This window comes from [Clostridium] ultunense DSM 10521 (assembly GCF_000511955.1).
Classification (GTDB): Bacteria; Bacillota; Clostridia; order Tissierellales; family Tepidimicrobiaceae; genus Schnuerera; species Schnuerera ultunensis.
The window spans coordinates 156,267-213,937 of the sequence record NZ_AZSU01000001.1 but is presented as its reverse complement, the minus strand read 5'-3'; the positions used below and the strand labels follow the sequence as shown (position 1 = coordinate 213,937).

Sequence of the window (57,671 nt, the reverse complement as noted above, 5' to 3'; positions counted from 1 at the left end):
AGCCTTCTAATCCTTTGCCTATAGCTTTCTTAGTTTCAAAGGTTTCTGGTGCATTTGTCTTTTCTTCCTCATCTAATAAGAAAGGTCTTATTACTGCATGAGGACATACATAAGAACATTGATTACATTGGATACAATTTTCCATTATCCATTCTGGTACTTCTACAGCAATACCACGTTTTTCATAGGCTGCTGTTCCATGTGGGAATACTCCATCTTCTCTGTCAACAAAAGTACTTACAGGAAGCTTATCGCCTTCTTGCCTATTCATTGGGATTACTACATCTCTTATGAATTCTGGTACTTCCTTTTCATCTTCTTTCGGTTCGTCTTTTGCATCTTTCCAAGATTCAGGTATGTCAACTTTAACCAACGCATCGATTCCTCTATCTACCGCTTCAAAGTTCATCTTAACAATTTTTTCACCTTTTCTTCCATAGGTCTTTTCAATGGAATCCTTCAGGTGTTTTATAGCATCATCTATTGGCAGAACTTCAGCAAGTTTAAAGAATGCAGATTGCATTATCATATTAGTCCTTCCACCAAGGCCTATTTCATTAGCTATCTTTGTTGCATCTATAATATAGAAATCTATATTATGATTTGCTAAATATCTCTTCATTTCACCAGGTAAATATTCCCCAACTTCGTCTTTACCCCAGTTGCAATTTAGAAGGAATTTTCCTCCATCTTTCAATCCACTTAGTAAATCATATTGGTGTACATAAGATTGTTTTGAACAAGAGATAAAATCCGCTTCATCTATTAGATAAGTAGACTTTATTGGTTCGTGACCGAATCTTAAGTGAGATATGGTTACACCGCCAGATTTTTTACTATCGTATGCAAAATATCCTTGAGCATACATATCGGTATCATCACCGATTATCTTAATGGCACTCTTGTTAGCTCCTACAGTACCATCAGAACCGAATCCCCAGAACTTACACCTAATAGTTCCTTTTGGTTCAGTATTTATTTTATCTTTTATTTCTAAAGATGTATGAGTAACATCATCTACAATACCTATAGTAAATCTATCTTTTGGTTTATCTTCTTTTAAATTGTCAAATACGACTTTTATTTGAGGTGGAGTAGTATCCTTGGATCCTAATCCATACCTTCCGCCAACGATTACTGGCTGTAAATCTGACTCGTAGAACACACTCTTAATATCTAAATGTAACGGTTCGGCAATAGCACCTTTCTCTTTTGTTCTATCAAGAACAGCAATTTTCTTAACGGATTTTGGTAATACATCAAAGAAATATTTTGAAGAAAATGGTCTATATAGGTGAACCTTAATAACTCCTACTTTTTCACCTTTGTCCATTAGGTAATCAATGGTTTCTTCTATAGTTTCAGTTACTGAACCCATAGCAACAATTATTCTTTCAGCTTCTGGGTGTCCATAGTAATTGAAAGGTTTATAATCTCTACCGGTTATTTTATTTATTTCCTTCATATAATCGTTTACAACTTCAATAATATTCTCGTAATATGGATTTGAAGCTTCCATTGCTTGGAAATAAATATCCGGATTTTGAGCAGTTCCTTTTGTATATGGTCGCTCTGGATTTAAAGATCTATTCCTAAACTCATTTAAAGCATCATAATCAACTAATTTCTTTAATTCTTCGTAGTCCATTACTTCAATCTTTTGAATTTCGTGACTTGTTCTGAACCCATCAAAGAAATGTACAAAAGGTACTCTACCTTTTATAGCAGCTAAATGGGCTACTCCTGCTAAATCCATTACTTCCTGTACACTACCTGAAGCAAGCAAAGCAAATCCAGTTTGTCTTGCAGCCATTACGTCTTGATGATCACCAAATATACTTAAGGCATGGCCTGCTATAGCTCTAGCAGATACATGGAATACAGCTGGAAGTAGTTCACCTGCCATTTTATACATATTAGGTATCATAAGTAACAACCCTTGTGAAGCAGTAAAAGTGGTAGTTAATGCTCCCGCTGATAAAGAACCATGAACTGCACCAGCAGCCCCTGCCTCCGATTGCATTTCTGTCACTAATACGTTTTGACCAAAAATATTTTTTCTACCATGGGCGGACCACTCGTCAACCAATTCAGCCATATTAGATGATGGCGTAATTGGATATATAGCTGCAACATCAGTAAAGGCATAGGCTACATGAGCTGCAGCAGTGTTACCATCCATGGTTTTCATAACTTTTGCCATTAATAGACCCCCTTATATGTTAATAGAGTTTGTTTAATTTTAAACAAAGTTTTACTATCTTTACCCTAAAACTCCTAAATAATAGGTTTTTAGGTTGGTTGAAAAAACTATTGGCGACAATTTTATCTACAAATTAAGTATATTAAACATCAATAATAAAGTCAACCAATTACTATAGGTTTTTGCCTTTTCTTACTCTTGCTTGTTTCTTTATCTTGTTGTTTAACTCCACGGCTGCATTATAGCCTAACTTCTTCTGTCGAGTGTTTCTTGCAGCAACTTCCACAATCATAGCTAAATTCCTACCTGGCCTTACCGGTATAAGTAATTTGGGTACCTGAACACCTAGTAATTCTACAGAATCTTCATCCAATCCAACCCTATCATATTCTTTAGATTTATCCCAAAATTCAAGCTCTATAATTAGATCAATAAATTCGTTACTTTTAATAGCCCCAACACCATATAACCTTTCTATATCCAATATTCCTATTCCTCTTATCTCCATAAAATGTCGAATTAAATCGGGAGCTTCACCTCTTAGTCCTTCCTCTACCTTTTTAATCTCTACTACATCATCCGCTACCAGACGGTGTCCTCGCTTAATTAATTCTAAGGCCGTTTCGCTTTTTCCTACTCCACTTTCTCCCATAATGAGTATCCCCATACCATAAACTTCTACTAAAACGCCATGTACTGTTGTTTCTGGAGCCAAAACATAATCTAAATAATTAATCAATAAATTTACAAACTTAGTTGTAGAAAGTTCAGTTCTCAATATACTCCTATTGTAATGAATCGCTAGTTTCAACATTTCTGGAAATACTGGCATCTCCCTAGAAATGATGATCGCAGGAATAGGATATGCAAATATTTCATCAAACCTTCCATAGCGTACATCCTCAGATAAACTATTACAATAATGCCATTCTACATTACCAATTATCTGCAATCTATCATGGGCAAACTTATCAAAGTATCCTGCTAATTGTAAACCTGGTCTATTGATTTCACTGGCGGTAATCTTTATTTCCTCTATATTATCAGCCTTATAGACTATTTCCAATTTCAAGTCGTCTACTATTCTATCTAATGTTATATAATCCATATTATCGCACCTCACCTTTGTTGAAATGATTATACAAATCTTCAGCCACCCTTCTGTTCATACTATTGACTTGGGCCAGTTCTTCTATGGATGCTTTCTTAATATTATCTATAGTATGAAAATATTTTAGAAGTTCTCTCTTCCTTTTTTCCCCAATACCCTTTATATCGTCTAACTCGGATTTAAACATCTTTTTGCTCCTTAAACTTCTATGATAGGATATAGCAAATCTATGAGCTTCCTCTTGTATCTTATATATTAACCTAAAACCAGGGCTCCTTTCCTCTAGATTTATCTCCTGGTTATTGTATATAATGCCTCTTGTACTATGGGCCTCATCTTTGACCAAACCACAAACTGGTATATCTAAGCCCAATTCTTTCAATACATTTAAAGCTATATTTACCTGTCCCTTTCCGCCATCTATCATTATAAGATCTGGAAAGGCGGAAAAACCCTTAAGTTCTAATTTATTTTCCTTTATAATCTCCTTTTCCCTTAATCCTCTTCTAAACCTTCTCCTAATAACTTCTTCCATACTTTTATAATCATCAGGGGTTGTGACGGTCTGGATTTTAAACCTTCTATAATCACTTTTTTTAGGCCTTCCCTGTTCAAATACCACCATAGAGCCTACAGATAAGACACCTGATATATTAGATATATCATAGGCTTCTATTCTATTGGGAAAACTATCTAAACCTAAGACAAATTTTAACTGTTCCAATGCATTTTCTTCTTCCTTCTGTTTTCTTAAAAATTTTTCCCCATGTTGGTTTAGCATATCCATTGCATTTTTTCGTACCATATCCATAAGCTGAGATTTTTCTCCTCTTCTAGGTACACGTAAGGTAACCTTGTTCCCCCTTTTTTCTGTAAGCCATTTAGATACAGCTTCTATATCCTCAATCTCTTCTTCTATAAATATTTCCTTAGGCACATAAGCAGTTCCTAAATAGAATTGTTTTATAAAAGAGCTGAGAATTTCCTTTCTATCATCGTTAAACGTATCCAATAATATGAAATGTTCCCTGCCTACTATTTTCCCTGCCCTAATAAAGAAGATTTGGATACATACTTCATCTATTCCTCGGGCCATTCCTATAACATCTTGATCTATAATATTGGAGCTTACCATCTTCTGTTTCTCTAAAATAATGTTTAAAGAATTTATTTGGTCTCTATATTTAGCTGCACTTTCAAAATCCAAATTTTCAGAGGCTTTTTTCATCTTCTTTTCAATTATTTCAATTAATTTATCTTCTTTGCCGCTTAAAAACATTATTATTTCATCGATCATTTCCATATACTTTTCTTTATTTACATTTCCTTGACATGGTCCTAAGCATCTTCCTATATAATAGTTGAGACAAGGTCTAGTTTTTTTGCCCTGCTTTTCAAAATTCCTATTACAAGTCCTTATAGGGTAGAGATTTCTAATTATATCTATAGTATCATTCACTGCATAAGCACTTGGATAGGGACCAAAGTATTTAGACCCGTCCCTTAAAACCCTTCTAGTCTTTAGAACTCTAGGAAAGGGTTCATTGGTTGTAACCTTAATATAGGGATACTGTTTATCGTCCCTCAATAGTATATTGTATTTAGGCTTATGTTTCTTAATTAAATTGGCCTCTAATATTAAGGCTTCCACTTCATTATCTACTATAATGTATTCAAACTCATGGATATGCCTAACCATTGCATTAACCTTAGGTGGATTATTCCTAGAAGATTGGAAATACTGTCTAACTCTTTTCCTTAAGGAAATAGCCTTTCCCACATAGATTATTTCACCATCTAAGTCTTTCATTATATATACCCCAGGTTGATCTGGTAATTTCCCTAATTCTTCATCTATATTAAACATAAAATCACCTTCCAATTTTAAATCACCTTAATATTATAATACCATAATCCCCTTTAAAATAATAAATCAATTACTTAATAGAAAATTTGTTGAATGGTCTGACTTTTTGCATATAAAATGTTATATTTCCAAACCCTATGGTAATATATAAATAAGGGGATAATTTTGTTTCTATCGTAATAAAATAGTGGGAACAGGGGGGATAAACATGTTCTTCTCAAAAAAATTAAAAATTTTAGGCATAGAAATCCAAGAATTAAAAGACGAGGAAATCTACTTGTGCTTGCTAAAGGACAAAAAACGGAATATAATCGATGATGATCCAATAGAGGCATCTGGTAAAGAATTAAAGTATTTAGCTGAAATGCAAGGTCAAAGATATGGAATGATAAGATATAGTAGTGAACATTTTTATGAAGTAATTGGCTTAAAAGAAAAAGCACCAGTTTAGGTGCTTTTTCTTATCCTCCCACCATCAGGTGCAAACATTGCACCTGATCTCCCCTCTTAATAATTATATTCCAATAATTTTCCTCTTCTATTTATTTTACCATTAATCTTAACGATAATCAGTGAATATATACAATAGCTTGAATCCTTTTATTTCTAAATACTGTGCCCATGCCTCCCCTATACTCTAACAATTTAAACGCTTCGAGTTTCCTTCTTAAGCCATTCTCTTTCATCATCTTTTAGATATGGTGAAATTTTTTCATATACTTCTTTATGATAGTTATTTAACCATTTTCTCTCTTCTTCAGTTAACATATCCACATCTATTCCATCTAGATCTATTGGGCAATAGGAAATGGTCTCAAATTTCATAAATTGGCCTGAATCCGTCTCTATATCTTCCGCAACTACAGCCACATTTTCAATTCTTATTCCATGTTTCCCAGCTTTATATACACCAGGTTCTATGGTTACCACCATGCCTTTTTCCATCTTAACCTTATCGGGTATAGTAGATATTCGATGAGGTCCTTCATGAACATTCAGTAAAAACCCAACTCCATGTCCAGTGCCACATTTATAATCTATTCCTTCCTGCCATAATGGATAACGAGCTAAAACATCTAAACTAGAACCAGTGGCTCCATATAAAAATCTTGCATTGATTAAATTTATATGTCCCTTTAGGGTAAGGGTAAAATCTCTCTTTTCCTCTTCAGTAATATCTCCTAATACAATAGTTCTGGTTATATCCGTAGTCCCATCATAATATTGCCCACCAGAATCTACTAGGAACATCTTTTCCTTTTTCAATTCATAATTGGATTTTTCCTCTTCCGCCTTGTAATGCATCATAGCTGCATTTTCCTTATAAGCAGCAATAGTATCAAAGCTTGGTTCAATAAATCCATCTTGTTTCTTTCTAAACTCTTCTAGTTTTTCTGCTGCGGATACTTCTGTAATCTTAATCTTTCCTAGATTTTCATCCAACCAGTATAAGAATTTTACTAAAGCCACCCCATCTTTGATATAGGCATTCTTCTGGTTCTCGATTTCAGTACTATTTTTTATACCTTTTAACTCGGTTGTTATATTAACACCCTCTATTATTTCACATTCTTTAGGTATCCCTTTATAAAGCCATCTATTGATCCTAGATGGGTCAATGAATACTTTACTTCCCTTTTCTATGTTTTTAACATAATCGATAACTTTATCATATTCATCAACTTCTATACCATTTTCTTTTAAATGAGATTCAACATCATCTTCAACCTTATCCTTATCCACAAACAGCCAAGCCTTATCCTTAGATATAAGGGCATAGGATATTACTACAGGATTACAAGCTACATCTCTACCTCTTATATTATAGACCCAAGCAATATCGTCTAAGCTACCAATTAGAAAGTAATCAGCACCTTTTTTCTCCATTTCCTTCCTTACTTCCTCTATCTTTTCTTTAGCAGTCTTTCCCGTATATTTTACGTCATGGACAAAGGCCTTACTATTAGGCATTGAAGGTCTATCAGCCCATAGTTCTCCCACTAAATCAAATTCATCTATAAATTTAATTTTCTTTTTCCTAATTTCCTTTTCTAATTTATTCACATCCGATTGAGGAAAAATTTTACCATTAAACCCGATAGTATCCCCATCATTCAAATTATCTCTTAACCATTCCATATAGGTTGGAAAACCTGGTATACCCATTTTAAATAATTGGATTTCACTGCCAGCTAATTCATTTTCCCCTTGGATAAAATACCTTCCATCAGTCCATAATATAGCCTCATCTTCGGTTACTACTACAGTTCCTGCAGAACCAGTAAATCCAGAAATCCAGACTCTAGTCTTATAATGATCTGCCAAGTACTCCGATTGGTGTGGATCATAGGTTGGAATTATATAAGCTTTGATTCCCTTTTCTTCCATTATTTTTCTTAAACTATTAATTTTTTCATTTACTTTCAAATCCATAACCTCCTTTAAAATTTTTATATTTTTTCTTCATATCTTTGTCCTACCTTAATCAATATATCTGCAAGAAAAACTCCAGATAATCCAGCAACTAATTTTGCAAGGATAAAAGGCGTGACAGCCTTATGGGAAATACCCGATACAAAACCTAGTTGTCCACCAAAGACGAAAGCTCCACTAACTGCAAAGGCTGCATTTATAACCTTTCCTTTATCATCCATTTTATCATAAATTGCTAACATGGGTACACAGTTAGCAAGGGAAGATAATATTCCTAATATAGCAAATTGGTTAATACCAGCTTTTCCCGATATTCTATTCAGTTTATCTTTAAATTTTTCATGAATTATATAGAATAGCGGATAGACCCCAGAAAGAATTACTCCAATCTTTCCAACTATTATTATTCCTTCTTCAAAGGGTGCCATATGGGGAATTATCTTTATCCCCAATATAAAATCCATTATACTAAATAATAGACCTATGAAACTGATAACCATAATACCTTTGCCTAGCAAATTAAATATTTTAATAGTTATTTTTTGGAATTTAAATAATCCAATAGCAATTAATATGGATAATATAATTACGGGTATTAAATTTATCCAAACTTCCCTCATTGGAATATTCATCAATATTCCACCTACCACCATACCCATTGGAATTGTCACAATCCCTGCTAGTATTCCTTTTGTAAAAAAAGGAAAATCCTCTTTAGAAACTAAATTTAAGGATATGGGTATTGTAAAGGAAATAGTGGCTCCCATCATAGATGCTAGTATTAAACCGATATATTCAGCCATTTTTTGACTCTTTGCAATCTCTACACTTGTTGAATACCCTCCCATATCAGTAGCCAATATGCTAGAAATAAATACAGAAGGATCTGCCCCTGTTAATTTAGATAAGGGGGATAATATTGGCATCGCTAATTGAGAAATAACTGGAGATAAACTGACAATACCTATCATGGTAATTGCCAAAGAACCCATGTTTTTAAACCCTTCTTCAAATCTTTCTCCTAATCCATTACGATTATCTAACATTCTATCTATACCGCCTATAATAGAAAATAAAACCATGATGAATAGTACGATATTGCTCATGTCTCACCTCTAAATATATTATTTATCGGTTCTATTATATTATATATTTGTCTAAATAGGAATAGAGAAAGGAGGATAAAAGAAGACCATTATTTTCAATTGAATAATGGTCTTACTCTAATTATAAGCAGCTAACACATATATTTCTATACATGGTAAAGAACATTTTAGCCGTTTCCTTTTCTTCCTCCGATAATTCATTGGAATAAAGTATTTCCTTTAGATCATCTTCCGTATAGTCGTTGGTAAAGGTCTTTTCTAGTCTAAATACATAGACTATATTTATGGTTTCATCCTTTACTAAATTTAAAGCCTTCATGAATTGAATTTTATCTTTAATATATAATTTAGTGATTATCTCTCCAAATTCCTTTGTAAATTTACCATAGGGATTATTGAAAAGTAATATTATATTGGACATATTTTCTAAATCTTTTGTCTTAGTATATTGAACCTTTTTTAATATTTTACGGTTAAATTCTTCTCCATATTCTTCCGACATCTTGTTCCAATCCAATATACTTAAATGATAGAATAGTTCCTTTTCTTCTATATTCCTTAGATTGGATTTGTTCATATATATATAAACTAATTCTTCACTAGTCTTGTTTTCCATATAAACATCCTTCCTTTCTATTTTTAATTTACCCTGAAAGAAGGGAATTACCCTTCCCTAGTTAATAAATAACAAATTTTATCATATATTATATCTAATAGTTATTGATTATATAAATTCTTTACACTGAAATTGTCGATTTTTGGCATATTATGTTATAATAATAACATAAGGAAAAAGACAGGATTTAGGAGTAATACATTTTGGGAAGGGATGTAAAGGCAGATGTAATGAAAGTACCTCATCATGGAAGTTGTACCTCATCTAATGGATATAATATTAAATTTTACATAATTTTAAGGAGATGAGTATTGTGAAAGTTGTATTTATTGTACCTGCAGCAGACATAAGAAGAAATAGTATATATAGGATGGGAGGCTCTTTTTATGGTCGTAGCAATTCAATTACAGGTCCTTTGATTTTAGGTAGAATACTAAAAGAAAAAGGTCATAATGTAGAAGTTTATGAGGAACTTTATAAGGATTTAGAACCCGAAAACATCATAGATGCAGATGTAATATGTATCTATACCATGACCTCTAACACACCTAGAGCCTATCAATTAGCCCATATTTTAAAAAAAGAGTATAAAAAGAGGATTATAATAGGAGGTATGCATGCCTCAGCTTTACCGGAGGAGGCCCTAAGATATGCAGACCAAGTGGTAATAGGCGAAGCAGAAACTGTTATAGTAGATTTAATTGAAGGGAATATTAAAGAAAAAATAGTGGAAGCTCCACCAGTTCAGAATCTAGACCAGATACCCTTTCCAGATTATAGTATTTTAAAAACTCCTTGTGAAGTAGCAAATTTAATGACTTCAAGAGGCTGCCCCTTTAAATGTATATTCTGCACTACTTCTAGAATGTTTCATCCCTATAGACAACGTACTCCTGACAATGTAATAGAAGAGCTAGAAATGTATAAAAAAATGGGATTTAAATATGTTAATTTTGAAGATGATAACTTTACTGCTAATAGGGAAAGAGCAAAGGAAATATTGACCAAGATGATTCAAAACAATTTGGTATTTAAAGAAACTTTCTTCTTTGGCAGAACGGATTTAGCCAAGGATGAAGAACTATTAGCCTTACTTAGAGATGCTCATTTAAACCGGGTATTAATTGGAATTGAGTCTTTGAATCAAGAATCTCTAGACTATATAGATAAAAAACAAAAAATTGAAGATATAGAGTATTGCGGAAAAATGTTAGAAAAATATAAGATACGATTAATCTCAAGCATAGTATTAGGCTTAGATTATGACACTAAGGAAGATATTAGAAAAGCTGTAGAGTTTTCAAAAAAAATCAATGCGTATCAATTGCAGCCCGCTATATTAACTCCATATCCAAATACCCCTCTATATAAACAGTTTGAAGAAGAAGGTAGAATATTGATCAAGGATTGGCAATACTATGATATGATGAATGTTGTTTTTGAACCAAACAATATGTCACCTTGGGAGCTAGAACTAGAATTTTTTAAAGCGGTAAATGATTTCTATAATTTTTCTGGGGCCATGAAAATGTTTAAAATTTTTGGTTTTGAGGCCGGTATGAGAAGATTAGGTCTTTGGATAGCTAGTAAATTTGGCAAGACTTTCTTTAAGAAAAAATCTAAAAAAGAAGATGGCAATATATATAACCAGCTATATGAATTAAGTACAGTATCATCCTCTTAACATTATTAATACATAAAGGATAGCATGCTATCCTTTATGTATTAATAATCATTCCCCTAATTAACCCATTGTTATCTAATATAGTTCCAAATCTATCACCTATTTTTAAATCTTCAAAGTCTATATTCATCCTTTTCTCATTTCTTTGAAGAATGAATACTGCATCTTCTCTGACTTTTAATATAGGATTAAGTTTTACACTATTATCATCCATATGCTGTTCTATTATTATTTCATTCCTTTCATAATCTAATTTCAGTATAGATCCATAGATAAACAATTCTCCACTTGTATGATCAATTTCCGGAATATCAGTATAGTTTTTTTCTATTCCATCATAAGAAAATGCAATAGTATAAATTGACAATATTAATAATATCATACTAAAAACAAAAATTCTCTTTCCCATCTTAATCCCTCCTTAAGAGAGATTGTTGACGGAAAAGAGAATTTTATACTTATAAATTTACGCAGATACCTTTTCTTTTTCAATTGTTAACTCTGTAACTAATTTTGGTGAATTAGCCAAGGTATCAGCTACTGGACAAGTTCTATCTATAAATTCAACAAATTCTTCTATCTTCTCTTTTGGTGAATTAGATTCAATATATATTTTAGATCTAATTTCTGAAAATCCAATCTTTGCATCCTTATTCTTACCCATGAATCCATCTGGGTCTAAATCTCCTTCCAATTCTACCCTAAAGTCCTTAAGATCTACTCCATGAGCCTTAGCAAAGCATCTAGCTACTATGCATTTACAAGCCCCTAGCGCACAAAGTACAGCTTCCACTGGATTCATTCCTGTATCAGTTCCACCTAATTCTTTTGGTTCATCTAATAAAATTTTATGATCTCTTGAAACACATTCTACCCTCATTCCTTCAGTTAGCTTAGTAATACTTTTAAAAACTTCTACAGCCATTTTAAAAGCCTCCTTGTTAATTTATTGTCACCATCTATAGTATAATGCTATAATTGTATATTGTCAATATTTTAACATTCCTGTTATTGAAGATTCATTGTGGAATTTATTTTAATTTAATCCAATCTCAGGATTGGATTAAATTAAAATTCATTAAACCCCTATATGGAAAACTTTATTCAATCTTGTTAGCTCAAATATTTTTTTAACATGGCCTTTTAGCCCTTCTATATATACTTGTCCATCCGTTTTTTGAACTAGTTTGTTTGCAGTTACCAATACTCCTAAGCCAGTGCTGTCGATATAGTCAAGATTCTCCACATCTACTACTATATTATGGTAGCCTTTATTTATATAGTCCAGTAATTCTTTTCTTAGGTAAATTGCCTCCTTTGTATCTAAATCTCCTGAAAGGCATACTTTTAGCTTGTCCTTATCAAAATTATATTTTACCATAAGACCCCTCCTGCTGTAATTCGGCAATTAATTTGTTTAGATTCTTTATCACTATTCCTGAATAATAATCTAACCTTTTTAAATGTTTTTTGGCCATTCTTATATCTCCATTATTATATGCTTGTACCGCTTTTAAAGCAGTATTATGCACCTCTATATGAGGTTCATTTAAATCCATATAGGCTTTATAGTCTTTATATTCATCTATTGAATTATGGTACCATTGTCCAAATTTACATTCCTCATGGGATGTAATATCTTCTATTTCCAATTTCTCTAAGCCCTTTATCATATTGGTTATTCTAAGCTTCCATACTAGATGATCCGTTTTAGCTTGTTCTAGTATTTCAATATGGTTTAAATTCTCATTATTTACAGTCCGCATATTCTTTATCATAGTTTCTATTTCTTTGGCTACTTCCCTTGTATTTTGGGTACTACTGCTAACATCTTCCATAGAAGCAGATATTTCTTCTGCAGCAGCAGCTACTTCCTCTGCATTAGCTGCAGTAGTTTCAATAGAAGTAGCAATGTAATTTATTAACTCCACAATTTTATCTGAACTAGCAACTTCGTCTTCCGTTACTCCAACTATTTCCCTAATATCCTTTGCTGTATTATTAACGGCTTCAATTATACTATCTAAAGATTCAACACTTTTTTTACTAACCATAATTCCCTTTTCTACTTCTTCACGACTTTCCTTTGAAGAAATTACTAACTCTTCAGTTATGGTTTCAATCTTCTCTACTAAATGGGCTACTTCATTAGCTTCTTTATTGGATTGCTCTGCCAATTTTCTGATTTCCTCTGCCACTACGGTAAAACCTCTTCCAGATTCTCCTGCCCTCGCCGCTTCTATAGATGCATTTAACGCTAACAAATTAGTCTGTTCTGCTAGTCTATTTATAGTATTACTAATTGTTGTAATCTCCTGTAAATAATTAGTAAAGTCTTCAATTAATTTCTCCATCTCATTTGTTTTATCATCGATTTTTCCCATGGAATCCATAGCTTTTTCAATGGTGCTTTTTCCTTCTTTTGCCGTTGTCAAAGTTGTCTGGGAATTAGTCTCAGTAGATAATGCCAATTCCTTGGAAATTTGAATTAAGGAAGAAAGTTCTAACATTACCTGTGAACCTTCTATTGAAGAAGTGATTCCTCCTTGGGCTTCCTTGGCTAAGCCATCCATACTTATTGCAATTTCCTCTAATGACGAATCCACCTGTAGACTAGCAGTAGCTACTTCTTCTGAAGCTCCAGATAAAATATTTACAGTACCTTTCAATTTGTTGATCATATCCGATTGTTTAGATACCATTGCATTAAAATATGAATACAAATCTCCAATTTCATCATTATTCTTCACTTGGCAACGGACTGTTAAATCTCCTCTTCCTGCATCATACATCCTCTCTTTTAAATTTTCTATTATTGCCACAAACCTATTTGAAAATATATTGCTTATAAAGAGAATTGCGGCTAAAGCTATTAAAAACAATATCATTATAGATTTGTAACTTTTAATCCTTATTTCATTTACCTTTTCTAATGTAATGGTTGCTCCTGATAATGCTTCAATCTCTTGACTAACAAATTTATTATTTATGTATATGTATGCTCCTACTAGCAGACTAACTCCTAAAATAAAAATAATTGAAATGCTTAAAAGTATTTTAGTCTTAAAACTAAACCTCCAATTCAAATACATCTTCCCCCTTAATCTGTATAAGTTAATTTTTGCTTTTATATGGTTATATACCCCTTTAACATATTGAATAACTCCAGTTTTGTAAAATTTAAGTTAAATCTTATGAAACTAAGGTTAATAGATTCATAATGTAAATATATTTTATTAATTTTTAATTATCTTATTGACACAAGCTTTGTTATAGTGTACTATGTGATTAATACTGTCATACATTGTAGCTTGACAATATATGTGATTAGTATATAATGTGTATATACACTAATTACTGTATATACATTCTGTTATTCTCTGTTAACTATTATATGGGGGTTATTTTTATTTCATGCTAAAATAATAAAAAGGGGGATTATATGAAAATATTTATTAGAAAGAGAAAAAAAATCACATCATTTATTCTTACGGTAATATTACTAACATTTTTAGTTTCTAATTTGGGTTATGCTCAAATATATACAGCAAAATCCGAATTAGAAGTAGGTCAAACTTATCATGGTTTTAAATTAATTGAAGAAAAGAACTTAAAGGATATTGAATCCATAGGAAGGATTTTTTATCATGAAAAAAGCGGTGCAAAGCTACTACAAATAGAAAATGAAGACGAAAATAAAAATTTTTCTATTTCCTTTAGAACACCTGTAGATAACAATAAGGGAATACCCCATATTCTAGAACATGTTATACTAAATGGGGGTTCAGAAAAATATCCTGTAAGGCAGCTTTTCTTTGAAATTATGAAGGGGTCCTTGACCACATTCCTTAATGGCATGACATATCCCGATAGGACTACATATCCCTTCTCCAGTATGAACGATACTGAATTTTCAAATTTAATGGATGTATATTTAAATGTAGTCTTCAAGCCTTCCTTCTATAAGGATGAAAAATTCTTTAAGACCGATGGATGGCATTATAAAATTGAAGATAAGGATGCTCCCTTAGAATATAATGGAGTGGTATATAACGAGATGAAAGGAGCTTTATCTTCTCCAGATTCCCAACTTTATTCCTATATTATGAGGAGCTTATATCCTGACACTAATTACAGGTATATTTCCGGTGGAGACCCGGCGGAAATACCTAATTTAACCTTTAAAGAATTAAAAGATTTTTACGATAAATACTATCATCCTTCGAATAGCTATATTTACATCTATGGGAAATTAGATATTTTAGATAAATTAGAGTTTATAAATGAGAATTATTTAAAGGATTATAATAAGATAAAAGTGGATTCAAAACCTGGTATTCAAAAACCATTTAAGGACAAAAAGGAACTAACAGTCGAATATCCTATCCTAGAAGAGGATTTAGAAAAGGACAAAACATTCATATCCCTAAACTATGCTTTAGATGGAAAGCCTGATATGGAAACTACTTTAACTTTTGGTCTTTTATCACAGATAGTCTTTAATAATCCAGCTTCTCCAGTGGTACAAAATTTAAATAAGGCAGGTTTTAATAATATTAGTTCTGTGTATTTTTCTAACTCAGCCCAACCTTTTATATCAATAGTGGCACAAAACACTAATGAGAATATGAAAGATAAATTTGAAGATGTTATATATTCTTCATTAAGGGATATAGTAGATAAAGGAATAGATAAAACTCTAATTAAATCTACATTAAACAATATGGAACTAGATCAAAGACAACAATATTCAAGAGATGCAATGACGGGGCTATTGTATGGTGAACTAGCTATGCTAAGCTGGCTTTACGATGGTAATCCTTTAGATGGAATGGATATTGATGGAGCTCTTTCAAAGTTAAAAGTGGCTTTAGATGAACCATATTTTGAAAACTTAATTGAAAAGCATATACTAAAAAATAATCATAGTTCAGTAGTTATTGTTAAGCCTAAAAAAGGTTTAATGGAAGAAAAAAGTAAAGCTGTTGCAGAAAAACTGGAAAAATACAAAGCTTCTTTATCTGATAAAGAAATAGAAAAATTAATTATTGACTATAAAGAATTACAAGAGTGGAATGGTACCCCTAATTCTGAAGAAATATTAAACACTATACCTACTCTGTCAATAAAAGATTTAGAACCTAAAATAGAAAAGATCCCTACTAAAGAAAAGAAAGAAAATGGGATAAGAACTCTACACCACCCATTATTTACAAATGGGGTAGGCTTTTTAAATCTATATTTTGATGCCTCTACCGTAAAACAAGAACAAATACCTTATATAAGCCTATTATCTCAAATATTAGGTAAAGTAAGTACTGAAAAATATAATTATACTCAGCTACCAATTGAAGAAGCTATGTATACTGGCGGAATTCAATATTCTGCAACAGTGGTTACAAAACAGGGTTCTAATGATATATATTATCCTAAATTTACTGTATCATCATATGCAACAGAAGAAAACATATCAAAGATGTTGGAAATTATGGCTGAAGAAATGGCAAATAGCAATTTTGATGATAAGGAAAGGCTTAAGCAATTAATTTCCAATATAAAAAGTAATATGGAAAATCAATTAAGTTCAGGGCCAATAAATATTGGAATCATTAGAAACCTTTCATATTTTTCACCTGTTTATAAATATAATGATCTATTGCTAGGTTTATCCTATTATGATTTTATTGTTGATCTAGATAAAAACTTTGATAATAAATATAAAGAAATAGTAAAAAACTTAGAGGAAGTAAAAAATACCTTGCTAAATAGAAAAAATATGTTAATTTCATTTACTGGGGAACAAAAAGAATATAATGTATTTAGAAAAAATATTCCTACTTTATTGAAAGTCATTGGAGATAAAGATCTTAATTCACAAAAATACAATTTTGATTTTGACAACAAAAATGAAGCTTTCTCTTCAACCATGGATATATTATATAATTTTCAAACCTTTGACTTTACAAAACATGGATATAATTACAGTGGTAAGATGAAAGTTCTAAATAATATTTTACAATCAGATTACCTATTCAATGAAATACGCATTAAAGGTGGAGCCTATGGAGCCTTATTTGGAATCATAGATGAATCCAATATATTCCTTGGAAGTTATAGAGACCCGAATTTGAAACAGACTTATGATGTATATAAAGGTGCTATAGATTATCTTAAAAACTTTAATATGAGTGAAAAAGATTTTGAAAAACAAATAATATCTTCTTTAGCAGAATATTATATTCCTACATCCAATATGGCAAAAGGACAAACGGCAGATTATTACTACCTGTCTGGAATAACTGAAGAAGATTTAAATAAAGAATTAGAAGAAATATTAAATACTAAACCAGAGGATATTAAAAAGTTTGCTGAGCTATTTGAAAAGGGGTTAAAGGAAAACCATATTTTGACTATTGGTAATGAAAAAGTAATAAAGGATAATAAAAATTTGTTTAATAGCATCAACAGTTTGGTTAAATAAGTTAAATTCCCCTAGCTTATTATCATAGGCTAGGGGAATTATTATTTACAATACCTTCCTCAAAAACTGTCCTGTATAGGATTCTTCTACTTCCGCTATTTCTTCTGGAGTTCCAGTGGCTACTACCGTACCACCCTTATCCCCTCCTTCTGGTCCCAGGTCTATTATATAATCAGCAGTTTTTATTACATCTAGATTGTGTTCTATTACTATTACAGTATTGCCTCCTTCTACTAATTGGTCTAATACCTTAATTAGCTTGTGGATATCTGCCATATGGAGACCTGTTGTTGGTTCATCTAGTATATAGATGGTTTTTCCCGTACTCCTTTTACTTAATTCTGTAGCCAATTTAACCCTCTGGGCTTCTCCACCAGATAGTTCTGTTGAGGATTGACCTAGTTTTACATATCCTAAACCTACGTCATATAATGTCTGTAGTTTTCTTTTTATTCTAGGTATATTTTCAAAGAATTCAAGGGCTTCTTCTACAGTCATATTTAATACATCGGAAACAGTCTTCCCTTTATATTTAACCTGTAATGTCTCCCTATTATACCTTTTACCTTTACATACCTCACAAGGTACATATACATCAGGTAAAAAGTGCATTTCTACCTTTAATATTCCATCTCCTCTACAGGCTTCACATCTTCCACCTTTTACATTGAAACTAAATCTACCCTTTTCATATCCTCGCATCTTAGCTTCTGGAGTCATGGCAAACACATCCCTTATATAGTCGAATACTCCAGTGTAGGTGGCAGGGTTGGACCTAGGAGTTCTACCAATGGGCGATTGATCTATTACTATTACTTTGTCTAAATGTTCTAACCCTTTTATTTTCTTATGTTTGCCCGGTTTTATCTTTGCTCCATTTAATTTTTGTGCAAGGCTTTTGTATAATATTTCGTTTACCAAAGTACTCTTCCCAGAGCCAGATACACCAGTTACACAGGTAAAAACTCCGAGAGGAAATTTCACATTTATTTTTTTTAGATTATTCTCTTCTGCACCAATGACTTCTACCCAATTGCCATTGGGTTCAGTCCTTTTAGTAGGGATTTCAATACGCTTTTTCCCAGATAGATATTGACCAGTAATGGATTTTGGATTATCCTTTATTTCATCTATAGCCCCTTCTGCTACTATATAGCCTCCATGGACTCCTGCTCCAGGTCCAATATCCACTATATGGTCTGCGCTATACATAGTATCTTCATCATGCTCTACTACTATAAGGGTATTTCCTAAACCCGTCAAATTTCTCAAGGTCTTCAAAAGCTTTGCATTATCCCTTTGGTGTAGTCCGATGCTTGGTTCGTCTAGTACATAGATTACTCCTACAAGGCTTGAACCAATTTGTGTAGCCAACCTAATCCTTTGAGACTCTCCACCAGATAAGGTTCCTGCATTTCTAGACAGGGTAAGATAATCCAATCCCACATCCCTTAAGAAGGATAATCTTTCCCTTATCTCCTTTAACACTTGATGTCCAATTAATTGTTGCCTTTCATCAAGCTCTAGGTTTTCAATGAAATCTATAGCTTTAGATATGGATAGATGGGTAAATTCTGCTATATTTAATCCGCCTACTTTAACTGCTAATATTTCGTCCTTCAATCTATTTCCTTTACATTTAGGACAGGGAATTTCTGTCATATAGCCATCTATTCTATCCTTCATATAATCTGAATTGGTCTCCTTATATCTTCTTTCTAGATTAGGAATAATTCCTTCAAAGGTTCCCTTATAATTTCTAAGGCCATCATAATGACTGTGGAATTTAAAGCTAATAGTCCTTTTTGTACCATATAATAGTTCATCTAAAAACTTTTTAGGTGCATCTTTCAAAGGAGTTTCCATGTCAAAATCATGATCTTCTGCCAAGGTTTTAAATATTTGATAATAATAAGTAGATTCATTGGCAGTATTAAAAGGAGCAATTCCACCTTCATTTATACTCAATTCCGGATTTGGTATGACTAAATCCTTATCTACTTCCTTGTGATAACCTATTCCATTACAATTAGGACAGGCTCCAAAAGGTGAGTTGAAAGAGAACACTCTAGGAGATAACTCTTCTATAGCCACACCACAATCAGGACAGGCTAGCTTTTGGCTAAACATTATCCTTTCTTTATCTATTACATCAACGATAACCAATCCATCTGCTAATTTTAATGCAGTTTCTAAAGAGTCAGCTAGTCGCCCTTCTATACCATCTTTAACTATTATTCTATCTACTACTATTTCAATATCGTGCTTTTTGTTTTTCTCCATATTTATATCGTCGGTTACCTCATACATTTCTCCATCTACTATTACCCTGATGAAACCTTCTTTTTTAATATTCTCTAAAATATTTTTATGTTCTCCTTTTTTCCCCCTAACTACTGGTGATAGTATCTGAATCCTAGTCCTTTCCTCTAATTCCATTATCTTATCTACCATTTGATCTACCGTTTGGCTAGTTATCTCCTTACCACATTTATAGCAATAAGGAATTCCTATCCTAGCATATAACAGCCTTAAATAATCATATATTTCCGTTACTGTGCCTACAGTAGACCTAGGATTTCTACTGGTAGTCTTTTGATCAATAGAAATAGAAGGCGATAAACCTTCTATATATTCTACATCAGGTTTTTCCATTTGTCCTAAAAATTGTCGGGCATAGCTGGATAGGCTTTCCACATACCTTCTTTGTCCTTCTGCATATATGGTATCAAAGGCTAAGGAGGATTTCCCTGAACCACTTAGCCCAGTAATTACGATGAATTTATTTCTAGGAAGTTCTAAATCAATATTTTTTAAATTATGTTCTTTAGCTCCTCTAATTACTATTTTGTTGTTTTCCAAATTATATTTCACCTCTTTTTAAAATTGGTACAAGTATCGGGCAGACACATAGGTCTGCCCCTGCGATTATAATAATAACCGTTACAATTCACAATTTTTGCATCAACAAATCATTGTAGCCCTGCTTCTTGCATTTTCTTTAATTGGATCATCTTGTCCCTCAGCTCTGCTGCTTTTTCAAAGTTTAGCTCTTCTGCTGCCTTTAACATAGATTGTCTTAAATTCTCTATCATGACTTCTAATTCTTCTCCTGTAAATGTATCAACTACATATTTTTCCTCTTCTTCTAATGCAATAGTGGCTTCTATTACATCCCTTACTCCTTTAATTATGGATTTTGGCGTTATATTGTGTGCTTTATTATATTTAGCTTGTATTTCTCTTCTTCTATTGGTTTCCTTAATAGTTCTATCCATGGATTTAGTTATAGTATCAGCATACATAATGACTTGACCAGATACGTTTCTTGCTGCTCTTCCTGTAGTCTGTATCAATGAAGTCTCTGACCTTAAAAACCCTTCCTTATCTGCATCTAATATAGCAACTAGAGAAACCTCTGGTAAGTCTAAACCTTCTCTTAATAGATTTATACCTACTAATACATCGTATTTACCCAATCTTAAATCTCTTATAATTTCCATCCTTTCGATGGTATCAATGTCTGAATGAAGGTAGGTTACCTTAATGCCAATTTCTTTAAAATAATCTGTTAAATCTTCCGCCATCTTCTTGGTCAAAGTAGTTACTAGTACCCTTTCTTTCTTCTCTGCTCTAATCCTTATTTCCTTTACCAAATCGTCTATCTGATGTTCTGTAGGCCTTACATCTATTTTAGGGTCCAATAGTCCTGTTGGCCTGATTATCTGTTCTACTATTTGCTCTGAATGCTCTTTTTCATAAATCCCTGGCGTGGCTGATACATATATTATCTGGTTTATATGGTTTTCAAATTCGGTAAACTTTAAAGGCCTATTATCCAATGCTGAAGGAAGCCTAAAACCATATTCGACTAAATTGGTTTTTCTGGATCTATCCCCTTCATACATACCCCCGATTTGTGGGATAGTCACATGGGATTCATCTACTATTATAAGGAAGTCCTTTGGAAAATAATCTATTAAAGTATAGGGTTTACTTCCTGGTGCTCTCCCACTTAAATGTCTTGAATAGTTTTCTATACCTTGGCAAAATCCCATTTCTCTTAACATTTCAATATCATATCTGGTTCTCTGTTCCAACCTTTGGGCTTCCAATAATTTGTTTTGAGATCTTAATTTCTTTAACCTTTCTTCCAGTTCTTCTTCTATACTAATAATAGCCCTATCTATCTTGTCTTTAGATGTGGCATAATGGGAGGCTGGAAAAATGGAAATATGTTTTCTAGCCCCGATAATCTCGCCAGTTAGATGATTGACTTCCACTATTCTATCAATTTCATCTCCAAAGAATTCCACTCTAATGGTATTTTCACTAGAAGAAGCTGGGAATATCTCCAGTACATCTCCCCTAACCCTAAAGGTCCCTCTAATGAAATTTACATCGTTACGCATATATTGGATATCAATTAGTTTCCGCATTATTTCATCCCTATCCTTAATCATACCTGGCCTTAAGGAGACTACTAAATTTTCATAATCAATAGGGTCTCCCAGCCCATATATACAGGATACACTAGCCACTATAATTACATCCCTTCTTTCAAATAAAGCAGCAGTAGCCGAGTGCCTTAATTTATCTATTTCATCGTTTATTGAAGCATCTTTTTCAATATAAGTGTCCGTTTGGGGTACATATGCCTCAGGTTGGTAATAATCATAATAAGATACAAAGTATTCTACTGCATTATTGGGGAAAAACTCTTTAAATTCACTAGCTAATTGATAAGCTAAAGTTTTATTATGAGCTATAACTAGAGTAGGTTTCTGTACCTTCTCGATTAGATTAGCCATAGTAAAGGTTTTTCCCGAACCCGTTACACCTAATAGGGTTTGATGTTTCAAATTGTTCAATATGCCATTAGACAATTTATCTATAGCCTCTGGCTGATCACCAGTAGGCTTAAAATTGGATTGAATTTTAAATTTATACATATATTCACCTCGAATTGAACGCTTGTTCGTTCCTATTATTTTATTATATTACATTTATAATTAAAGTCAAAATCTTTTTAATAAAAATAAAATAATATTGAACAATTACTATTAATATTATAAACTATTAAGGAAGGAGGAGCTAATTATGAGAAAAATATTGTTCAATTTAATTATATTAGCACTGACCCTTATAATCATTGGTTGTAGCTATAATGGAGAAAACCCGCTTCCAGCAATGGAAAAAAACATGGAGGAAAAACCTCTAAGCTATAAAATTGAAAAAATCGCCTTATCTAAAGGTTTCCAATCTACAGAATCAAATGTAGAAGTACTTAAGAAGACTAAGAATTTAAAACTATTAGCAAATATTGGGTTAATAGAAAGCTCTGGTATAAAGGTTGATAAAATCACTAAATCTGGTAGCACCATAAATATATATATAGATAGATTATTAGAACAAGGTGAAATCCAGTTGGCAGTACCCCAAGTTCTACTGGAAATTCAAGAGCCAATTGATGAAAATATTGAAGACCTTAAGTTCAATATTGTAAACCAGAATTTTGAGCCAATTCCTTTAAAGTTTAATAAAGACCAAATATTGGATAAAATCTATACTCATTTTAAAATTGAACCTAGTTCCATACCAGATGTAAAATTAACTAAATTAAAAGAACAAATAGTTTGGCATATTTCCTTCACCAATATATTCGATAAGGGGAATGCAAGATCTCCATTAATCAATTTAAATGTGAAAGTAGATGCCTTAACTGGAGAAATATTGGACTCAGTAAAAGATGCTATTTCTACCTATATTGATGATGGATACCTATTAGATTATATACCCAATAGTTATTTACTTTATAAGCAAGACCATGTAGAAAATAATATTGAATATGAAACTTTATGGACTTACAATATTACTAATGGACAGCGTGGAAAATTATATACTTCAAAAGATAAAATTCAATCGGCTGCCTTCAGTCCTAATGGTGAATGTATTTCCATAATTGAAGTAGATGAGAATAAAAGCGATCTTTATATTATATCAAAAAAAGAAAAAACCGCTTATAAAATAACTCCAAATACTTTTTTAAATCCAAAGTATATGAAATGGAAAAACGATAATATACTTTATTTTATGGATTTAAAAGATGGTCTATCTACCTTTTTAGCCTATGATTTAAGGGAAAACAAATCCAATGTTGTGTTTGAAATAGATAAAAATATTGAATCCTTTGATATATTAGATAACAGTTTGGTATTTACTGAGTCTCAACAGGATTCTATAAACAAAAATATCTATTTTTATGAAGATGAAGCTGAAGTCAAAAAAATAGGTGAAGGTTTTAAAGTAAACTTTTCAGATAATCATAATATTATATATTTGGAAAATGTCGAAGAAGAAAATAAGAATATGCTCCGTGTATATAATATTGAAAAAAATACCTTTGAAAATAAATTAGGCCAGGATATAGCAAACTATTTTAGATTAGATAAGGATAATATAATTGTTATAGAAAAAAATACTCACAACAGTGATTATACCATCAACAAATTTAATATTAAAGAAGAAGCTTTAACATCTATTGCTAAAATAAATAGTGACAAAGTATTTTACGATTCAAGCAAGGAGAGGGGATATGTTAACCTATGTCCTCCCCATAAAGAAGGTAATTTAAACATTATCTATTCTATAGACTTAAAAAAATTGGATATAGCAAACATTAAAAATTAAATGAACCCTAGGGTTCATTTTAATTTTTAAATTTAGATTTTTTATTTTTAAACCTATTAATCAACCTTACTACAGGTGCTTTTGATTCTTCTACTATAAAAATTTGGTCGGGTATATTGGAAACTACTACTATTCCTAAATTATTTATCCCCACCTGATAGTTTTTATATTCCTTAGTTACCATTCCCTTTTTTATATCGAATACATCTAGCCAAATAAACTTAGGCCTAAAAAAGAGTATGTCTTCAATATCTTCCCTAGAATATACCCTATGTCCATTTATGCTCAATATTATATCTCCCGGATTTAAACCTATTTTCCCCCCAACACTATTGGGTAAAGTATCCAATACCCTTAATCCATGTTCTACAGGCGTAAAAAGATAATCTCCTTTTTCTTCTTTTCTTCTACCTATCGCAATAATTACTTCATGGGCCAAAGGTGCAAATATAGCTGCTACATATTTGTAAAAATGGTTTTCTATTGACAACCTTGATAAAATTAACAAAATGATACTGAATAAAGACAGGGCACTGGCTGTTTCTCTGGATTTCTTCTCTGGGAAATTAGCTAAAGCAAAATCACCATAGCCTAGTATGGCCATTATGGTAATAGGGTATACATAGCCATTGTTGACAAATATAGAAAATGGAACTGGCCAAAATCGGTTCATGGTAAATCCACCGATTATCTCCCTCTGCTTTTCCATAAATATTGGTATCTTATTATTCCTTCCGTCTACTAGGATTAAAAAGCTTTCCACCAGATGAAGTACACCTATTACAAACATAATTTCTGATACATTTATACTTGGCCATCCTAAAATAAGACTTACTAAGGAAACTATTCCCCCAGCATAAGAAAAACACATAAATCTAGGATGAACCATAGACAACAGTAAAGCTAATGGTAAAATAAAGTAGAAATCCTTAGGATTTATGGAAATGCCAAAAGTAATAAATATAATACTACCTAGAATTCCACCCATTAGCCCATATAACGTGGATATGAACACATTATAGATAGGAGATTTTTGGTATTCTCCTAAAATCCCCTTCTCCATTTCTCCTATTTTTCTATATTGGAGATAAATGATCCCAACTACAATCCAAAAAAAAGGAGATTTTAAAATGGATAATATATTGTATATGGAATAATATACAATTTGAAAAATAGGATACATCCTTAGCTCTCCTTTGCATGATCTGCTACTTTATCTAATTATATCCTTTATCTTTTCTATAGCAGTTTTTAATTGTATATCCTGTTCTAGGTTCTCTATTCCTATTTCCTGTACCTCTTCTGGTAAATCTACCGTAATATCAGGTTCTATACCTATACCATGAATATTAGTTCCATTTGGTGTAAAATATTCAGATACCGTTAGTTTGAAACCTGAACCATCAGATAGTTCTCTAATTCTTTGGACTACCCCTTTACCAAAGGTCTTATTGCCTATTAATATTCCCTTATTATGGTCTTTAATAGCACCAGCTAGTATTTCAGAGGCACTTGCACTACCCTCGTTTACTAATACCACCAAGGGGATATCTATATGTTTTTTATTGGATTTTTCATAGGCTCTTTCTCCATGTCGTGTTTCTGTATAAACTATTGTTCCTTCACCCAATAGTTCATCTGCTATATCTACACATACATTTAGCAATCCACCCGGATTATTTCGCAGGTCTAAAATAATTCCAGATATGTTATTTTTCATTAAACTATTTAATTCCTTCATAAAATCCTCATAAGTCAACTCATCAAAAGAAGTTATTTTAATGTAGCCTATATTATCTTCTATGATATTGGATTTAACTGTTATCAGTCTAATCTCCTCTCGGACAATATCTAAGTCTATATAATTATTCTTTCCATCTTTATCTTTTCTTAAAATAGTTATACTGACTGTTGTTTTAGGCTCTCCTTTCATTAGTTTTACAGCTTTATCCATATTATCTGCTGTAAATTCTTCTCCATTTACTTTTATAATCTTATCCCCAGTTCTAAGGCCAGCCCTTTCACCAGGAGTACCTTCAATAGGTGAAACTACAGTTATTAAATTATCATCTCCAGGAGTGACTATTACACCTATACCTCCATATATTCCTTGAGTATGTTCTGTAAAACTTTTAAACTCATCTTCAGTCATATATACTGAATAGGGATCCTCTAGAGCTTGAAACAATCCCTTTAGTTGTCCTTCCATTAATTGCTCTTCATCTACATCCTTTAAAAAGTTGTCTCTAATATAATCTTCCAATCCCATAGCCTTAGAATATTTTTTGTATGAAGATTTAAGCTGTTCATATTCTTTAGCTGGTAATATAACTTTATCTTTATATTTTATAGTCATTAAATTGGTTGCACCAAATGTAATAATATTTGTCAAAAGTATTATTACTACCATCAAAGTTATTACTCTTTTTTTAGACATATTGTTCACCTCGATATTATGGATTATGTATTCTATTGTATTAAGCCTACCTAAACATTATACCACAATGGGAAAAAATAGAGAATAAAAAAAGGGGATTAATTCCCCTTCAGCCATGGTATAGGATCTACATAGGCGCCGTTCTTTCTAACCTCAAAATGACAATGAGGTCCAGTTGAAATACCCGTACTACCTATTTTTGCTATGGTATCTCCTTTTTTTACTTTAGTACCCTCGCTAACCACTAATGAAGAATTGTGCCCATATAAAGTAACAATTCCTCCGCCGTGATCTATCATTATAGTCTTACCATATCCCCCTAAAGTACCAGAATATATGACTATTCCATCTGTTGCTGCTATAACTTTAGTTCCAGTAGATGCAGGAATATCAATTCCCGTATGTAATTTTTTAGTCTTAAATACTGGATGAATTCGATAACCATAAGGGGAACTTATCCTAGTATGCCCGGGAACAGGCCAAGACATAACCCCACCAGAATAAGGTCCGTCTACTCGCTGTAATTTAACTATTTCAGATTCTATATCCTTAGCTAACTTAATTAGCTCATCTTCTTGTTTTTCTAACTCTTTTTTGTTTTTCACCAATTCTGTCATTAACAATTCCTTAGCTCTAGTAGCGCTAGCTAATTCTTTTTTCCTATCCTGTAATTTAGATTTAGTTACCTCCACAGAAGCCCTTTGAGCCTGTAATTCCGTCTTTTTATTGTTAATAATATCCCTTTGTTCCTTCATGTATTTAATCAATTCTACATCATGATTAACAATAGATTGAATCATGTCTTTTCTGGTTAAAAAATCCCCTATATCTGCTGCAGCTAATAATACTTCTATATAACCTACATTGCCATTTTTATACATTACCCTTAATCTTGAATTAAAGGTGTCTTCTTTACTAGCGATTTTTTCTTCTGCTTCCTCTAATTCCTTCAATGTTTTATCTATATCTTTATTTAATTTATCTAATTCTTTTTCTACTTCTCCTAGCTCAATGGCTGCCCGCTCCATTTGCTTGTCCAATTCTTCGATTTGAATACTAACGTCTTTGGTTTGCTTCTCAATATTTTTTTTCTCTTTCTTTGTCTCATCTAATTGTTGGAGAGCATCTTTCTTTTTGTTTTTTAAATCTTCTAGGCTATTGTCTGCAAAGACTAGAGCATAATTAAAAAGTAATATTAAAGCTAATATAAAATATATAGCTTTTTTTCTCTGTCCCAAAGTTTCTACCTCCCTTTTATGCATTTAAAAATCTCTTCAAAGAAACAAGACTTCCTAAAGCACCTATTCCTGCCCCTATTGAAATAAACATAATGGAAACATCCTTTATCAATGCAGTAGGTGGTACTAAGTATACGGTAAATAACACATATAGTTTATCGCTTACCCTATTAAAGAAATACCCATAACCATAGTTAACAATTAAAATAGATATAATAGCTCCAATAAGACCAAAGAGCAGTCCCTCAATAATAAAAGGTCCTCTAATATATCCATTGGTAGCCCCTACGTATTTCATAATATCTATTTCCCTTCTTCTAGCAGTTACAGTAATCTTTATGGTATTGGATATAATAAAGACTGAAACGAATACTAGTATAGCTACTATGACCAATCCTCCACCTCTTACGTAATTAGCAAATAATACTAACTTTTCTATAATATCCTTATTATATTTAATCTCTTCTATCCCCTGAAGGTCTTTTACCTTGTCCACTACTGAATCAGCATATTCAATATCCTCTAATTGGACTATTATAGTATTTGGTAATGGATTGGATTCCAATCCTTCTAGAAGATAAGCATCCTCTTCCCATTCCTCTTTCATAATCTCTAAAGCTTGTTCCTTGGATTGAAATATTACGGATAGAACACCCTTAGTATTTTTAGCTTCATTTTCGACCCTATTCAATTGCTCATTGGAAATTTCATCTTCTAAAAAAATTTGAACTTCGTCAAACTTATTCTTTGTATCTATTACTACATTATTTATACTCAATATCATAATTAAAACAAGGCCAAGTATTACTAATACGGCAGTAATAGAACCTACGGAAGCCAGCCCCATTCCCCTATTTCTCCACATTCCTTGAAAGCCTTGTTTAATAATATTTTTAAGGATTCGAAAGCTCATGCTCATACACACCCTTCTCTTCGTCTCTTACTATCCTGCCCCTTTCAATGGCAATAACTCTTTTTTTCATTATATCCACTATATCCTTGGCATGAGTTGCCATCAGCACAGTAGTTCCACGTTTATTAATATCTCTAAGTACTTTCATTATCTCCCAAGCAGTATCAGGATCTAGATTTCCCGTAGGCTCATCCGCTATTAATATAGGTGGACTATTGACTATAGCTCTTGAAATAGCTACACGCTGGTGTTCTCCTCCAGAAAGTTCATCTGGATAGCAATGGGCCTTCTTACTTAAGTCTACCATACTTAAAACCATTGGAACATTTCTTCTTATTTCCCTTGGATGAGCTCCAATGATCTCCATGGCAAAAGCTACATTTTCATATACGGTCTTATTTGGTAATAGTCTAAAATCTTGAAAAACTACCCCTACATTCCTTCGAATATAGGGAATTTTTCTATTTTTGACTTTAGTAATATCCATATCATTTAAATATATTTTCCCTTCTGTAGGGTTTTCTTCTTTTAATATTAATTTAATTAAAGTAGATTTTCCTGCCCCACTAGGTCCAACTAGAAATACAAATTCTCCTTTTGATATAAATAAATTTATATTGGATAGCGCCTTAACTCCATTTTTATACTCTTTACTTATATTAATGAATCTGATCAAAAATTTTCACCTCTATGTATTAGGAATCTTTCATAACTTATAATATGATTATAACATAATTAATATAGGATTCTATTTAAAATCTATAAATCTTTATTTTTAAAATATTTAATCGTATTTTACATTTTCACTTTAATTATATATTATAATATAAGCTGAACAATAAATAAACAGTAAAGGGTGGTAATTTTGGATAAAAAAGTATTAAGAGAAGAAATGCTCAAAAAAAAGGGCTGAACTTTCTCATGAAGAAGTAATAAAAAAATCTAAAGCTATTCGGGATAGATTATTTAATTTAGTAGAATATAAAAAATCTAATTTTATTTTTTCTTTTATTAGCTTTAAAGATGAGGTCAATACCCATGATATAATCAAAAAATCCATTACCTTAGGAAAAAGAGTAGGAGTTCCAATTACTATCCCTAATGGTAGACAACTGTTAGTTTCTGAAATAAAAAATTTTGATGAAGAGCTAGAAATGGGTTACTATAATATTTTAACCCCTAAAAAGGAATATATTAGGGAGGTTTCTCCAGAACTAATTGATATGGTATTGGTTCCTGGCCTTATTTTTACCCCTACTGGTTATCGAGTAGGCTATGGAGGAGGTTATTACGATAGATTCTTTAGTAATAATAGACAAATATTTAAAGTAGGTCTATGTTACGAAATGCAAATTGCTCCAAAGGTACCTACTGATATTTATGATATACCCGTAGACTGTATTATCACCGAGAAGAGAATAATAAATTGTGCTGGAGAAAAGTACTAATAGTTTCTATTAATCATGTAAAAAATGTTATAATATATATTGGTGGTGCAAATTATATTTTTAGGAGGAATTTGAATGATTAGAACTGTGGGTACTACAGTAAGAGGCATAAGAGCTCCTATAGTTAAGGAAGGGGACGATTTAATAGAAATTGTTGTAGATTCCGTGTTAAAAGCATCAGAATATGAGGGCTTTAATCTTAATAATAGGGATATAATTGGAATTACAGAATCGCTAGTTGCAAGAGCACAAGGAAACTATGCTACAGCTGAAGATATTGCCCAAGATATTAATAATAAATTCCCAGAAGAAGTAGGAATCGTCTTCCCTATACTTAGCAGAAATAGATTTTCCATTATTCTAAAAGGTATAGCTTTAACGGGCAAGAAAATATATCTATTGCTCAACTATCCCTCAGATGAAGTAGGCAATAGATTGATGGATATAGATAAGATGTATCAACTTAAAATAAATCCATATACTGATACTTTAAGTGAATATGAGTATAGAAAACTATTTGGGAATGAGGTTACTCATCCATTTACGGGAATAGATTATGTACAATTATATAGGGATTTAACCGTTAATAACGATGTAGAAATATACCTATCCAATGATCCTACTACAATTTTAAGCTATACTAAGGATATTTTGGTTGCTAATGTTCATGATAGAAAGAGAACTAAACAAATTTTAAAAGAAGCAGGGGCAAATAAAATAATTGGGCTAGATGATTTATTAACAAAACCTATAAATAGTGATGGGTATAACCCTGAATATGGTCTCTTAGGCTCTAATTTAGCTACAGAAACTCAAATTAAGCTATTTCCAAGAGATAGTAAATACTATGTTGATGAAATCCAAAATAGAATCAGGGAAAAAACGGGAAAATTAGTGGAAGTAATGGTATATGGAGACGGTGCCTTTAAAGATCCTGTAGGGAGGATTTGGGAACTGGCAGACCCAATAGTATCCCCAGGATATACATCTGGCCTAGAAGGAACTCCTAATGAAATAAAATTAAAATATCTGGCAGATACGGAGTTAAGAAACTTAGAGGGAGAAGAAGCAGTGGAAGCCATTAAAGAAAAGATAAACGGTAAAGATGTAGACCTAAAGGCCCACAAAGAATCTTTAGGTACAACTCCTAGAAGATTAACTGATTTATTAGGAAGTTTATGTGATTTAACTAGTGGTAGTGGAGATAAAGGAACTCCTATAGTACTTATACAGGGTTACTTTGATAATTATGCGACAGAATAGGGCAGATACATAGGTCTGCCCCTATTATTTATCCAAAGATATTCCTTTCTGCTTATGTTGCTTGACTATATATTTGCCTAAAGTCGTCTTTATTACAGCTGCTATTGGCACTGCAAATAGCATACCCCATATTCCAAAAAAACCTCCACCTATAAGGATTGAAAGTATGATCCAAAATGGTTTTAAGCCTACTTGTATTCCTAATATCTTAGGACCTAGATACAATCCATCAAACTGCTGTAATAAAAATATAAATATTACAACCCATAAAGCCTTAAAAGGGCTATAAAAAACAGTAATTACTGCAGCAGGTATCATTCCAATAAAGGGACCAAAATAAGGTATCATATTGGTCACCCCAACAATTAAACTAATTAAAAGGGCATACCGTACCCCCATTATTAAACACCCTATGAAACATAGAATTCCAATAATCAAAGAATCTAACAATTTTCCAACGAAAAATTTTGAGAAAGCTTCCTTTATTTCCTTAAAAAATTCTATAATAGATTCCGCTTTATTTACTGGAAAAATAGCATAGGTTAATCTTTTCAAGTTTTTTACAAAATACTCCTTATCCTTTAGCATATATATGGAAATAATAGAGCCTAGAACAAAATTTACTAAAAAGGAGGTTATAGATATGACCTGAGTTACAGTTTTATTGACTATAGAGCTCATACTACTTCCCAGTCGAGCAAAGAAATCATCAACAGCTAATTCTATATAATCGAATATCCCGTATTTATCCATTCCCATCAACAAACCTGGTGTTTTGGAAAGCCATTTCTGGGTTTTGTTTGCATAATAGGGAAGTTCTCTAATTATATTCTTTATATTGTCTATTATCTTAGGTGTGATTATGGTAATAAATAATATAATTGTTCCATAAAAAATTAGATATACTATTAAAATGTTAATCCATCTTTTTAATTTGAAATCTCTTTCTAAAGCACTTAATAGAGTGTTTAAAAAGAAAGCTATTACTAACGCCCATAAAAAAGGTTTCATAATATTTTTTATTGTCCCAATAAAATTAGGGCTATCTATTATCTTCCATATCATAAATGAAATGATAAGTAGAATAAAAAATCTAATGTAGCTAAGTTTTTTTTCTATTAATAACGCCCCCTTTCCTAACTAAACCTATTTACTTATTTACATATTATATTCTATCATGCTTTACACGCTACAGAAGTAAAACCTTTCTATTTTTAGAAAGGTTTTACTCATATTCCTTGCTTATATCAGAATAATATTTTAATTTCTTTTGTACAAGATAGTTAATAGCTCCCTTTTCATATTGGCCTTTTTCATCTAATTTTCCCGCTTTTATTCCAGTTAATATCTCTATACCTTCATCTATGGTTTTTACTCTATATATTTTGAATTTCCCTGATTTTACAGCCTCTATCACTTCATCTTCTAGCATTAGATTTTCAATGTTTTGATAAGGTATAATTACTCCTTCATTTCCTGTCAATCCTTTTAGCTTGCAGATCTTATAAAATCCTTCGATCTTTTCATTTACTCCGCCTATAGGTTGAATCATACCTTTTTGATTGACAGAACCCGTGACTGCAATGGACTGTTTAATTGGTTTACCAGCTAAACTGGATAATAGAGCGTATAATTCGGTACTAGAAGCACTGTCCCCATCTATTCCACTATAGGATTGTTCAAAGGTAATACTAGCTGTTAATGAAAGAGGAAAATCTTTAGCAAATTTTTCTCCCAAATAGCCTCCTAATATAAGGACTCCTTTGTCATAGATACTACCGGATTGTTCTACTTCCCTTTCTATATTGATTATCCCCTCTTTTCCTACAAAGGTATTTACAGTTATTTTGCTAGGCCTTCCAAATATATATTGGCCTAAGTCTATAACGGATAAACCATTGATTTCCCCAATCTTTTCTCCCTCTGTCTCTATCATTATTACGTCTTTTTCTATCAATTCCGCAAGTTTCTCTTCATAGGTGTTATTTCTATAGTTTTTCTTGTAGATTGCCATATCTATATCTTCTCTGGTAACCACTTGCCTGTTTTCCATATCTGCCCATAAATCTGCTTCATATATTATCTCTACCAATTCATTAAACTTTGCAGTCAATTTATTTTGATTTTCTGCTATACGACTACTATGCTCTATAATAGCTGCTAAGGCTCCTTTATCGAAGGGTTTTAAACCTTCTTCTTTACATTGATAAGCTACAAAGGAACCTATCTTTCTAATATTGTCTTCAGTTTTATCCATTTCTATATCGAAATCTGCCCTTATTTTGAACAATTTTCTAAAATCATCATCATAATTATATAATAGTTGATATAGAAAATAATCTCCTATAATTATTACTTTAATATCTAAAGGAATAGGTTCAGGCCGTAAAGTTTCCGATATTACATTTAATCCTGTAATATTTTCTATCCTTATTTCTTCTGTAGTTATAGCCCTTTTTAAGCCCTCCCAAGCATGGCTGCTCTGCAATATATCCCTTGCCTGTAATATAATATATCCACCATTTGCTTCATGTAAGGATCCGGGTCTAATCTTCATATGATCTGTTTTCAGTGCACCAAATTCATTAACGTATTCGATCTTACCAAATAGATTATAATAGGTTGGATTCATCTCCCTAATAACCGGGGCATTGGATTTCCCATTGTTATCCATAAAAAGATTGACTTGGTACCTTTTCATAAAATCTTCTTTTCTATCTCTTGGCAAAAGAATGCCCTCTAAATAGTTCTTTTCGTCTTCCTTCATGAACATATCATAATTTTTTACTATATCAGCCTTCATATCATTCAAATATTCACATATCCTATCATTATCTTCATATCTTTCTATAAGGGTATCAATATAGTTGTTTAATACTTGAAGAACATTTTCCTCCTTTAAATTTTTGATTTCCTTTATTAAGTCTTTTTCAACATCTTTTACTCTTTTCACATAATCAAAAGCTTTTTGATTTAATTCATTAGAGGTTTTCATTAGCTCTTCTATTTCTTCCTGAGATAGATTATCTAATTCCTCATCGGTCATAGGCTTGCTTTCCTTTAATGGTATACTCAATATGCCTCTTTCAGTCTGCCTAAATACAAAATTATATTGTTTAGCTAAATCATTCAATTCATTCAATATTTTTTGTGCCTTATTTTGATGGGTAGTATATATTAAGTTTTTATTGTTCTCATATTCCTTTGAGGTTAAAGTTTTGGGAATTTCTATTCCTATATCCTTTATAACCTTTTCCACATCCTTTTTAAATATTTTCCCTTGTCCACCATCCATACCTATTGCTTTTGGAAATTTAGGCCTTTTAAAATTGAATACATAACACCAATCTTTTGGGGCTTTCCTTTTATCAGCAAACTCTTTAGCTACCAAATAGGAATAACTATTTCTACCTGTTCCCGTCAACCCAGAAACATAGATATTATACCCTTTTCTCCGTATTGAAAGCCCATATTTCAAAGCTTCCATAGCCCTATCCTGGCCTATTAACTCTCTAGAGGCAGGCAAATCTTCGGTAGTACTATGCTCAAAAAGCTCAGGATCACATTTTTTGTTAAGCTTTTCCAGAGGAACTATATATTTTTCCACCAAATTCACCCCCATCCATCTTATTTATATATACCCAGTTTAAAATATTATATATTATAATTATCTATATAACAGGATTATATATTTAGTATATTATTGAATTTGATTTTGTTTACGAAAAGTAGCTAGGCTTTATGAAATATTTAAATTAAATGAAATTTCATGAATTTTTATTTACTGATAGGACACCAAAACTATTAAGCCTCTAACCTATTTGGACAATCGCACACTAATTTAGTAAAATAAAAATTAATGTGCGAAAAGGATTTAGAAATTGCCATTCTTAAAGACCTTTTTTTAAAAAACGAACCCACAATAGAAGAAAAGCGTTATTGCAAAGAAATGGATCGATTTAGGCTATACTGTAGTTACTGTCCTTAAAATTGTTGGATTAAGCAGGTCTACATATTATTACAATATTAAAAAATAACTAAAATTGAAGATATAAATGAAGTTGCAAAAATTAATAAAGGTGGTAGGCCAATTCCTGGTTACTCTTTTGATAAAGATGGCAATCGTATTTGTGATGAACAAATAAAGGTATATAGATTATGCTAAAAGCTTGAGGTCTTAAGGCCTCAAAGAAAAATTAAACCTAAATATCCTAGAAAAATAGCTATAAATAGAGAAATCGAGCCGGGAGGTAGCATAAAATAATTTGTGCTCTTGGAAAATAAAATTCTCTTTTCTGGCAAGAATCAAAATAAGATTTAGGTCAGAAAGGAGAATTTTTATGGCAAAACCGTCTAAGGAAATACTTAGAAATATGATTACTGATGGAAATTTAAAAACGGCAGATGATCTTCATTCATATCTTAGAGATATGTTTAAAGATGTGTTACAAGAGATACTAGAAGCAGAACTAGGGGTAGAATTAGGATATTCAAAAAGTGAATGAGTGTAAAAATAGACCTTTAGAACCTATCTATCCTTTCATTTTTTTAGATGCTATAGATAAAAGTAGAAATTGATTTTTTAGTCTATTTCAATCTTTTTGATATAATTTTAGAGAGGATTAATTTTTAATTAGTCCTCTCTAATAACCTTTTATAATGTCTTATTGTATTTCTAATTTTCTAAGCTAATTATGATTTTCCGCATTATTATATTTATTCCTTATCCTTTTTCACGATGGGAATCCATACTTCAAACTTTGCATTTTGTGGATCTGGTGATAGGTATACTTCAATATCAGGTGCATTTGCATATTCATAGCCTGATGTAGGGAGCCATTCAGTTATAATTCTCTTCTCAAGTTCTTGTATAGAATGTGGCATAACACCTTCTCCATAAAAAATTGCCCAAGTTGATTCAGAAACTATATATTCCTCAAACTCTTCGTCAATAGGTTTATTACTTGCAACTGCAATATAATATTTCCACTCTTCTTCTTCATTACATACACTAACTCCAAGTACACCCATAGGCTCCAAATTCATCATGGGAACAAGTTTTTCAACTGTTCCATCCTCTGATACCTTCTGCCACATCTGAGGGATAGCCACAAAGTTTTTATCAATTTCTTTGTGTAAAGTTTGTGACACTCCAATGATCCTAAAACTACCTTTCTGTTTGATTTTGTAATTCATCTCTACATCTCCCCTAATTGTTATTTTGAAACTAATTGGAGGGAATGCTTTAATTAATGTACCTGCTATTCTTGCCTCTGAAGGTGTAATTCCATGTATACTTTGAAAAGCACGATTAAATGCAGTAGGAGAATTATACCCATATTTCAAAGCAATATCAATGACTTTTTCATTACTATTTTGTAAATCAACGGCTGCCATTGTCATACGTCTACGGCGAATATATTCTGAAAGAGGTACATTTGCCATATAAGAAAACATTCGCTGAAAATGAAATGTTGAACAGCAAGCAATTTTTGCAATTTCTTCATAATTAACCTCGTCTTCTAAATGCTCCTCAATATAATTTATCGCATTATTTAATCGTTCTATCCATGCCATACTATATCCCCCCTTTATAATCAAATATAATGTAGACAAATTATTATTTCCTCTCTTTTAATGCACAAATAAGAGAGGAAATAATTTTTTAGTGGTTCTAACATAATCATTATGCCATTTTTAATTACCACAGTAATTACAAATAATCTTTCTCTAGAAATCTTAATTATTTTTTCCCATGATACTCCATTATCCTTAGATTTGACAAATCCATATAAATATTGGTGACTTGCACGATCTATAAGATAAAACCCATAGTTTAAATCATTGTCAATTTTTTGTATGTATTTTACATTAGCTGGAAGTATTTCTATTTCCTCATAACCTACACCAATAATAAAAATACATATTAGGACTGCATAAAGATTAGCTAGTATAAATAGGCAAATAGATACTATTTTAATAATTTCCTTCCATATCTTTTTAGTAGATACTTTTTCTAAAATTCCATTTAACTTAATTAAAATTCCTATTTCTATAACAAAGATACATAAGGCTGAGACAACTAATAATAATTCAACTACCCGACCCCTTAATAATAGATTGAAATAATTTTCAAGTATATAACCACCAATAAAATAAATAAAAAACATTATTAAAATTATAATTAGTGGGACCTTAATTAGATTTTTTCTCACCTTATTTAATATGCCTTATAGGATTATCCATATCATATACTTTTGAAGGTAATCTCCCATAATAACTTAGCATCTTTATCACCATTCCTTTTTAAAATAATATTTTTTATATCTTTTCCATAATTATTGAAATCTCATCAGCACTATAAATCAGTCTCTAATGCAGCCCAGCTAATCTAATCCAGGCAACATTAATTGCTCATATTTATTTCTCTCCTCAAATTTATGAAGATAATTAAAGCATTCCTCGATGTCATACAATATACCATGAGATTTACACGTTTTTTTCACTATACCCATCAATCTATCACTATGAACATCTAATACAACTTCATTTATATTCCTTTGAAGCATGTCATTTATACACTTTGCTAACAATGTAAATCCAACACCCATATTACGATATGATTTTAAAACTCCCATTGCACAAACACCCCTTATTCTATAATATTTTACATAATCATGTACTTCCAAATCCTATTCATATAAAATCTTATCTAACTGCCTTATGATACGAGGAATTGATAGAGTTCCATCAATAGTAATAATAGGACATAATAATTTCTCCATCCACCACATATATAAAGTTCTACTCCTCTGCCCAATTCCCTCAGTGTCATATGTTTTCGCCCATTCAATGAATGCAGTATGATTGTCATACATATCTCCACCTAGTAATATACGATTGCCCCATTTCTGGTATTCACGCTTCTCTATACGTTTTATACGTACATCAGTTGGGGTATCTATAAATATAACAAGGTCAAATAAAGGGATGAAAATATCACCTCAGCTATCATTCCTACCACATAATGATCCACTTATAACACATTTTTCATTTTTTGCGATATCAGCTTTTAATAATTCTTGCCGCTCATAGGGAGTTCTCTTTGTCATATATGGTGGGTCTGTAGGAGTCCCAAAATAATCATCTGTATCAAGATGGGTATATCCAAATGCTTCATCTATAGCCCTAGCAAGGGTAGTAATTCCACTGCCAGATGCTCCAAAAATATGTATGATATTTATCATGGAATTTCACCTTTTATTGTAGATTAATAAATTGATTATATCAAAGTTTTCAAACAATGGATATAGCCCATTCTATGTTTTTAAGTATCTGATTATATAATTATTTCCAATAACATAAATCTACTAAAACATGATATAATTGGACTATATTATTTTAAAAATCAATACAAAATGAGGAGATAGATATTTATATGAGTAAATATAAGGGAATTATTTTTGATTTAGATGGTACCTTGTTAAATACAATAGAAGACATAAGTGATAGTATGAATGAAGTTCTTCGGGGATACAGTTGATAAGGCCTTAGAAATGCTTTTTAAAATTTATTCCAAAAAATACATTAATAAAACCCGGCCATATGATGGAATTGAGGGGTTATTGAATTTACTAGCTGAAAAAAATATAAAATTGGCCGTCAATTCTAATAAAAAAGATCAATATACTAAAAATTTAATTTATAAATTCTTTGATGGGATACCTTTTATAGATGTTTATGGTGAAAGGGAAAATATCCAAATCAAACCTGATCCTACTACGGCATTGGAAATTGCTGAAAACATGAACCTTAAACCAGAAGAAATATTATTTATAGGGGATTCAAAAACAGATGTTTTGACAGCAAAAAATGCTCATATGGAAAGTGTCGGCGTACTATGGGGATTTAGAGATCGTGAAGAATTATCTAAATATGGTGCAAAATATATAGTTTCAGATTGGAAAGAGATTTTAGATATAGTTAGATAGCAGACGGACACAGGATACTATTAATTTTAAAAAATGATAGTATCCCTATGTCTATAATTATTTCTCCTCAATCTCTATTTGACTTTTAAAAACCAGATCTTTCCCTTCTCTAATTCCCTCCATATATATTATATTAGAATCAATTCTAGACCTATCTTCATAAATCTTAATAGTCTCCCCAAGCAAGGCTTCATTACTATAACTTATTTCAACAGACTTTACATTAAACCTTCTATGTTCCTCAAAACTAAAACTATCCATTATAAAATCCAAATATTTTGCATTGTTTAAGTGTTCATTGACGTCAATATCACTATATCTAACAGTTCTTTCATAGGCTGTTTCTAATTCTCCACTAGATTTTAGATTTCCTAATTTGCAATCAATCGCCCTTTTTTCTACTACCAGAGGGTAGCCTGTGTAAACTGATTTAGTTCTTACCAATTTTCTAGATTCTACATCAATTACTACCCAGGTAGAAACTGCCTTTGCTAATATATTTCCTTTTTTATCCTTTATTAAAAAATCTCTATCAAATCCCATTCTACTAGGTTCCTGTGGCCAAGTCTCTAAGGTAAGTATATCCTTCCATTTAGGATATTTAATAATATCTACTCTTACTCTAACTAATACCCATATGACTCCATGCTGTGTATATAATACTTCTCTTCCCATACCAAGGTTTTCTGCATGAAGACCTGCAATATCTTGGCAGTATGTAAATAATGAACTTAATTTTAAATCTCCCTTAAAATCCACATGATTTATTTCTACTTTATAATCTTTTATATATAATGGTGTTGCTTTCATATTTAATTACCCCCTGTTTATTTGTTTTATATTTATCTTAGGCGTTTTAATCCTCTCCTATATCCAGTATAATATATTATTATCATTAGAATAAAAGAGATAATAGAAAGAATAGTTATACTAGTAACTGGAAGAAAAAATAGTAATATCCTATCTATCCATGAACTTACTCTTATCATAGGCAAGAAAAAGCTCTGGGGAAAAACCCCTATAATTTTTATTTACATTTATTATATAATTAAACTATCAATATACTTGTAATCAATCCCTTTAAAAGGTTAAATGGTACTACCGCAAAGATAATTAATGTCTTTAAATCTACTACATATTTATTTACTGCTGTGGACTTGGCTATTATTTTTCTAAAGGTAGTCCATAAGCTTTAGAATAAAATGGTATCAAACATCACCAATAGAATTATCCCAATCGTTACAGAATGGCAAAATAGGCCTCTTGAAAATACTTATTCAATTGTTTTCATGGATGCTATTCATTACAAAGTACGTGAAGATAAACAAGTTGTTGTAAAAGGAGCTTACGTAGTACTAGGTGTAAATATGGGTGGTAAAAAAGAAGTTCTAGGCAGTAAGTTAAAGATATTATTTGCAGAAATTCTAAATCAAGGGGTATAACTTGGGACTCTATCCCCAAACCCCTGAGGTTTATCGCTTCAGTTCTACTAGGGAACGGACAAAAACAAACGGACAGTCTGGTTAACCATCCGTTCCTGTATAGAATCTAATAACTGCTCAGGTTGCTCCTCAGCATTGCCTTATCCTGTTATTGGATAAGATATAGTATATTATTACCAAATATAAGGAGTAATGTACTGTATCAATTGCCCTTTGAAATATTAATAATCGACCGATTTTTACATTTTATTACTTTGGATCTTTTATCCAATTATTATCTAAAGAATGAGAATAGTACACAAAATTATTTACACAGCCTCCATAAAGAGAAAACCGTGTTTTGTCTACAAACTGTAAGATGCCTAATAGGAATCTTACAGTTTGTTGTTTTGTTTCCTCATCTACTCCTCATACTCTACTTCCAATTTAATACTTTCTGGCATCCTATTAAGATTTGTTTTTACTATTGCAAAAGGATAAGAAAAACCTTGAGCTACAATATCGTTTGGATCTGGATCTTTAAATTTAGCATAGACTGTTAGGTCAAAATCATCTTTGGTCTTTTGTTCCATTATTATTTTGTCCACATTTACTGTATAGCCGCCAGTCTGTTTTTCACCTCTAGTTACTAGTACGTATATTTCATCATTCAATCTACAGGTTAAAGCCCTTTCATCCGTTAAGTATTTAGGAAGTATTTCCTTTATTTTTTCAGGAATTTCAGATGATTCTAATACTTTGTATTTCACCTTCTTATCACCCTTACTTAAAAATTTTGGAGCAAAAAGGATTGCCAGTATCAATATTATAATTATTCCAATGGCGATATAGCTTTTTTTCAAATCCATCCCTCCCCATATAGGCCTCTATTATATATCCTATTCTAGGAATTATGGGTTTATGTATTCACTAAAAAAATAGCACCAAAATATGTTGGTGCTATATTATATTCTTTAATCGCCTATTTTGTCAATATGTTTTTTGCCTTTTCAATTATGTTTTTTACATTTAATCCGTATTTTTCTAGAAGGAAATTTCCATCTCCCGACTCTCCAAAGGTATCTATTGTACCTATTCTTTCCATAAAAGTAGGCCTGTTTTCAACTAATACTTCTGCCACTGCACTACCTAATCCTCCAATTATACTATGTTCTTCTACTGTAACTATTCCCTTAGTCTCTTTTGCCGCTTTTATGATTATATCCTCATCAATTGGTTTAATAGTTGAAATATTTATTACTCTAACCGAAATGCCTTCCTTATCCAATTCTTCAGCTGCATCTATTGCTTTTTTAACCATTGTTCCGGTGGCTATTAAAGTTATATCCTTTCCTTCTCTTAGTTCTATCCCCTTCCCTATTTCAAATTTATAATTTTCATCGAATATTACAGGTACTTTACTTCTTCCTAATCTAATATATACAGGACCATTATGTTCTGCAGCTTTGTATATACATTGTTTTGCTTCTATAGCATCGGCTGGATTTAAAACCACCATATTAGGAAGGCTTCTCATAATACTTAAGTCTTCAAGAGCTTGGTGGGTAGCTCCATCTTCCCCGACGAATAGTCCAGCATGAGTGGCTGCTATCTTAACATTTAGTTTTGGATAACATACGGAATTCCTTATTATTTCAAAGGCTCTTCCCGATGCAAATACTGCAAAAGTACTCGCAAAAGGTATTTTACCAGCAGTTGCTAATCCGGCAGCTGTGGCAACTAAATTTTGCTCCGCTATCCCTACATTAATAAATCTCTCTGGATAGGCTTTTTTGAAAACTCCCGTTTTTGTTGAACCAGATAAATCTGCATCTAATACAACAATATCTTTGTTTATACCACCTAATTCCTTAAGAGCCTCACCATAGGCATCCCTAGTTGCTATCATATTAGTCATTTATGCCACCTCCTAGTTCGTCTATTGCTTTTAGAGCTTCTTCTTCTGTTGGTGCCTTACCATGCCAACCTACTTGATCTTCCATAAATGATACCCCTTTACCCTTTATGGTCTTCGCAACAATAATTGATGGTTTTCCCTTAATATTTTTCGCCTCATCTAAGGCTTTGAATATCTCTTCAAAGGAATGACCATCTATTTTAATCACATGCCATCCGAAGGATTTGAATTTTTCATCTATAGGTTCAATATTCATAACTTCTAGATTGGTTCCATCAATTTGTAACCCATTATGGTCTAAGAATACAGTAATATTATCTAATTGATAATGACTTGCCAACATAGCTGCCTCCCAAATAATTCCTTCTTGGGACTCCCCATCACCTATTAATGTATATACCCTATAATCCTTTTTGTCCATCTTTCCAGCTAAGGCCATACCGTTAGCAGCTGCTAATCCCTGACCTAAGGATCCAGTAGTCATATCTACGCCAGGAGTACCTTTCATATCTGGATGTCCTTGGAGCATAGAATCTACCTTCCGCAATTCCATCAACTCTTCTTTAGGAAAATAACCTTTTTCTGCTAAAGCTGCATAAAGTACTGGGGCAGCATGGCCTTTAGATAGAACAAACCTATCTCTGTCAACCCAATCTGGATTTTTAGGGTCTATTTTCATTTCCTTAAAATAAAGGGCTGCCAGTATTTCACAAGCCGATAAGGAGCCACCAGGATGACCTGATTTAGCTTCCTTTAGCATGTTTATTATATTGATTCTCATATTCTTTGCTATGATTTCCAAATCCTTATATTTGTCCACTTAAATACCTCCCATTAACCTTTTATTTCTTCAAAACCCTCTCCTAGCACTTCAGACATTTCAGTAACCATAATAAAGGCATCCTTATCAATATCATAGACTATATCCTTAGTCTTGGCAAACTGGAATCTATTTACTACACAGAGGAGCACATCCTTCTCCTCTTTTGTATACATACCTTTCCCTTTGAACAGGGTAACTCCCCTATCTAAATCCTTCATGATTTTTTCACTTATCTCTTCCGGTTTATCTGTTATAATAATAAATCCTTTTAGGTATCCAATTCCTTCTAATATTAAATCTATAACTTTAACTGTAATGAATAAAGATATTACTGAATAAAGAGAAGTTTCAACCTTTTTATCTACAATACCTGCAAAGGCAACTACTACAACGTCTATAGCCATCATAAAAGTTGATAAGCTTAAGGAAGGAAAAAGTTTATTAAGTATGGAACCAGCTAAATCCGTGCCTCCAGTAGTTCCACCAAATTTAAAAACTATACCTAAACCTATTCCCGATACCAAACCACCAAATATGGAGGATAGTAGTAAATCTGGAGTAACTGCTTGAGTAGGAACTATTTTCAAAAATAAGGATAATAAAGCTGTTGCATATAAAGTTTTCCATCCAAAATTCTTACCTAAAATGATCACACCAATTATAAATAAGGGTATATTTATAGCTAAATTTGTTATATAAATGGGTATATCTGTAATCTTTTTAAATACAATGGCAAATCCAGTTACTCCTCCGGGAGCAATGGTATTTGGCTCTAAGAAGAAGGTCAGTCCAATTGCCAATAAGAATACACCTATACCCAGTCCTACTAAGGACAATAGTATCTTATACCATTTTTCCTTTTCCATAATATCCTCCTACCTTATTGGATTACATCTTTAGAAAATAACACATTAAATATAAATTTAGGCAACACAATTTGACGTTTAATACGTGAAGGTTCCTTTATCAGCCTATATAGCCATTCTAATCCAAGTCTTTGAAAAATTTCTGGAGCCCGTTTAGAATCTCCAGATAATATATCCATTGTACCACCATTTCCTATTATTACTCTACCATTGAGTCTGTTTTTATTTTCAGCTATCCAAATCTCCTGTTTTGGAAAGCCTAATCCAACAAATATAATATCTGGTTTAGCTCCGTTAATATTATCGATTAAATTTAGTTCTTCTTCATGGTCTTTATATCCAATGTGGCTGCCTTTAAAATACCCATGATGATAGCCTACTATATTAATATTTGGATATTCTTTTAATATATTTTCTCCTGCTCTCTTAGCTACTCCATCTTTGCCCCCCAATAAGTATAATCTATAACCTTTTTTATTAGCAATCTCCAGTAGTTTTATGGAAAGATCAACACCTGTAACCCTTTCCTTCAATGGTTTTTTTCCGATCCTAGAGCCATAAATAAGCCCAATACCATCCGGAATAACCAAATCGCTTTCGTTTATAATTTTTTTTAAATTTTCATCATCCTTAGCTGCCATTACAATTTCCGTATTAGGTGTATATATAGTTCTTAACCTATCTTCTCCTAAAAATTTTTCCACAATTTCCGTTGCTTCGTCTAAAGTTATATTATTTATTTTCACACCAAAGATACTTACTTTTTTCAAAATACCACCTACTCTTTTAAAAGGTCTAACGCCATATGGACATTCTTCAATGCTTCTTTTCTCAACTTTGTATCTAACTCTTTTAACCTGTTTTTTAAATCTTCTCTATTTTCCCATACATATTCAATATTGGAAATAAGTTGGTCAAATTTTAAATCTTCTGCCGGGCACATATGTCCCATATCTATAGATTTTAAAAACCCCTCAATTTTAGGATCGTATACAATACCTACCATAGGCACATTTTGGGTAGCTGCATATATTAAAGAATGAAGCCTCATAGCCACTATTATCTCTAATCTTTTTATTATACCCATAATATCTTCTACATTGTATTTATTAGAGATGATATAACAATTTTCACTAGTAACCCTTTCTAAAATCTCATTGCTAATAGATAAATCTTCTGGATAATGCATAGGAATCAAAATTACATCGGCCTTATACTCTTGAATAATATAGTCTACAGCCTTAGCAACATTAGGAATTAGGTTTTCTTCATCAATCCATTTCCTAACGGAAACCCCTACTAAAGGTCTTTCTTCCGGAACCCCTTCTTTAGTTAAAATATCATGGATTATCCTGTCATCACTAGGTTCTAAAGTAAATACAGGGTCTGCTGTTACAAATATATTTCTATTTTCAACTTCCAAATCTTTTAAAAATTTTTTTGAATCTTCATCTCTTAGTGTAATCAAATCTACTCTATTTAAAGTCTTTCTTGTCAAAATTCGATTCGTTTTTCTATTAATTGGCCCTATACCATTTGCATATACCATAGTAGGTTTATTAAACTTTTTTGCCAATTTCAACAAGGTTAAATAATACCATAAAGAACGAGTGCTAGTTACATCCTGTAAAAGACTCCCACCTCCACTAATAAATAGGTCACATTCCTTAATGGCTTTGATTACATCCTTCATCCTAAACCTATTTACTGCCTTTATATCATATACTTTTTCAGTAAAAATAGGGTTATTAGATAAAGCAGTAATTTCTATGGAATTGTTTTTCCCCTTTATATCCTTTACTATGGCCTTTAATATGGCATCATCACCACTGTTATCAAAACCATAATATCCAGAAATAAGAATTCTTTTGTTTGTACCCATAAGTATTCTCCTTTTTAATTGACTTCTGGAAGTTTATCTGAAATTCTCATTAGCGCTAATATAAGACTAACTAATATCCAGAAAGTAATAATTATTCTAGGTATATATAATACATTTTCCACTGCTCCATGGGCTAGAACAGCAGCCAATCCTGATAGTACACCTGTTGCCATAATCCTAATATAATTGTCTTTCCCCTTTACCAGTTTCTTAATAGAATATTTAAACAATACAAATATAAAAATTATAAAGATTATAAAGCCTAATATTCCCATTTCAGCCATAGTCTCTAGATAGGTATTATGGGCATGGTAAGTAGGCATAGTCCTTATATAAGTTTCAAAGGTTGCCTTAAAAGGAAGATGTCCAAAACCTACACCTACAAGCCAATTATCCTTAATTATATCTAATGTTATATTCCACATTTTAATCCTATAAGCATTTGATGAATCAGCAAAATTAAAAATACTTAGTATCCTATTTAAAATAGAAGAAGGTAAAAAGTATATAGCACCTAAGCCTAAAGGAATAATGGATAAAAGTAGCCTTTTCTCAATTAATAATACGAATACGAACATTCCAAAAGCAAAGCCAACCCAACCACCTCTAGATAGAGTAAGTACCAATGCTAATATAAGGATTAAACTGGTAACTAAAAATATAGCTTTTTTATGGACCTTTTTAGAAAACCAAAATAATGATAAGGATATAGGAATTATCATTATCAAATACTCTGCAAATATATTTGGATTACCAAATACGGAATAGATTCTAGTTTTCACATCTGGATTATTAACTGCATCTACCCATTTATCCTCTATTTCCACTCCAACTTTATATTGATAAAAACCGTATATTGCAACTAGAGTAGCTGAAATAACCAAAAAAACTATAAGTATATTGAAGTCTTTTTTAGTATTTATATTATTTACTATTACAAAAACGAATCCTATAGATGTAAGATGGATAGCCAAATCTCTAAAGCTGCCAGAGGGATCAATGGATGTAATAGTTGAAATAATTATTACAGTTACATAAAATATTATTGGCATATCTATTGGCTGTTCGGTTAAAGGATTTAACTGCTTAAACAAAGCCTTGTATAGATATACCCCTACCATAAAAATCATAAATAACAAATTTAATATATCTGGCATAAAAGGAAATATAAAAATTCCTGCATATATTCCAATCCTAATATCGTATAATATCAATATAATTCCTATTAACCCAAGTAATGTAATGGCAAAATAGTTTAATGGTAATCCATGGTATATTATAGAAAATATTATACCTAATCCTATTGGGAGAATTACTTCTTTCTTCTTCATAGATTCTACCACCATTGATCCACTCCCTCATCTATAGTAAATATACTTTTTACGAATTTAAAAATATGACTTTCTTCTAAAATACTTTTATAATCATCTTTAATTTTCATTCCCATTAAGGAGATAAATATCAAAGCTATGGAAATTAAATAGGAACGGCCAGAATAATATCCTCTAACCAGATTGTTCCCTATAAGACCTATGCCAAAGGCCATAAAAAATATATAGAAAGTGCCTTGTAATTGAACTTCATCATAAAAAAGATTATAAACAGTGGTATATATTAAACTTCCATGATTAACTTTTTTTATGCCTTTTCTTAATTCCCTAAAGCTCCTGGTAATTATATCTAAAATCCAACAGTATATCCTATAAAGTAAACTTTCTTCTAATAAACTCCTACTAGATGTAAATAAGCTAATAGTCAAGGAACCTTTAGATAAAAACTTAAATCCTTTTATTAATTTATCATTAAACATCTTTAAAAGGCTATATTTATAACCTTTCTCTAAAACTTGCCAAACATTTACTAAAAACTGAACTACTATACTATTATACATAGAACCACTCCTAGTTCTTTATTCTACTTCTACTCCTAGTACCGTGCTCATAACTGCTACATTTCTATTTTTTAGTCTAAATTGGGCTCCTATTCGGATTTGTTCTCCTCCAGCTATTACTACATCAGGATTTTCTTTTACATCTGCTTCGACTGTCATTCTAACCACATATTTTTCAGGAACTTCTGCTAATATCCATCTTCCATCTCCACTCTCAACAGGTTCTTTATAAGGCTCTACTTTTTTATCCACTATTTCACCAAGCAATTGGCCTTTGTCATAATGGTATAATGGATCTCCTATAATTATACCATCTACAGTAGCCTTTCTTACTTCGGAAACTTCCACAGTTATCAAAGCCTTTTTGGTCTCTGCAATTGCAACGGGGCTTTTTTTCATTCGTTTAACCCCTCCAACAACTAATAAAGCAATTATAAGTACTACAGCTAAATCTATTATATTTATAATTCCAAACAATTTGCCTTTTTCATTTATTATTTTCATTTTTCTACCTCCTATGTTGAATGATTTTATCGTAAATTTTACAATGTTCTTCTGCCATATTTCGAGAAGAAAAGTTTTTTTCAACGCTATTGAGTAAATTTTCCCCCATAGTTTTTATCATATCCTTATTTTCCATAAGATAGTCTAACTTCTCTGCTAAAGCATCACTGTCACCAACATCAATTAAATATCCATTATAACCATCTTTAATCAAGCGACTAATCCCACCAACATTAGTACTGATGGTCATCTTTTTTAGTCTTGAACCTTCTAGAATTACATAGGGAAAACTTTCGCTAATAGAAGTCAATACATTTATATCTATAGCATTAAAAAATGAATATTGGTCATCGACAAAGCCTAAAAAATAGACATGGTTTTCAATATCCATTTCCTTTACTAAGGACTTAATCCTTTTTTCATCATTTCCCGTCCCAGCAATTAAAAATATAATATCCTCTCTATTTTGAAGAACTTTATACGCAGCCTTAATAAAGGTTTCATGATCTTTAACCAGATCGATTCTAGCTATTATCCCAACGATTATCTTATCTTCTCCATTAATATCATACCTATTTAAAAAATCTTCCTTTCCAATATAATGGATTTTGGATTCTAGGTCAATGCCATTATAAACGGTAAATATTTTTTCCTCTTTAAATCCTCTATCTACCAACATTTTTTTAAAAGTATCTGAGATTGCTATATAGTAATCAAATCTCTTTAAAGCTATGGAATTAATAGGAGTATAGACTATTCTTTTATAAAAGTTATCCTTAAAATCTAGTTTATAATCGCTATGTATAGTGGTTATCATAGGTTTTTTTATTCTATATTTCAAAAACATGGCAATAAAGTTAGCTCTAGCACCATGGCAATGGATTATATCATAGCCTTCTCTATTTATTTCAGTTATCAACCTGCTTATAACCGACATATCTGTCCTTTTCTTCTGCTGGAATACTTCAATGTTGATTCCTGCTCCTACAGCCTCCTGATAAAATGTATCCTCTATAAAGCAAATGACCTTGGCATCTATTAATTTATTTAATTGTCTCATCAATGAAATAATATGAGTCTTGGCTCCGCCTGTATCTCCGCCACTAATTAAATGAAGTACCTTCATCACAAAATAGCTCTAATTAAGAGCTTCCTCCTTCCTTTTAGAAGCAAAATTAAACCCTCAATATTATAACACAAATTATTGTTCATATTGTAAAATTTTATTATTTGATAATTCTTTTGATAGTATGGAACTAATTTTCTGGCTATATTCTTCTTTTAGAGCCTTATTAGTTGTAAAGGATAAAAGCAGATTATATTCGCTGCTTAGTTGTCTAAAATACTCTGGTTTAAAGTCTGCCTTTTCTAATGTTTTTTCCATATAGAATAAAGATTTAAAATTTGTTTTTACAAAAATCTCTGCACCAAACCCTTCCTTTGCAATCCATCTTTTCCTCCTGTCTAATAATCTAAAAACTCCAAATCCCATTGCCCATTGGGAAGTAAAAATCTTATATTTATCCCTTTTTTTATTATATAAGTCCTCATCCATTATGCTTATACTATTTACCAATAAGGGGATTATTGGACAGTTCACTTCATACATATAAACTTTGTCAAAATTTTCATTCCACACTTCTAGAGCCTTTATAAGAGCTTTTGTAGTCTCTACATGATCTCTATGTCCATCTATTAAAAAGGGAGTATATATAATTGCAGGTTTTTCTTCTTCCAATATATCTATAATCTTTTCTACTAATTTTCTATTAGAAGAATCTAATTGTCCATCTAGTTCATCTAAAAAATATAAACTGTCAAATCCGTATACTTCCTTTACTCTCTCCCCCTCTTTTCTCCTTTTATTAACCAATTCTGACCTACTTAAATCACTTGTGCTACCACCACCATCGGTTAAATATACTAATGCCATTTCATTATCCGCCTTTTTATATTTCAGAAGAGTGGCGCCTAAACCAATGGTTTCATCGTCCACATGGGGAGATAAAACCAGGACCTTCTCCCCTGTACCAATCATGCTATCTATTTCAATACTTTTCCTTTTAGGACTATTTTTATAATAAAAATAGGTATATATACTGTTAATCAATTTTAAAGGGTGTTTAAGGATTTTTTTTACCAAATTCTTAAACATAAACTCACATCCTCTATCTAGGTTTTATTATCTTATTTCATATCTTCCTTTAACTAAAAAAACAGAGTCATTCATGGCATAAACTCCTCTCCCATCATCTCTAGGAACTATTAATAAATGGTTTAGAGGCACCTCTTCATCTCTTATTAAATCTTTTCCAACAGTTAAATCTGATAGCCCGTCTTTTCCTAAAGCTACTATTTTTGCTCTCCCAGGACCATTACCCCTTCCGCCTCTTAGTATAATCTCAGTCCCGTCTTTCCCAATAATGGATTGGCCAGCTGATATTTCAACTACTTCAAAACTATTAGATAAATTATTATTTTCTCCACCATTAGACAATTTTTCATCTATATAGTATTTTAACTGGTCAATTCGCTTTTCTAAATAGCTTAAGGATACTAAAGGATCTTTTTCTGAACCTGGCTCTGAGAAAACCACCTTACTGCCTAGAATAATAGATAATAGTCCCAAAATCAATATGGTTTTTTTAACTTTATTCTTCCTCATCTAATTTTCCTCCTTAGCCTATTTTAAAAATAATCCGCCTTATACTCAGGAATATAAATCTTATCTGAATTCTTAATTCCATTATTAAAAGAAACTATGGTTGCCCTATTCTTAAATATTTTATAAATTAAAGTTTCTTTAGTTGTATAGGTAAATAGTATGGGAAAACCCGCCTTAATAAAACAATCATTATATTTACTATTAAATCTGCCTAAAACATAATAAATATTTTTACCTCTATTAAATAATAAGTAGGACTCCCCATCTTTTTCACAATAATGATATCTTTTAATTGGAGATTTTGTAAACCTCCAAACTAGATAATCATCGTCAATATATTGAGTTTCGTCTTTCAATTTACTCTTTTTAAATACGAATTTTAAATAGGACAATTTATTTATTTCCCAGCCTAATTTTAGATTTCCAGGTAAAGAATTTTCATTGGGAAAATTATAGATGAAAGCTCCTTTTGTTTTTTCTAAAGCTATTAGACTAGATTTTGTAAATATGCCCTTCCCCCTATAGCTCTCTAAGACTGCAGTATCACATGGTTGATAGCACAGATACCCCTCTATATCATTTCTCCAGAAAACTCTTATACCTATTATATTTTCTCCATCATAAGCTAAAACTATATATGAATCTCCGTATATATTATCTATATACTTCCAATTAAACCATTCTAAATTATACTTGGTATGGAAAACTATATTAAATACTTCGACGAATCCTTCTTTTTCTATTTCCGTAAGTTCACTGCTTAACTTACATACATAGGTAATGTCCTCTCTATTTGGCAAATTGAAACACCTACTTTCTATTTAAAATACTATCACTTCTTCATTTGATTATACTATAATTCCTTATCCTTTTAAAGAAATTAAAAAAATAAGCATATTTAATTAATGCTTATTTTTATAAATCTATTAATCCTAAACTTATTTTTAAACAATCATCTACCTTTTCCATCATTTCATCATTGAATCTTCCTATCTTTTCCCTAAGTCTTTTTTTATCGATGGTTCTCACCTGTTCTAATAAGACTACAGAATCTTTAGGTAGGCCATATTCTGGAGCACTGATTTCTACATGAGTAGGCAGCTTTGCTTTATTGATTTGAGATGTAATAGCCGCTACAATGATAGTAGGGCTATACTTGTTACCTATATCGTTTTGAATAACAAGAACAGGCCTTACCCCTCCTTGTTCAGAGCCAACAACTGGACTCAAGTCAGCATAAAAAACATCTCCTCTTTTTACGTTCACATTTTTTCACACCCAGTAAGCTTTGTTTCATATATATTTAGTTCTACCATATCCTGTTCAAAACCTATTTCAGCAAGAGCTAAATTAATTTTACTCATTTCCACATATCCATCCTTTAGTTTTTGAGAAACTTCCAGCCGTCTCTTTTCACGAATATACAATTTCATAGCTTCCTTAACAAACTCACTTCTATTTTTCTTTTCCATAGAGACAATAAAGTCCACCTCTTCTAATAAACTATTTGGTAAACTAACCATAATCCTTTTAGTTTCAGCCATTAAGTTTGCACCCCCAAGCAAATGTTTCCCTTAAAACCTAAAAATAAGCCCAGCCAAAATAACATATATCAATTATATATTCTTTACATTAATTGTGTCAATATAGATATAGATTTATTCAAAATTTGGTTAATCCAATAGATAGTCTATTACATCTACTATCTCTCCATTTTTAATATATACTCTAGGAACCCTCCTTCCTACCATACATACTATTTCATAATTGATGGTATTTAACTTTTCTGCAACTTCATCTACATGAGGATATCCTTCTCCTCCATATCCAAATAAGACTACTTCATCTCCTACACTTACATCCTCTAAATCCGTTATATCTAACATGCACTGGTCCATACATATTTTGCCTACTATTGGTACCCTTTTTCCCTTTAGAAAAGCTTCAGCCTTTGAGGTTAATAATCTAGTAAAGCCATCAGCATAACCTATGGGTATAGTAGCAATTTTAGACTCTTTTTCTGTAACAAAAATTTGTCCGTAACTAATTCCAGTATCTTTAGGAACCCTTTTTATATTAGAAATCCTGGCCTTCAAAGTCATTGCAGGTTTTAAATCCATCCTATCCCTGTCAACTTCATTAGAAGGATAAAATCCATATATCATAATCCCTGCCCTAACCATATTCAAATTATACTCGGGAATATCTATTATAGCTGCACTATTGGACACATGTTTTATAGGAATGGAAACCCCTCTTTCTTCAAGTTTTTCAACAATTTCTGAAAACCTTTCGTATTGGATTTTAGTATAAGCCTTATCCTTTTCATCCGCTGTTGCAAAGTGGGTAAAAATGCCTTCAACTTTTATATTTGGTAGGTTAGAAATTTGAATTATCTCCTCAATAGCTTCATCTGTAGGTAAAAAACCAAGCCTTCCCATTCCGCTATCGATTTTCAAATGGATAATACTAGTTTTATCCAAAGTAGTAGCAGCTTCCGAAAGAGATTTAGCACTTTCATAATTGTATATTGTTTGGGTTACATTATGTTTTACTACTAAAGAATATTGATTTTCCGGGGTATACCCTAAGATGAGAATAGGAGCATCTATATTTGCCTTTCTAAGTTCAATGGCTTCCGACAAAGTTGCCACTGCTAATCTATCGGCTCCATTATTTAAGAAAGTCTCCGCCGATTTAATGGCGCCATGGCCATAAGCATTGGCCTTAACAACTGCTGCTATCAAAATACCTTCTTTCGTATTTTTCTTCACTTCTCTCATATTATGAGCTAAATTATCTAAGTTTATTTCCGCCCAGACGGGTCTTACTTCATCTAAAGTATACATCCTACCACCCCTACCATTATTAAATCTATAACCTTATATTATCTCTTTCACTTAATATATTCAACCTATAAGGGACAAAATCCTCCTTTTTAATAAAATTTTTTTGAATATTTTTATAACGAATAGGAAAGTTCTAACTTATAAAATAATAATTAAAAAGAACTTTCCGTTATGAGTTTCAAGAAAAGCTTCCTTAATAACGCTTCGATAGAAGCTTTTCTAATATTTTTCTACAAAGTTGATAGTGATATGATCAAATATCTACCATTCCAACCTTTTAATGCTATAAGGTATATTATCCAATATGTCCCTGGAAATCATTCCATATTCTCCTTTATCCATCTTTGCAAGATCCCCAGCTATCCCATGACAATATACCCCCAATACTGCTGCTTCATAGGAAGTTATTCCCTGACCTATAAAGCTAGCTATGATTCCTGTTAACAAATCACCACTACCTGCCGTTGCCATTCCAGGATTACCCGAAAAATTGATATATATATCTCCTTTTGGATTGGTTACTAGGGTATTAGCACCTTTTAGCACTGTTATTACATTATATTTATTCGATATCATCTTAGAATATTCAAAACGTTTTTTTTGGATGGTATCTATATCTAACCTCAATAGTCTCGAAAGTTCACCAGGATGTGGTGTTATTACTGTTTCCGCTTTTCTATTTGACAATATATCTGGATTTCCCTTGGATATACAGTTTATTCCATCTGCATCTAGCACTATTGGTTTTTCATAGGTTGATAGTATTTTGTTGACTAATTCAATCCTAATTTCATCTACTCCTATGCCAGGTCCAAGGGCTAATACATCCATATCATCGATTATTTCCTTTAACCCATCAAAGGAATATAAATTAAAATGACCTGCATCTTCATCTTCTACACATTTAATTATTGCCTCCGTTAGTTTTATAGAAAGGATCTCATTTAAACTATTTGGTATTATGGCATAGACCAAACCACTTCCACTTCTGAGCGCTGCCATAGTTGCTAAATAAGCAGCGCCAGCCATGCCTTTACTGCCAGCTATTATACCTACCCTACCAAAAGTTCCTTTATGGGAGTCCTTTTCCCTCATGGGTAAAATATTCTTTATATCATCAGGAACTTTTACATCGACTTTTTCAGACTTACCTTCCCCAATTACAAAAGCTATGGCATATTCCTTTTCATGGGATATAGATAATTCAATATTCTCAATACCTAGGTTTTGAGAAATGTTTAGCCCTTCATTGTATAGTTTTACATAAGGCTTCCCTCTCTCATCATGAAAAACCTCCATGTCCTTCCAATTAACTTTGCCTATCCCTGTTCCCAATAATTTAGATAAGGCTTCTTTAGCAGCAAAAATTCCAGATATAGTTTGGGGATTACAGCCTGTATTTTTAATATACTCTATTTCATTCTGGGTGAAAACTTTGTGTAAAAAACCATCTTTTTTGTTCTTTAACAAGTTTTCAATTCTAGATACTTTAACTATATCTACTCCATTACCTAAAATCATAAGGAGCCTCCTTTAATCAAGTATTTGCTCATCTAGCTTTTCAATTTCTTCACTGCCCAATAGACCATGTAAGAAAGAATAGGTTAAATTTACTCGCTCTTCATAATCATATTTCTCATTGATCAATATTTTAATCCTCTCTCTCATACTATCCAACTCATCGTTAACTTCCTTCAATTTTTTTTCTTTGTCTTTGAGCTCTTTATAACCATAGTAAACTGTAGCCTTTAATAGATTAAAATTTAATTCTCTAATCTCTTGGGGGATGGTTTCTAACTGATAGACAATCTCATCTAATTCTTCATTTATATTTTCAATTTTTTCTTTATATTTATCTAGTAACCCAACAGAATGGGTTTTGTTTTCATTATTAACCGCATTGGATATGCCTAAAATCATTTTTATAGCAAGGGTTTTTTCTTCTTGAAAGGATTGCTCCTTTTTTTCTAATTCTTTTCGAATTTTGACAAGTTCCATTAATTCCTCTTTAAGGTATTGAATATCTTTATTACTTACGTTTCCAAACAGTTTCAACCAATCTTTATCTTCTATTAATAAAGGTATCCTATTTTTAAGGACTATATTTTCATCTAAATTTATGTTTTTAAAAGCCATAATGGTCCCTCCCTTATATAAATTATACTATAAAAACTACTAGCATAAATAAGGTATTAGGGCTCATTTTATTAAATATAAAAAAGGAGAGCCATCATTTAAGGTAGCGAAGGCTCTCCTTTGCTTTCATCCATGTCTAATCTACCTGCCCACCAAATCTTTGGCAGCTTTTTCTGCATTATACATAATCTTTTCTACATCTAAAGTTTTTATCTCTCTTTTTTCCATTATAATTTTTCCATCTACAATTACTGTGTCCACATCGGAACCCTGTACTGAATAGGCTAAAGATGAAATTATATTATGACGTGGGTAAAGATGGGATTTATCCATATCGATTAATATCACATCCGCCTTTTTCCCAATTTCAATGGATCCTATTTCCTTATCCCATAACAGAGCTTTAGCCCCATTAATAGTTGCCATTTTTAATGCAGTTATGGCAGGTACAGATACGGCATCCATATTGACTGCCTTATTTACAATTGATGCTAAATGGATTTCTTCAAACATATTCAAATTATTATTACTAGATGAGCCATCAGTTCCTAAACTAACATTTACTCCAAATTTAAGCATTTCATCTATAGGAGCAAATCCGCTAGCTAGCTTAAGATTACTACTAGGATTGTTAACTGGGCTTACATTGTTCTCCCTTAATATTTTTATATCTGATTCATCTACATGGACACAATGAGCGGCTATAGTGGGTAGTTTAAATAACCCTAAATCGTATACATGCTTTATAGGAGATTTCCCATAGGTTTTATAACTATCCTCTACTTCCTTTTTTGTCTCTGATAAATGAATATGAATTCCAGTATCTAACTCGTGAGCTAAGTCCATTACATCTTCTAAATAAGCAGGACTACAAGTATAAGGTGCATGAGGAGCCACCATTACCTTAATCCTTCCCTCACCTTTGCCATGCCAATTTTTATAAAGTTCTCTTGTATCATCTAATTTTTCTTTTTCTTTTCCTGATTCTTCAATAATTCCCCTTGTTAAAATTCCTCTAATTCCCGATTCCTCTAATCCTTTTCCTACTTGATCCATAAAAAAATACATATCACAAAAGGTAGTAGTTCCAGATTGAATCATCTCTACCATGCTTAAAAGGGAGCCCCAGTAAACATCCTCTGCTGTAAGCTTCGCCTCTATTGGCCATATCTTTTTAGTTAACCACTCATGTAATGGTAAATCATCAGCGTAATTTCTAAGTAAAGACATGCCAA

The 57,671-nt window shown here is 31.8% G+C and carries 51 protein-coding genes and 3 pseudogenes (2 of these 54 cut by a window edge); 10 read left to right on the top strand and 44 right to left on the bottom strand.

Translation table 11 applies throughout. From position 1 onward, the window contains the following. From nifJ to uvrC, 3 genes are all read right to left on the bottom strand, one after another. Positions 1-2,203, bottom strand: partial view of a pyruvate:ferredoxin (flavodoxin) oxidoreductase gene (gene nifJ / locus CUL_RS0101080; protein ID WP_005588318.1) — the 5' portion only. Its footprint begins 1,328 nt before the window's first position; only the first 2,203 of its 3,531 coding nucleotides appear in the window; it begins with the start codon at positions 2,201-2,203; its stop codon lies off the left edge, out of view. 172 nt (positions 2,204-2,375) lie between these two features. Then, the gene (gene hprK / locus CUL_RS0101075; RefSeq protein ID WP_005588317.1) at positions 2,376-3,311 is read right to left on the bottom strand and encodes an HPr(Ser) kinase/phosphatase; all 936 of its coding nucleotides are present in this window, start codon (positions 3,309-3,311) and stop codon (positions 2,376-2,378) included. A 1-nt stretch (position 3,312) separates the two neighbouring features. Beyond that, complete coding sequence (gene uvrC, locus CUL_RS0101070) at positions 3,313-5,181, bottom strand: excinuclease ABC subunit UvrC (protein ID WP_005588316.1); 1,869 nt, start codon at positions 5,179-5,181, stop codon at positions 3,313-3,315. Between the two features lie 208 nt (positions 5,182-5,389). Here uvrC and CUL_RS0101065 point away from each other — a divergent pair, with 208 nt between their 5' ends. Further along, positions 5,390-5,632: a hypothetical protein gene (locus tag CUL_RS0101065; RefSeq protein ID WP_005588314.1), complete on the top strand. Its 243-nt coding sequence runs from the start codon at positions 5,390-5,392 to the stop codon at positions 5,630-5,632. 194 nt (positions 5,633-5,826) lie between these two features. Here the strand turns inward: CUL_RS0101065 and CUL_RS0101060 are convergent, their stop codons facing one another. The 3 genes from CUL_RS0101060 to CUL_RS0101050 all read right to left on the bottom strand — a co-directional run bounded on the left by CUL_RS0101060 (position 5,827) and on the right by CUL_RS0101050 (position 9,336). Beyond that, the gene (locus CUL_RS0101060) at positions 5,827-7,614 is read right to left on the bottom strand and encodes an aminopeptidase P family protein (RefSeq protein WP_236616412.1); all 1,788 of its coding nucleotides are present in this window, start codon (positions 7,612-7,614) and stop codon (positions 5,827-5,829) included. A gap of 17 nt (positions 7,615-7,631) precedes the next feature. Then, entirely contained in the window at positions 7,632-8,720 is a 1,089-nt protein-coding gene (gene eutH, locus CUL_RS0101055; protein ID WP_025640257.1) for an ethanolamine utilization protein EutH, read from the bottom strand. A gap of 121 nt (positions 8,721-8,841) precedes the next feature. After that, positions 8,842-9,336, bottom strand: a complete 495-nt coding sequence (locus tag CUL_RS0101050) for a hypothetical protein (RefSeq protein ID WP_025640256.1) — start codon at positions 9,334-9,336, stop codon at positions 8,842-8,844. 313 nt (positions 9,337-9,649) lie between these two features. Between CUL_RS0101050 and CUL_RS0101040 the strand changes: the two genes are divergently transcribed. Further along, positions 9,650-11,020, top strand: coding sequence for a B12-binding domain-containing radical SAM protein (locus CUL_RS0101040; RefSeq protein WP_025640255.1), 1,371 nt, complete (start codon positions 9,650-9,652; stop codon positions 11,018-11,020). A 34-nt stretch (positions 11,021-11,054) separates the two neighbouring features. On the opposite strand, the gene CUL_RS0101035 is transcribed toward CUL_RS0101040, so the two are convergent. The 4 genes from CUL_RS0101035 to CUL_RS0101020 all read right to left on the bottom strand — a co-directional run bounded on the left by CUL_RS0101035 (position 11,055) and on the right by CUL_RS0101020 (position 14,106). Further along, positions 11,055-11,429 (bottom strand): hypothetical protein, encoded by a 375-nt coding sequence (locus CUL_RS0101035; RefSeq protein WP_005584380.1) that lies wholly within the window; start codon positions 11,427-11,429, stop codon positions 11,055-11,057. 57 nt (positions 11,430-11,486) lie between these two features. Further along, the gene (locus CUL_RS0101030) at positions 11,487-11,945 is read right to left on the bottom strand and encodes an OsmC family protein (RefSeq protein ID WP_005584379.1); all 459 of its coding nucleotides are present in this window, start codon (positions 11,943-11,945) and stop codon (positions 11,487-11,489) included. Between the two features lie 153 nt (positions 11,946-12,098). Then, positions 12,099-12,401 carry an STAS domain-containing protein gene (locus CUL_RS0101025; protein WP_025640254.1) on the bottom strand — a complete coding sequence of 101 codons (303 nt, stop codon included), beginning with the start codon at positions 12,399-12,401 and terminating at the stop codon, positions 12,099-12,101. Continuing rightward, the gene (locus CUL_RS0101020) at positions 12,388-14,106 is read right to left on the bottom strand and encodes a methyl-accepting chemotaxis protein (protein WP_025640253.1); all 1,719 of its coding nucleotides are present in this window, start codon (positions 14,104-14,106) and stop codon (positions 12,388-12,390) included. Before CUL_RS0101020 ends, CUL_RS0101025 begins: the two co-directional genes overlap by 14 nt. A 356-nt stretch (positions 14,107-14,462) precedes the next feature. On the opposite strand from CUL_RS0101020, the gene CUL_RS0101015 reads away from it, so the two are divergent. Continuing rightward, positions 14,463-17,501: an insulinase family protein gene (locus CUL_RS0101015; RefSeq protein WP_025640252.1), complete on the top strand. Its 3,039-nt coding sequence runs from the start codon at positions 14,463-14,465 to the stop codon at positions 17,499-17,501. A 45-nt stretch (positions 17,502-17,546) separates the two neighbouring features. On the opposite strand, the gene uvrA is transcribed toward CUL_RS0101015, so the two are convergent. Together uvrA and uvrB are read right to left on the bottom strand one after the other, a co-directional pair. Then, on the bottom strand, positions 17,547-20,363 hold the full coding sequence (gene uvrA / locus CUL_RS0101010) for an excinuclease ABC subunit UvrA (protein ID WP_025640251.1): 2,817 nt from the start codon (positions 20,361-20,363) through the stop codon (positions 17,547-17,549). Between the two features lie 110 nt (positions 20,364-20,473). After that, positions 20,474-22,453: an excinuclease ABC subunit UvrB gene (gene uvrB / locus CUL_RS0101005; protein ID WP_025640250.1), complete on the bottom strand. Its 1,980-nt coding sequence runs from the start codon at positions 22,451-22,453 to the stop codon at positions 20,474-20,476. Positions 22,454-22,601: 148 nt separating this feature from the next. Here uvrB and CUL_RS0101000 point away from each other — a divergent pair, with 148 nt between their 5' ends. Beyond that, entirely contained in the window at positions 22,602-24,191 is a 1,590-nt protein-coding gene (locus tag CUL_RS0101000; RefSeq protein WP_005585546.1) for a hypothetical protein, read from the top strand. Between the two features lie 19 nt (positions 24,192-24,210). Here the strand turns inward: CUL_RS0101000 and CUL_RS0100995 are convergent, their stop codons facing one another. The 5 genes from CUL_RS0100995 to ftsE all read right to left on the bottom strand — a co-directional run bounded on the left by CUL_RS0100995 (position 24,211) and on the right by ftsE (position 29,455). Continuing rightward, a complete protein-coding gene (locus tag CUL_RS0100995) occupies positions 24,211-25,374 on the bottom strand; it encodes a PDZ domain-containing protein (protein WP_025640249.1) in 1,164 nt (387 codons plus the stop codon). Positions 25,375-25,404: 30 nt separating this feature from the next. Next, positions 25,405-26,628: a S41 family peptidase gene (locus CUL_RS0100990; RefSeq protein ID WP_005587060.1), complete on the bottom strand. Its 1,224-nt coding sequence runs from the start codon at positions 26,626-26,628 to the stop codon at positions 25,405-25,407. Positions 26,629-26,726: 98 nt separating this feature from the next. Beyond that, positions 26,727-27,866, bottom strand: coding sequence for a murein hydrolase activator EnvC family protein (locus CUL_RS0100985; RefSeq protein WP_236616411.1), 1,140 nt, complete (start codon positions 27,864-27,866; stop codon positions 26,727-26,729). A 16-nt stretch (positions 27,867-27,882) separates the two neighbouring features. Further along, complete coding sequence (gene ftsX, locus CUL_RS0100980; RefSeq protein ID WP_051403469.1) at positions 27,883-28,779, bottom strand: permease-like cell division protein FtsX; 897 nt, start codon at positions 28,777-28,779, stop codon at positions 27,883-27,885. Then, positions 28,760-29,455 (bottom strand): cell division ATP-binding protein FtsE, encoded by a 696-nt coding sequence (ftsE, locus tag CUL_RS0100975; RefSeq protein WP_005587057.1) that lies wholly within the window; start codon positions 29,453-29,455, stop codon positions 28,760-28,762. The genes ftsX and ftsE overlap by 20 nt, the downstream gene beginning before the upstream one ends. Positions 29,456-29,678: 223 nt before the next feature. Here ftsE and CUL_RS18190 point away from each other — a divergent pair. Beyond that, positions 29,679-30,227 (top strand): annotated as a pseudogene (locus CUL_RS18190) (5-formyltetrahydrofolate cyclo-ligase); the annotation flags it as partial. Between the two features lie 75 nt (positions 30,228-30,302). After that, a complete protein-coding gene (locus tag CUL_RS0100965) occupies positions 30,303-31,490 on the top strand; it encodes a coenzyme F420-0:L-glutamate ligase (protein WP_005587055.1) in 1,188 nt (395 codons plus the stop codon). A 24-nt stretch (positions 31,491-31,514) separates the two neighbouring features. On the opposite strand, the gene CUL_RS0100960 is transcribed toward CUL_RS0100965, so the two are convergent. After that, positions 31,515-32,576, bottom strand: a complete 1,062-nt coding sequence (locus tag CUL_RS0100960) for an AI-2E family transporter (protein WP_269077308.1) — start codon at positions 32,574-32,576, stop codon at positions 31,515-31,517. A 139-nt stretch (positions 32,577-32,715) separates the two neighbouring features. Continuing rightward, positions 32,716-35,097 carry a Lon protease family protein gene (locus tag CUL_RS0100955; RefSeq protein ID WP_081722713.1) on the bottom strand — a complete coding sequence of 794 codons (2,382 nt, stop codon included), beginning with the start codon at positions 35,095-35,097 and terminating at the stop codon, positions 32,716-32,718. A gap of 733 nt (positions 35,098-35,830) precedes the next feature. Here CUL_RS0100955 and CUL_RS18760 point away from each other — a divergent pair. Next, a pseudogene (locus tag CUL_RS18760) lies at positions 35,831-35,992 on the top strand (IS256 family transposase); the annotation flags it as partial. A 214-nt stretch (positions 35,993-36,206) separates the two neighbouring features. On the opposite strand, the gene CUL_RS0100940 reads toward CUL_RS18760, so the two are convergent. From CUL_RS0100940 to CUL_RS17840, 5 genes are all read right to left on the bottom strand, one after another. After that, a complete protein-coding gene (locus CUL_RS0100940; protein WP_025640246.1) occupies positions 36,207-37,067 on the bottom strand; it encodes an AraC family transcriptional regulator in 861 nt (286 codons plus the stop codon). A 20-nt stretch (positions 37,068-37,087) separates the two neighbouring features. Continuing rightward, positions 37,088-37,705, bottom strand: coding sequence for a hypothetical protein (locus tag CUL_RS0100935; protein WP_025640245.1), 618 nt, complete (start codon positions 37,703-37,705; stop codon positions 37,088-37,090). A 171-nt stretch (positions 37,706-37,876) separates the two neighbouring features. Further along, positions 37,877-38,128: a GNAT family N-acetyltransferase gene (locus CUL_RS0100930; RefSeq protein WP_025640244.1), complete on the bottom strand. Its 252-nt coding sequence runs from the start codon at positions 38,126-38,128 to the stop codon at positions 37,877-37,879. Positions 38,129-38,182: 54 nt separating this feature from the next. Continuing rightward, entirely contained in the window at positions 38,183-38,368 is a 186-nt protein-coding gene (locus CUL_RS17845; RefSeq protein WP_051403468.1) for a P-loop NTPase family protein, read from the bottom strand. 126 nt (positions 38,369-38,494) lie between these two features. Next, complete coding sequence (locus CUL_RS17840) at positions 38,495-38,737, bottom strand: P-loop NTPase family protein (protein ID WP_051403467.1); 243 nt, start codon at positions 38,735-38,737, stop codon at positions 38,495-38,497. A gap of 191 nt (positions 38,738-38,928) precedes the next feature. Here CUL_RS17840 and CUL_RS20045 point away from each other — a divergent pair, with 191 nt between their 5' ends. Further along, a complete protein-coding gene (locus tag CUL_RS20045) occupies positions 38,929-39,033 on the top strand; it encodes an HAD family hydrolase (RefSeq protein WP_201767821.1) in 105 nt (34 codons plus the stop codon). Between the two features lie 13 nt (positions 39,034-39,046). After that, positions 39,047-39,481 carry an HAD family hydrolase gene (locus CUL_RS16395; RefSeq protein ID WP_201767820.1) on the top strand — a complete coding sequence of 145 codons (435 nt, stop codon included), beginning with the start codon at positions 39,047-39,049 and terminating at the stop codon, positions 39,479-39,481. A 57-nt stretch (positions 39,482-39,538) separates the two neighbouring features. Here CUL_RS16395 and CUL_RS0100915 read toward each other — a convergent pair whose 3' ends face one another. Next, positions 39,539-40,291 (bottom strand): acyl-[acyl-carrier-protein] thioesterase, encoded by a 753-nt coding sequence (locus CUL_RS0100915; RefSeq protein ID WP_025640243.1) that lies wholly within the window; start codon positions 40,289-40,291, stop codon positions 39,539-39,541. A 389-nt stretch (positions 40,292-40,680) separates the two neighbouring features. Here CUL_RS0100915 and CUL_RS0100910 point away from each other — a divergent pair. After that, positions 40,681-40,875, top strand: a pseudogene (locus CUL_RS0100910) (transposase); the annotation flags it as partial. A 449-nt stretch (positions 40,876-41,324) separates the two neighbouring features. On the opposite strand, the gene CUL_RS0100905 reads toward CUL_RS0100910, so the two are convergent. The 19 genes from CUL_RS0100905 to CUL_RS0100815 all read right to left on the bottom strand — a co-directional run. After that, a complete protein-coding gene (locus CUL_RS0100905; RefSeq protein WP_109840397.1) occupies positions 41,325-41,771 on the bottom strand; it encodes a protease complex subunit PrcB family protein in 447 nt (148 codons plus the stop codon). Positions 41,772-41,884: 113 nt separating this feature from the next. After that, entirely contained in the window at positions 41,885-42,820 is a 936-nt protein-coding gene (locus CUL_RS0100900) for a transketolase family protein (protein WP_025640242.1), read from the bottom strand. Continuing rightward, the gene (locus CUL_RS0100895) at positions 42,813-43,640 is read right to left on the bottom strand and encodes a transketolase (RefSeq protein WP_025640241.1); all 828 of its coding nucleotides are present in this window, start codon (positions 43,638-43,640) and stop codon (positions 42,813-42,815) included. Before CUL_RS0100895 ends, CUL_RS0100900 begins: the two co-directional genes overlap by 8 nt. Before the next feature lie 14 nt (positions 43,641-43,654). Continuing rightward, complete coding sequence (locus CUL_RS0100890) at positions 43,655-44,509, bottom strand: YitT family protein (protein WP_005587039.1); 855 nt, start codon at positions 44,507-44,509, stop codon at positions 43,655-43,657. A gap of 14 nt (positions 44,510-44,523) precedes the next feature. Further along, complete coding sequence (locus CUL_RS0100885; RefSeq protein ID WP_005587037.1) at positions 44,524-45,279, bottom strand: WecB/TagA/CpsF family glycosyltransferase; 756 nt, start codon at positions 45,277-45,279, stop codon at positions 44,524-44,526. Positions 45,280-45,287: 8 nt separating this feature from the next. Continuing rightward, positions 45,288-46,391, bottom strand: coding sequence for a polysaccharide pyruvyl transferase CsaB (gene csaB, locus CUL_RS0100880; RefSeq protein ID WP_005587036.1), 1,104 nt, complete (start codon positions 46,389-46,391; stop codon positions 45,288-45,290). Between the two features lie 14 nt (positions 46,392-46,405). Next, positions 46,406-47,722: an O-antigen ligase family protein gene (locus CUL_RS0100875; RefSeq protein ID WP_157752595.1), complete on the bottom strand. Its 1,317-nt coding sequence runs from the start codon at positions 47,720-47,722 to the stop codon at positions 46,406-46,408. A 5-nt stretch (positions 47,723-47,727) separates the two neighbouring features. Continuing rightward, positions 47,728-48,282, bottom strand: a complete 555-nt coding sequence (locus CUL_RS0100870) for a hypothetical protein (protein ID WP_005587033.1) — start codon at positions 48,280-48,282, stop codon at positions 47,728-47,730. An 18-nt stretch (positions 48,283-48,300) separates the two neighbouring features. Continuing rightward, positions 48,301-48,786, bottom strand: coding sequence for a DUF4330 domain-containing protein (locus CUL_RS0100865; protein WP_025640239.1), 486 nt, complete (start codon positions 48,784-48,786; stop codon positions 48,301-48,303). Between the two features lie 4 nt (positions 48,787-48,790). Next, on the bottom strand, positions 48,791-49,912 hold the full coding sequence (locus tag CUL_RS0100860) for a glycosyltransferase family 4 protein (RefSeq protein WP_005587031.1): 1,122 nt from the start codon (positions 49,910-49,912) through the stop codon (positions 48,791-48,793). 75 nt (positions 49,913-49,987) lie between these two features. Beyond that, positions 49,988-50,941 (bottom strand): PIG-L deacetylase family protein, encoded by a 954-nt coding sequence (locus CUL_RS0100855; RefSeq protein ID WP_025640238.1) that lies wholly within the window; start codon positions 50,939-50,941, stop codon positions 49,988-49,990. A 27-nt stretch (positions 50,942-50,968) separates the two neighbouring features. Then, entirely contained in the window at positions 50,969-51,451 is a 483-nt protein-coding gene (locus tag CUL_RS0100850; RefSeq protein ID WP_005587029.1) for a hypothetical protein, read from the bottom strand. Positions 51,452-51,474: 23 nt separating this feature from the next. Then, entirely contained in the window at positions 51,475-52,251 is a 777-nt protein-coding gene (locus tag CUL_RS0100845) for a GNAT family protein (RefSeq protein ID WP_005587028.1), read from the bottom strand. 115 nt (positions 52,252-52,366) lie between these two features. Then, the gene (locus tag CUL_RS0100840) at positions 52,367-52,717 is read right to left on the bottom strand and encodes a type II toxin-antitoxin system PemK/MazF family toxin (RefSeq protein ID WP_005587027.1); all 351 of its coding nucleotides are present in this window, start codon (positions 52,715-52,717) and stop codon (positions 52,367-52,369) included. Next, positions 52,714-52,995 (bottom strand): CopG family ribbon-helix-helix protein, encoded by a 282-nt coding sequence (locus CUL_RS0100835; RefSeq protein WP_005587026.1) that lies wholly within the window; start codon positions 52,993-52,995, stop codon positions 52,714-52,716. Before CUL_RS0100835 ends, CUL_RS0100840 begins: the two co-directional genes overlap by 4 nt. A 129-nt stretch (positions 52,996-53,124) precedes the next feature. Beyond that, on the bottom strand, positions 53,125-54,300 hold the full coding sequence (gene alr / locus CUL_RS0100830) for an alanine racemase (RefSeq protein ID WP_005587024.1): 1,176 nt from the start codon (positions 54,298-54,300) through the stop codon (positions 53,125-53,127). 261 nt (positions 54,301-54,561) lie between these two features. Then, positions 54,562-55,821, bottom strand: a complete 1,260-nt coding sequence (locus CUL_RS0100825; RefSeq protein ID WP_025640237.1) for an NAD(P)H-hydrate dehydratase — start codon at positions 55,819-55,821, stop codon at positions 54,562-54,564. A gap of 12 nt (positions 55,822-55,833) precedes the next feature. Beyond that, positions 55,834-56,436 (bottom strand): hypothetical protein, encoded by a 603-nt coding sequence (locus tag CUL_RS0100820; RefSeq protein ID WP_005587022.1) that lies wholly within the window; start codon positions 56,434-56,436, stop codon positions 55,834-55,836. Between the two features lie 141 nt (positions 56,437-56,577). Beyond that, on the bottom strand, positions 56,578-57,671 hold the 3' portion of the coding sequence (locus CUL_RS0100815; RefSeq protein WP_025640236.1) for an amidohydrolase. 196 nt of this gene lie beyond the right edge of the window; 1,094 of the gene's 1,290 nt are visible here — the last part of the coding sequence; its start codon lies off the right edge, out of view — the gene reads right to left on this strand; its stop codon occupies positions 56,578-56,580.

Bases quoted from the DNA above. Each gene is read 5' to 3' on its own strand.
- hprK (WP_005588317.1), bottom strand. From the start codon at position 3,311: ATGGATTATATAACATTAGATAGAATAGTAGACGACTTGAAATTGGAA.
- uvrC (WP_005588316.1), bottom strand. From the start codon at position 5,181: ATGTTTAATATAGATGAAGAATTAGGGAAATTACCAGATCAACCTGGG.
- CUL_RS0101065 (WP_005588314.1), top strand. From the start codon at position 5,390: ATGTTCTTCTCAAAAAAATTAAAAATTTTAGGCATAGAAATCCAAGAA.
- CUL_RS0101060 (WP_236616412.1), bottom strand. From the start codon at position 7,614: ATGGATTTGAAAGTAAATGAAAAAATTAATAGTTTAAGAAAAATAATG.
- eutH (WP_025640257.1), bottom strand. From the start codon at position 8,720: ATGAGCAATATCGTACTATTCATCATGGTTTTATTTTCTATTATAGGC.
- CUL_RS0101050 (WP_025640256.1), bottom strand. From the start codon at position 9,336: ATGGAAAACAAGACTAGTGAAGAATTAGTTTATATATATATGAACAAA.
- CUL_RS0101035 (WP_005584380.1), bottom strand. From the start codon at position 11,429: ATGGGAAAGAGAATTTTTGTTTTTAGTATGATATTATTAATATTGTCA.
- CUL_RS0101030 (WP_005584379.1), bottom strand. From the start codon at position 11,945: ATGGCTGTAGAAGTTTTTAAAAGTATTACTAAGCTAACTGAAGGAATG.
- CUL_RS0101025 (WP_025640254.1), bottom strand. From the start codon at position 12,401: ATGGTAAAATATAATTTTGATAAGGACAAGCTAAAAGTATGCCTTTCA.
- CUL_RS0101015 (WP_025640252.1), top strand. From the start codon at position 14,463: ATGAAAATATTTATTAGAAAGAGAAAAAAAATCACATCATTTATTCTT.
- uvrB (WP_025640250.1), bottom strand. From the start codon at position 22,453: ATGTATAAATTTAAAATTCAATCCAATTTTAAGCCTACTGGTGATCAG.
- CUL_RS0101000 (WP_005585546.1), top strand. From the start codon at position 22,602: ATGAGAAAAATATTGTTCAATTTAATTATATTAGCACTGACCCTTATA.
- CUL_RS0100995 (WP_025640249.1), bottom strand. From the start codon at position 25,374: ATGTATCCTATTTTTCAAATTGTATATTATTCCATATACAATATATTA.
- CUL_RS0100990 (WP_005587060.1), bottom strand. From the start codon at position 26,628: ATGTCTAAAAAAAGAGTAATAACTTTGATGGTAGTAATAATACTTTTG.
- ftsX (WP_051403469.1), bottom strand. From the start codon at position 28,779: ATGAGCTTTCGAATCCTTAAAAATATTATTAAACAAGGCTTTCAAGGA.
- CUL_RS0100965 (WP_005587055.1), top strand. From the start codon at position 30,303: ATGATTAGAACTGTGGGTACTACAGTAAGAGGCATAAGAGCTCCTATA.
- CUL_RS0100940 (WP_025640246.1), bottom strand. From the start codon at position 37,067: ATGGCATGGATAGAACGATTAAATAATGCGATAAATTATATTGAGGAG.
- CUL_RS0100930 (WP_025640244.1), bottom strand. From the start codon at position 38,128: ATGGGAGTTTTAAAATCATATCGTAATATGGGTGTTGGATTTACATTG.
- CUL_RS17845 (WP_051403468.1), bottom strand. From the start codon at position 38,368: ATGTATGACAATCATACTGCATTCATTGAATGGGCGAAAACATATGAC.
- CUL_RS17840 (WP_051403467.1), bottom strand. From the start codon at position 38,737: ATGATAAATATCATACATATTTTTGGAGCATCTGGCAGTGGAATTACT.
- CUL_RS20045 (WP_201767821.1), top strand. From the start codon at position 38,929: ATGAGTAAATATAAGGGAATTATTTTTGATTTAGATGGTACCTTGTTA.
- CUL_RS16395 (WP_201767820.1), top strand. From the start codon at position 39,047: ATGCTTTTTAAAATTTATTCCAAAAAATACATTAATAAAACCCGGCCA.
- CUL_RS0100915 (WP_025640243.1), bottom strand. From the start codon at position 40,291: ATGAAAGCAACACCATTATATATAAAAGATTATAAAGTAGAAATAAAT.
- CUL_RS0100905 (WP_109840397.1), bottom strand. From the start codon at position 41,771: ATGGATTTGAAAAAAAGCTATATCGCCATTGGAATAATTATAATATTG.
- CUL_RS0100900 (WP_025640242.1), bottom strand. From the start codon at position 42,820: ATGACTAATATGATAGCAACTAGGGATGCCTATGGTGAGGCTCTTAAG.
- CUL_RS0100890 (WP_005587039.1), bottom strand. From the start codon at position 44,509: ATGGAAAAGGAAAAATGGTATAAGATACTATTGTCCTTAGTAGGACTG.
- csaB (WP_005587036.1), bottom strand. From the start codon at position 46,391: ATGGGTACAAACAAAAGAATTCTTATTTCTGGATATTATGGTTTTGAT.
- CUL_RS0100875 (WP_157752595.1), bottom strand. From the start codon at position 47,722: ATGAAGAAGAAAGAAGTAATTCTCCCAATAGGATTAGGTATAATATTT.
- CUL_RS0100870 (WP_005587033.1), bottom strand. From the start codon at position 48,282: ATGTATAATAGTATAGTAGTTCAGTTTTTAGTAAATGTTTGGCAAGTT.
- CUL_RS0100865 (WP_025640239.1), bottom strand. From the start codon at position 48,786: ATGAAAATAATAAATGAAAAAGGCAAATTGTTTGGAATTATAAATATA.
- CUL_RS0100860 (WP_005587031.1), bottom strand. From the start codon at position 49,912: ATGAAGGTACTTCATTTAATTAGTGGCGGAGATACAGGCGGAGCCAAG.
- CUL_RS0100855 (WP_025640238.1), bottom strand. From the start codon at position 50,941: ATGTTTAAGAATTTGGTAAAAAAAATCCTTAAACACCCTTTAAAATTG.
- CUL_RS0100850 (WP_005587029.1), bottom strand. From the start codon at position 51,451: ATGAGGAAGAATAAAGTTAAAAAAACCATATTGATTTTGGGACTATTA.
- CUL_RS0100835 (WP_005587026.1), bottom strand. From the start codon at position 52,995: ATGGCTGAAACTAAAAGGATTATGGTTAGTTTACCAAATAGTTTATTA.
- alr (WP_005587024.1), bottom strand. From the start codon at position 54,300: ATGTATACTTTAGATGAAGTAAGACCCGTCTGGGCGGAAATAAACTTA.
- CUL_RS0100825 (WP_025640237.1), bottom strand. From the start codon at position 55,821: ATGATTTTAGGTAATGGAGTAGATATAGTTAAAGTATCTAGAATTGAA.
- CUL_RS0100820 (WP_005587022.1), bottom strand. From the start codon at position 56,436: ATGGCTTTTAAAAACATAAATTTAGATGAAAATATAGTCCTTAAAAAT.